The sequence below is a fragment of the Collinsella aerofaciens genome (assembly GCF_040910185.1).
Classification (GTDB): Bacteria; Actinomycetota; Coriobacteriia; order Coriobacteriales; family Coriobacteriaceae; genus Collinsella; species Collinsella aerofaciens_BF.
Genome location: NZ_JBDGBA010000001.1, coordinates 40270 through 86395 on the forward strand (window position 1 = coordinate 40270; position 46126 = coordinate 86395).

A 46126-nucleotide genomic window follows, 5' to 3' on the forward strand; every position below is an offset into this window, starting at 1 on the left:
ACTCGCGCGTGCCAAGTAAGCCCGGCATCAAAAAGTCGAAGATGCTCCAGAGCTCGGATAGGCGGTTTTCGATGGGCGTGCCCGTCAGGGCAAAGCGCACGCCGGCAGGCAGGCGCTTTGCGGCGCGCGCCACCTGGGTGAGCGGGTTTTTAATGTACTGGGCCTCATCGAGCACCACGCGGGCAAAGTCCTGCTCGACGTACTCGTCGATATCGCGCCGCATAAGGTCATACGACGTCACGACCACGTTATGCTCGGCCACGCCGGCGATCTGCACGCGGCGCTGCGCCTTGGCGCCCACAATGGCGCACACATCGAGCGACGGGGCGAAGCGCTCCAGCTCGGCGGTCCAGTTGTACACAAGCGACGCGGGACACACCACAAGCGTGGGTTTAGTGTCCCCCGCCTCCACGCGCGCCAGGATATGCGCGATCATCTGGAGCGTTTTGCCCAGGCCCATATCGTCGGCCAAGATGCCGCCAAGGCCCAGGTGTTCGAGCGAGCCAAGCCACTGGTAGCCGTCGACCTGGTAGCCGCGCATCGTTGCCTTGAGCGATGCCGGCACCGTAAAGTCCATCTTGCCGAGCGTGTCCAGACGCTCGACGGTACGGCGGAACGCGGCGTCACGATCGGCCTCGAGCGCGGGCGTGCGCGCGAGCATGCTATCGACGAACAGGGTGCTCGATGCGGAAAGCGACACGCCGTCGAGCAGGTCGACGGCATCGACGCCCAGGTCCTCGGCGAGGCCAAACGCGGCTCGAGCGCCCTCGTCCAGGCGAATGATGTCGCCGGACGTAAGGCGCGCAAACGTTTGATGGCGCTTGTAGGAGTCGAGGTAGATGGCAAGATCTGCCGCCGAAAGACCGCTCGCGCCCAGTTCAACATCGAGCAGGTTGCTCTTGACGGTGGCACGCACCGAAAGCTTGGGCGCAGGGCGCACCGAGATCTGGCGTAGGCGGTCGCTGAGCATGACCTCGCCCAGCTCGGACAGGGCAGACAGGCCCTCGGTCAGCAAGCAGAACAGGCTCTCGTCGTCGCGCTCCTCAAACGCCAGGCCGCCCTCGTAAAAGTCGAAATACAGGGCCGCCGTGTCCATAACGCGAAACTCTGCTATCTCGTCGCGCGGCGGCACGCCCGGGCGCTGTTCTTCGAAGGGGCTTCCCGGAGCACCCAGGCTAAAGAGATCTGCCGACCAGTCGCCGTAGGAAACCGTAATCTTGCAGGTCACGAGCCCGTCGTCGACACCGATTGCCATGGCAAAGCTCGGCTCGGGCGCCACGGTGTCGAGCACGGCGGGCGCGGTAAGGTCGGTGTAGTCGCGCAAAATGGGCAGCGCCATACGACAGAACTCCCCCACCTGGTCGACAGCGATATGGATCGGCGTGCGACAGGGCAGTAAGCGCGATAGGAACGGCGCCGCATGCTGGGCAAACGCTACATCGGCGCGGCGCGCACGGCGGGTGTCGACCAGATAGGCAACGTCGCCCGAAGCAAAGCAGTATGCATCGGCCGGCAGGCGTAGATCGTAGCTGCCGCCAGCCGCCGGCGCGATTTTGGCGGCAAGGAGCGGTGGGCGCTTAGACAGAGCCTCGTCCTCCCCTTCCGGAGGCATCTCAACCGCCACGTCATAGGTGCGATGCGTCGTCGTCCCCCGCGACCAGGCGGGCTCAAAGGAGATGGTCTGGCCACGCAGCAGGTCCAGCACATATACGATGCTATGCTCGGACAGCGGCAACTGACGCTCGGCGACAAAACCGCTGCGGGCAAAGTCGTACGACGCCGAACGCGAGCTTGTGATGTCATCGAGATAGGCAACTGTCGTCACAACAAGGTTGAGCAGCTTTGTCGACACGTCCTCGAAGGCTTCGGGCGTATGGACAAACGTGAGCTTCTTGCCGTACGAGAAGGTGCCGCCTCGGACATAGGCGTCGGCCATGCCGTCGATATCCTTGACCACGTAGGAGACCGATCCACAACGAATGCGAAGCTCGAGCGCCCAGCTAAAGCGGTCGGCAAACAGTGGATTGTAGTACGGCACCAACGAGGGCTCCAACACCGCCTTGGGGGCATCGGGATCCACACTGCCAGCGAGCTTGCGGCGCATGCTCGCCAGCTCATCCATGCGTGCGTCCGAAAGATCGGAGAGCGCCGCCATGAGGCTGGGACTCGTGGGGACGGGCGCCGGAAAGGGAAAGTTAGGGTTGACCGCCGGTGCGGCGGACGCGGGACGCGTGGCTTGCTTGGGCGCCGCCGTAAACGTGCGGACCGGCGTGCGCAGGCCCTCGACGGGCTCAATGCCGCTTGCGTCCAGATACGCAAGCGCCGTGGCGATGGCGTGCTTGCACATGCCGGGGTAGCGATAGGCAGCGGGGCAATCGCAGTCGTAGTCGATCACCTCGTGCTCGTCCATGTCGAGCGCCACGTGCGTCTTGTACAGGTCGCCGCGCGAACCGCGCACCGAGCCCTCAACCGTCACGTTTTTGGAGAAGCGCGAGCCGCTGTCCTCGATCGACAGCACGGCGCCGTTGAGCATGAGCGAACGCCCCTTCATAAAGGTGCCGCTCAGCGCCGCCTCTTTGCGAAGCGCCTGCACAAACGTCCCCTGCGCCATCACTTCCTCCAATCTCGCGCGGACCAGCAACGCCGTCCCTAGATCACCGTCACGCGGCCTTGGTTGCCGACGATGGCCTTTGCCTCTGCCAACAGCGGAATCGAGCGTGCGTTGACCTTGGCCGGCACCTCGGCACGCAGCACACGCCCGTCCACCTGCTCGATAAAGATCTCCACGCGGTCGCCGCCCGGGTTGGCGGTAAGCACCGTGGCAAGACGCGCCATATTGCCCTGGCTAAAGCGGCTGTTGGGCACCATGACCTCAAACACCTTGGGCTTGTTGTTCTCCTCGTTGAGCTCCAGCGGCACGATCTCCTGCGCGATGATCTGGTCGCCGCGGTCCGAGCGCTCGAGCTTGCCCTTAATGCGCACAAACGCATCGGACAGCTGCGCGCCGGTCTCGGGATCGACCTCGCCGTACAGGTACCCCTCGGCCTCCTTGTAGGTCTTGGGGAACACCACGACCGTGGCCTCGCCTTCCATGTCCTCGAGCTGCACAATACCCATGGGGTCGCCGTTTTTGGTTACGCGCTTGGACACGCTCGAGACCATACCGGCCCACCACAGCGCCTTGCCCTCGGGAATCTCCTGGTTGATGGTACCGCCCGTGGGGTTTTGCACCTCGTAGCCGGTATCGATCTGCGAGAACGAGAAGTCGCGCGCCTTGGCTAGCGCATACTCAAACGGGCGCAGCGGGTGGTCCGAGACATAGATGCCCAGAACCTCCTTCTCCTGGCTCAGCTTAAGGTGGCGGTCCCACTCCTTGCCGTCCGGATCGGGCACGCTCACCTCAAAGCCCGAGCCCTCAACGTCGCCAAACATGTCGAAGAACGACGTCTGGCCGCTCGCACGATCCTTCTGGCGCTTTACCGCGGCATCGATGATGTTCTCAGGGTTGTTCTTATCCACAAAGTGCATCATCTGGCGACGCGGATACCCCGTGGAGTCGAAGGCGCCTGCCTTGATCAGCGATTCGATCACGCGGCGGTTGGCCTGGCTCGAGTCCACGCGCTCGACAAAGTCGTGCAGCGTCTTAAACGGACCGCCCGCCTCGCGCTCGGCGATAATCGCCTGCGCCACGCCGGTGCCCACGCCGCGGATGCCGGCCAGACCAAAGCGCACGCCCTCCTTGGTAGCCGTGAACTCGGTACCGGACTCGTTGACATCTGGCGACAGCACGGGGATGCCGTCGTGGCGGCACGCCGAGACGTAGTGAACGATCTTGTCGGTCTTGCCCGTATAGGACGTCAGAACGGCCGCCATGTACTCGTGCGGATAGTGCGCCTTGAGCCACGCCGTCTGCATAACCAGGATGGCGTAGCCGGCGGAGTGCGACTTGTTAAAGGCGTAGGACGCGAACTCAAGAACATCGTCCCAAATCTTCTGGGCGACCTCGCGCGTGTAGTTGTTCTTGATGGCGCCGTTCATCCAGTGGTCGTAGGTGGTCTCGTCCGAGCCATCCTCCCAGTGGAGCACCGTCGACGTGAGCAGCTTGATCTTTTTCTTAGCCACGGGCTTACGGATACGCGAGTCCGATTCGCCCTTGGAGAAGCCGCACATCTCGACGGAGATGAGCATAACCTGCTCCTGGTAGACCATGGTGCCGTAGGTTTCGCCCAGGATGTCGTCCAGACGGTCGTCGTAGGAGACGGCCGGTTCCTTGCCGTTCATGCGGTTGATGTAGGACGAGACCATGCCGGCGCCCAGCGGGCCCGGGCGGTACAGGGCGATCAATGCCACGACATGCTTGTACTCGGTGGGCTTCATGTTCTTGATCGTGGCCGTCATGCCGGCGGACTCGACCTGGAAGACGCCGGCGGTGTGACCGGAGCCCATGAGCTTAAAGATCTCGGGGTCGTCAAAGGGAATCTCTTCCTCTTTGATGTCGATGCCGAAGTTCTTTTTGATGTTGGCCTTGGCCTTAGAGATAACCGTCAGCGTGCGCAGGCCCAGGAAGTCCATCTTGAGCAGGCCCATGTCGGCAACGGTATGGCCCTCGTACTGGGTAATCTCGACGCCGCCCTTGGTATCGAGCTTGGTGGGCACATGCTCGTTGACGGGATCGCGGCAGATCAGAACGGCGCACGCGTGCACACCCTCGCCACGGGTGAGGCCCTCGATCGAGAGCGCCGTGTCGATGATGCGGCGGGCGTCGTCATCCTTTTTATAGGCCTCGGCAAAGTCGGGGTTAAACAGATCCTCTTTGCCGGGTTGCTTTTCGAGCACTTGCTTGAGCTTGACCTTGGGGTCGCTCGAGACCATCTTGGACAGGCGCTGGCCCATGTAGACCGGGTAGTCCAGGACGCGCGCGGCGTCGTTGATGGCCTGCTTGGCCTTAATGGTCGAGTAGGTAATGACGTGGGTGACCTTCTCGGGGCCATAGAGCTGGCGAACGTGCTCCACGACCTCGAGGCGCCGCTCATCGTCGAAGTCCATATCGATATCGGGCATCTCGGTACGCTGCGGGGACAGGAACCTCTCGAACATCAGGCCGTTCTCGAGCGGGTCGAACGCGGTGATGTTCATGGCGTAGGCGACGATAGCGCCGGCGGCCGAGCCACGGCCGGGGCCGACGCCGATGCCGTTGTCCTTGGCCCATTGCACGTACTCGGCAACGATCAAGAAGTAGGCGGCAAATCCCTTGTCGCAGATGACTTTGTATTCGTACTCAAAGCGCTCTTTGATGTTGACGCCGCCGATCTCGCGCGTGGCCCAGTCGTCACCATAGTGCTGGCGCAGGCCCTTCTCGCACTCGCGGCGGAACTGGCTCTCGTGCGTCTCGCCGGGATCGAGCAACGGGAAGCGCGGCAGGATGATGGAGTCCCAGTCCAGCTCAACGTAGCACTTGTCGGCGATCTCGAGCGTGTTGTCGCAGGCCTCGGGGCAATACGGGAACATCGCCCGCATCTCCTCCTCGGTCTTCATGTAAAACTCCGAGCCGGTCATGCGCATGCGGTTGGGGTCGTCGACCTTGGCGTTCATGCCAATGCACATGATGACGTCCTGCACGGGCGCGTCCTCGCGACGCAGGTAGTGGAAGTCGTTGGTGGCGATGACCTTGACGCCCACCTGCTTGGCGATGTCGATGAGCGTGCGGTCCATCTGCTCGTCGGTCAGGCCGTTGTCGGTGGTGATGCCGTGTTCCTGGATCTCGATGTAGAAGTCGCCGGGCTCGAAGGTGTCACGGAAGGTCTCGGCCCACTTGATGGCGCCCTCCATGTCACCGCGGTCGATGTACTTGGGGATGATGCCCGCGATGCAGGCGCTCGTGCAGATCATGCCCTTGGCGTGGCGGCGCAGGTTGTCGAGCGTCACGCGCGGCTTGTAGTAAAAGCCCTGCACGGCGGCCTCGGAAACCGTCTGCATCAGGTTGACGTAGCCCTCCTGGTCCTTGGCCAGAAGGATCATGTGGTAGAGCTCGGGCTTGTGGTCGCGAGCAAGGGTCTCGTCCGGCGTAAAGTAGACCTCGCAGCCAAAGATGGGCTTGATGACCAGGGGCGGCTTGAGCTCGTCGATGTTGCCCTTCTCGTCCCACATGGCCATGTCCTTCACATACTGGGCATGCTCGCGCGGGTTTTCCTCGGGATCGGGCTCCACCAGCTCGTCGCGGCGGTCCTTTTCCAGGAAGGCCTTGTCGTGGCTCCAGGTTTTGTACTCGGGCGTGTTGTGGTTGACGGCGTCGCAGGCCAGCGCCAGGTCGGGCACGCCATACATGTAGCCGTGGTCGGTAATGGCGACGGCGGGCATGCCCAGCTCTACGGCACGATTGACCATATCCTGGATACGGGTTGCGCCGTCGAGCATGGAGAAAACAGTGTGATTGTGCAGATGGACGAATGCCATGTAATGAGCTCCGATGCGGGTTCGTGATCTTAGGGTTACGATTCTACCGCACGGCACGGACGGCACCCGAACCTAGCCAAACCCACACGGCTCCTCTTGAGTTGCGGTGAAATAGTTCCCGCTTGGGCCATCTGGGCCGCAATACAGGAACTATTCCACCGCAAGTTATCTGAGGGCTAGAGATTGTAGGTGACTACTTGAGGTTCGGCGGGTTCGACGAAGATGGTTGGATCAGGCTGCTCCACGCGGACGAACTTGACCGTCACGGCCTCAAAGCCCGCCTTGTGCAGAACATCAGCGTAGACACGCGCCTGCAGGGCGTGCTTCTCCTGCAGCTGTTCCGGCGTCTCGTCCGGCGTGCCGCCCGTCTTATAGTCGATGACCAGCGCGCGTGACGGATCGGCCGGGTCGGTCGCCAAAGCGTCGATGGCGCCTTCGGCATATGCACCGTAGCGGGCGATGTCCTCGTCCTCGCAGCCCAGCGAGAAGAACGGTACCTCGGCACGGATGCACGGCCACGCGAGTAGCTCGGCACGAACCGACGACTTGAGCCAGCGCTCCAGAGCGGCATCGAAGCGCTCGCGCTGTTCTGGCGTCAGGTGCCACAGGCGAGCCAGGGCGTCGGCACGCTCAGCGGGCAGCGCATCGGCACCCATCTCGATGAGCCACTGGCAGGCGGCGTGGAAGGCCGAGCCCAGCGCCATGGGATTGCCGGCGGGCTCGACAGCGGCCACGTCTGCGTCCGTCATCTCGGAACCATCCGACTCCGCATCATCGCCGGTCTCGTCCATGGGAACACGAGCCTCGGCGGCACGGTCTTCCGTCTCGGCATGGAGTGCCGCGGCGATTGACGAGTAGCTATACGAGTCACGCATCGGATACGGACAGATGCCCATGCGCACGCCCACTGCCTGGGGATACACAAGCTCGAACGAATCGGGCTTGGGGTCGACAGGACCGGGGACGATTGTACTGGCCGAATCGTCGGCAGCATCCGTATCGGCATCGCCACGAACAAGCCTGCCCTCGGCATCCAGCGAAGCGTTGGCCTCAAACGTCTGCTCGCCAAAGGTAAAGCCCGCGAGCGAAATGAGCTCGTAGTCGCCCAGCTGGGAGTTGTCGAACACCAAGCGGTCGGCATCGAGCTGCGGCATATCCAGAGCATCGGTCGGCAAAATACGGCGCAGCACATCGTAGGTCAGATCGGTCTCGACATCAAAGGTCGGCGCCGTCACCTTGCCGCGGCTCACGCCGGCATCCATCGCCAGAATGACCAGCTCACGCGCTCGCGTCATGGCGACATAGAGCAGACGAGCCCGCTCCTCGAGCGAAAGCTGCAGGTCGTCGTTGCGCAGGCGAGCAAATGCCTCGGCGGGAGAACCCGTCGCACAGACGTCCTCCATGAGCTCCGGCGGCAGCCACAGCGACGTGCCCTTGCCCTTAAACGCATGCTCAAACTGCTTTTTGACGTCATCGCCCTTCACAAAGGTCCCATCGGCAAGCTTAACGCCATCAAAACGAGCTGGCAGTGCCACGACCTGCGCTCCGCCCTCGACACGCCCCATCTGAGCCGCACCGGACGGCTTGCGCACGCCAAAACACTCGGCAACCGCTACGACCGGATACTCCAGACCCTTGGACGCATGCACGGTCATGATGCGCACCGCGCCGTCGCCCTCCTCGTTGAGGGCACCCGGGGCCTCCTTGCCCGCCAAGAAGCGGTCGAAGGCCAGCGCGATGGAACGCGGCGAGTTGCCGAACTCGGCCTCCTCCTCGGCCACGGCGTCGAGCGCCTTGAGCACGTTGGCGGCGATGGCCTTGCCCTCGGGGCCGCGCTGCGCCAGGCGCACGAACCAGCCGGAGGCATTGACCGCGTCGCGCGCGATGGCGGCGAACGAATCACGCCCCACGCGACGCAGTGCGTAGCGCAGCACCTCGCGGGCACGCGTCACAAGCGGCAAGCCCTGCAAGCCCGGCACATCGGAATCGCTCATGATGCCCATGTCGATATTCCGGCGCGAGGTCTCCCCCGTCTCGCCATCGAGCTTGGTCGCCAGCGCCAGGAACTCCTGGGCGCCGAGCGCAAACATCGGCGAGGCGAGCAGCGGCATAAGGCCCTGCGCCGTATCGGCCGGATTGGCGAGCGCGCAGACCAGGGCACGCACCGTCTGCACCTCGGCTGCCTGGGCAAAGACCGAGCCGCCTGCGATGACGCAGTCGAGCCCCTGATCGCGGAAGGCCTGGGCGTAGACATCGGCGTTGGTCATGCGGCCCAGCAGCAGTACCATGCCGCCCTGGGGCTGGCCGGCATCGGCAAGCGCGCGGAAGCGCTCGGCGATCGCGCGGGCCTTGGCCTGTGTGCGCTCCTGCATACTGCCGCCGGCAACAAAGAGGGCCTGGCGGCGCGAGGCGTCCGCCACCAGCGTGTCCTTGCGGCCGTCGCTCGCCTCAAGATCCAAAAAGCCCTGCATCAGGCCGCCGTCATCGCCGTCGAAGACGCGTGCCACGTAACGCAGCACCTCGTCATGGCTGCGGAAGTTGCGCACGAGTTTGACGAGTTCGCCGGCAGGGGCATCGGCCACGGCAGTCGCCTCGGGCGCGGCAGACGAGCCCACCTTGCGCTCCTGACGACGGAACACCTCGACCTCGGCGCCACGGAAGCGATAGATGGACTGCTGCGCATCGCCCACGGTGCACAGCGCGCGCTCCCCCGCACCCGTCAGGTAGCGTATCAGATCGACCTGCATCTGGTCGGTATCCTGAAACTCATCGATCATGACCATCTTAAAGCGGCCCTCGTACGCAGCACGGATGGCAGGGTAATCGCGCAGGGCCTCGTAGGCCATACGCAGCAGGTCGTTATTATCGAGGGCGGACTGGGCAGCCTTCAGCGCGCGATACTCAGCCTCCACGGAACGGGCCAGGCCCACCAGCGCATCGAGCGCCGGGCCACCGCAGGCAAGCACGATATTGATAAACGCATCGGCGGCCTCGGCCTTGAGCAGCTCGACCTGCTCCTTAGGGAATGCCTTGCTCGCGCGCGGCATGGTGCACGACATCATGAGTCGCGCTGCATCGGCCATGGTCTTGCCGCTCGCCTCGAACGCGTCAATGGCGTCGAGTGCCATCTGCGCCTTCTCGGTCGCGGCCTTGCTTGCGCCCAGCGCCGCGCGATAGGCATCGGCGAGTGCCGAGGTATCGGCCTGCCCGCGCGCCACGCACACGTCGTCCATACCGCCCGGCAACTGGCTCGACAGCTCCAGCAGGTCGCGCACCAGGCCCTTGATGGTCGCGCCAGCGCCAAAGGAACCGCCCTCGCCCGCCATGGGATACCAGGCATAGAGGGCCTTGAGCGATGCCGCGAGCTCGGGGGCGGCATCGGGCGCCGTCGCGCGGGCCAACACATGCTCAACAGCCTGGTCCATAAGCTCGTCGGTATCGGTGAGCACCGTGAACTCGGGGTCGATGCCCAGCTCCAGCGCATGCGCGCGCAGGATACGCGAGCACATGCCGTGAATGGTCGAGATCCACGCGTCGTCGACGGTCAGTGCTTCCTCGTCCATGCCCTCGTCGATAAGCGCACGGCGCACGCGGTCACGGATCTCGGCCGCGGCATCTTTGGTAAAGGTAATGGCGAGCACCTGGTCAAGATGTTCAACGAACGGACCGGATTCAGGCGAGAGCGCGTAGACGATGCGACGCGTGAGGGTAAAGGTCTTGCCCGAACCGGCGCCCGCCGAGACAAACAGCGGACGGTCGAGCGTTTTGACAATCTGCAGCTGTTGCGGCATCAAAGTCGAAAGATCCATGGTCTACACGTCCCTCCTTACAAACGTTCCTTCGTGGTTATACGAGCAGCGCGCATGCGCGGCCTGAGCCGACGTCGGGTCGACGGCGGCAACGTTGCCTGCCTCGAGCTCGCGCAGGCGCTCGGCGATGCCGGCCTCAACGCGATCGAGCAGGGCGTCGAAGTCCATGCTGCCACCCTCGCCGGGGAAACCTTTCTTAAGGCCCGGGATGCGACCGTCGCCGCGCTCTTCCTCGAGCAGCTCGGCGCTCGCGGCACCGCGCAACGCCGGCTTGCCGCCCTTGGTCGAAAAGTAGAGCGCCGCGCGGGTGTCCAAATCCAGCGCCCGGCGCATGGCCTGGGCGTAGATGAGCGTTTGGGTATGTGGTGGCAACCAGCGCGGATCGTCGATGGGCGCCGTGCCCGATTCCTCGTCGCGCACCGTGGGGTCGGCGAGCTTAAACTCCTCAACGCCCGTGCGATGCTTGTAGTCGATCACCACGGCACGATTCTCGGCGTCCACGTCCACGCGGTCGATGCGCCCGCCAAGCGGCCAACCGGCATACTCGACCTTGAGCTCGTTGAAGGCGAACTCCAGGTAGCGCGGGGCAAAGGGGGCAAGTGCCTCGGACTCGTAGGCAAGCACACCCTCCAGCTGCGGCAAGATCTCGGCCACCTGGCGTTCCTCCACCGCAGAGAGCGGCACCAGCGGGCCCTCCGTGCCGCGCTTGCCGGCGTGCTCGGCCAACGTCTCGTCAAAGACCTCGTGCAGCAGCTCCTGTGCGCGCGGCAGATTCTCGGGCGTCACGCGCTCCATGCTCTCTTGGGGCAGACGGGCATGCAGATGCTCCAGCACGTCGTGGACAAAGTTGCCCTTTTCCATGTTGCCAAAGCCCGCGTCGATCGACTGGGGCTTCACGCGGTACGAGACGAACCAGCATAGCGGGCAGGTCGAATAGGCCTCGATCTGCGAGGCGGACGTCAGACGCGGCACGAGCGGCGCGTCCTCACCCTCGCCATCGCGACGGCGCAGGACCAAATACGGCACGGCCTCGGCACTCAGATGCTGAGGGGCTTCACAGGTCACGCGCTCGCGCTTGAGGCCTTCACCTGCCGCGGGATCGAAGTCGGCGATGATATCGCCCTCGCCCACGCGCATGGGCTTGGCAGCGCCAGCGGCCTCGGCATGTGCCCACAGCTCGGTCCATACGGCTGCCGGGTAGCACTCGCGTGCCTGGCGATCGTGCGTCACACGGGCGAGCGCGACCGGACCGCTCGCCGCCTGCATCGCACGGCCAAAGCGCACGCGCAGCAGGGCAGCGGGCTCCAAAGACACGCCGTCGCGGCGCAGCTCGGCTGTCAACGTGGCAAGCGGGCCCTCTTCGTGCGAAAGCGGATAGCTGTCCAGGTCGACATCGGCAAACAGCACGGCATCGTAGCTGCCAGGGCGAAGAACCGACGCATCGGCAAGCGACGCGAAGCGCACTTGTGCTCGTGGTGTGCGATCGACCTCATAGGTCTCGTAATCGTAGGCGGTACTGCGCTTGTCCACCTTGGTTCGAACGCCGTCGAGAACCGGCACGGTCGCGGCCTGCGACACGTCGAGCGCGCGAGCATCGTTCATAAGGATGTCGATGGCGTGGCGCAGCAGGGCGGTCTCCGCCTGGCGACGGGCCTGACCGTCGAGACCGCCTAGAGCGCGATCGGGCAGCGCCTCTGCAACGGCGAGCATGGCCTTGAGCGCCGTCACGGGTTTGTCGCGCCACAGCGCCTGAAACACGTCCGAGACCACGCACGGCACATTCTTAAACCAGTTATCGTCGTTGGCGGCCTTGCGGGCGCCCCTCACCTGGCCCTGCACACTCTGCAGCAGGCTCTTGACGCCCGCAGTGGTCTTGCTGCGCGACAGGCGCATGTTCTTGTCGAAGCCGCGGGCGCTCGCGGCGTCAGTACCCGAAAGCGGGCTGTAAATCCAGTCGGTAAGCTCCGGAGCGGGCCACCACTCAGTCTTGGAAGCTGCCCCTTCGTCGGCGGCCTTCATACGCTCGATCAGGTTGGCGAGCGCCGTGAACTGCCTGCCCACAATGGATTGAGAAAACGCCGTGAACTCGGTCGTCTCGGCAGCAACGTGGCGCGCCGCCAAACGAGCGGCGAGCTCACCGAACAACTGGGGTGCCCGGGCAGAAACAACGAGCACGCGCACGGGATCGGCGGGCGCGGAGGCGGCATCGTTGACCTTGGACTCCTTGTGCGCTTTCACCATCTTATCGATGACGTCCGCATAGACACGGGCACGAGCATGGGGGCCGGCGACTTCCACAAAGGCAGGACGTGCGACGGACTTTGGAGCAGTCGCGGGAGCGCCAGCATCCTCGTCCAGCGGTGCAACCTCAAACAGCACACCGCGGGTATCAAGGGCCGTGGCCAGCTCCTCACGCATCGCCGCTTGCTCGCGGGCGAGCAGCACGACAACCTCTCCCCCGTTGTTTGCCACGGCGGACAGCAGCTCGAGCAGGCTATACGTAAATGACGTGACGCCGCGCACGCAAACGGCGCGGGCGTACGCCGGCAGGCTGTCGGTCAAAGCGCCGGCCATAATGTCAGCTGCCTCGCAGGGCTCGACCATATCTCGACGGTCCAAGCCGCTCGCATAGGCACTCAACAGCTCGAATACGCGAGCCTCGGCGTCGCTCTTGGGATCGGGCCGGCAAACGTTGTCGCAGCAACGCTCGGCACCTGTCCCCGCCACACCCGGAAGCACATCGCGAGCCATGCGCGCGAGCATGCGCACCGTGCCCTGGCTACGCGAAAGCGGCTGCAGGTCGGCATCGTCGCGGCGGGCAATCATATCCGAAAACAGCATCTGGCGTTGCAGGTTGTCGACGAAATCGCGCCCGTCGCCCAAAAGCTCCCAAAGCGAGCGAAGCCATGACGAAGGTGTCTTGTAGTCGATACCCAGCGAAGCCCCGGCTTCCGCCGCATCATGACGGCACAGGTCGAGCTCGGCGAACGTTGGCGCCAGCAGCACGGCACGCCCGTGACGGGCAATAAGGTCGGCAAGCAGCGCCGACTCGGCATCGCTCAAATCCGTGCCGGCATTGGTGGTATAGATTCGAACAGGCATGGTCCTCCGCTCAAACCGTTCGCAATAATCAATGCATCCATCCTACCCGCCCAAGCGGACACATTGCCACCGCAGTTCCATCTTTTGGTACAAAGCAACCTGAACCCAACGCACCAGCCGATTGCAGGCATATAAAAACCGCCCCCGGAGGGACGGTTCTTCGTAATTCAATGTTGTCGCCGGCCTACTCGCCATCCTCCAACTTAATGAGGATCTTGCGGTAGCCACCGTACTCGCCGTTCAGCGCCTTTGAAACGCGGCTCACCGTGGTGGACGAAGCGCCGGTACGGGCCTGAACCTCAACATAAGGCTCGCCCTCGTCCAAATAGCGCGCAACCTGCAAACGCTGAGAAAGGTCGCAAATCTCGCGCGGCGTGCAGATATCGGTCAAAAACGCTTGGATATCCTTCTCGTCGTCCAAAAGGCTAAATGCGTGGACCAGCTGCTTGACATCAGGCTTGTCAAACATGTTCTCGATATTCATCGATCACCGCCAAACCCGCCAAAAGGCATCGAAGTTGATACTGACATCGGGCATCGTTCGCCCGTTCCATGCAATAGGGCAACGCCTGTGGCTTTTGCCCGTAGCAGTGTAGCACACCACCAAACTAAAGCGACAAGACTCTCTGCCAGCGGCGCGTTTTTCAGGACGAACGCCGTTTAGAAACCATATGCGCACGTAAGCTCCACGAATATTTGAGACAATGGGCGCCCAAACACCGCGGCGCGCCCGCGCAACCATCCAGGTCGCCGCCGCAAGCCGCTTCACGCGACGCCAGCAACCCCGGCGCAAGAAAGGATTCACGCCATGCGCTTTATGCTTAACTGGCTCTTCACCTCGATCGCCATCGCGATCGCCACGTTCCTCGTCCCCGGTATCCAACCCTTCGGCTTTGCCGAGACCTGGGTCTGCTTTGCCTTTGTGGGACTGTTCCTGAACATTGTCGATTCGTTCGTCAAACCGTTCCTCACGGTCATCTCGCTGCCGCTCACGATCATTACGCTGGGCATTTTCCAGCTTGTCGTCAACAGCTTTATGCTTGAGCTCGCGAGTTACCTGTCGGTCAACCTGCTGGGCGTCGGCATCTCCATCGCCAGCTTTGGATCGGCCTTTATGGGCAGCATCCTGGTGTCCATCACGCGCAGCATCCTCGACAGCATCGCCGAGGACTAAAACGGCCATTCCGGCCGTGTCCGTCTCAACAGCCCAAAACGAAGGCCGCCCATCGCAAAAATGGGCGGCCTTCTTATTTGCCAAGTCTCAAAGGGCGAGAAAATCTACCATTTCCACCCCGTCCCCAAATGCAGGTGTGGGTTAGATGACGTAGTCGTAGCCATGGTTGGGAGCGACAAGTTGATCGAGCGTCACACCGTCGAGGTAGTCGTTGATGAGCTTGTCCAGGTTCTTCCACACGTCGAGCGTGGGACACTCATCAGATCGCGAGCAGCCCTTGCAGTCGCCATCCAGGCAGGCGACCGGCGCCAGACTGCCCTCGGTCAGGCGCAAGATCTCGCCCACCGTGTATTGCTCGGGCGGGCGCGTGAGCACATAGCCGCCGCCCTTGCCGCGCATGCCCGAGAGCATGTTGGCGCGCACGAGCGTAGCCAAAATGTTCTCGAGATATTTCTCGGAAATCCCCTGTCGCGCCGCGATCTCTTTGAGCGGGATGCGACCGGCTGCCTGGTGCTCGGCCAGATCGACCATAACGCGCAGGGCATATCTGCCCTTAGTAGAAACCAACATGTATAGTGCTGCCTTTCGGTCATTTAGTCCGTAGAAATTCTAGCCGAAATATTGGTTTTGAAAATACCCGTTCCGGCCAAGATGGTTAATCGACTCGTAATAATCTTCTATTTCCTATTGCGTTACTAGGCTTTACTGTCTACTATGCTTGCCAACAGCAAAACGAACAACCTATAAGGTTTGTGGGTTTCGCTGCTACACACACCGTAAAACCACACGGCATCCAGTCATTTGAACACTTTGGAGGTTCACCATGAGCAATGTTTATACGTCCATCGATCAGCTTATCGGCCACACCCCGCTTCTGGAGCTCACTCACTTTGAGGCCGATGAGGACCTCAAGGCCCGCGTGCTCGTCAAGCTGGAATACTTCAACCCCGCCGGGTCCGTCAAAGACCGCGTCGCCAAGAACATGATCGACGAGGCCGAGAAGGCCGGCAAGCTCGTGCGCGGCGGCGACTACACCATCATCGAGCCCACGAGCGGCAATACCGGCGTCGGCATCGCCTCGGTGGCGGCGGCTCGCGGCTACAAGGTGATCATCACCATGCCCGAGACTATGTCCGTCGAGCGCCGCAAACTTATGCAGGCATACGGCGCACAGCTCGTGCTCACCGACGGCTCCAAGGGCATGAAGGGCGCCATCGCCAAGGCCGAGGAGCTGCAGAAGGAGACACCCAACAGCATTATCGCCGGTCAGTTTGTAAACCCCGCCAACCCTGCCATCCACAAGGCCACGACCGGCCCCGAGATCTGGGATGACACCGACGGCAAGGTCGACATCTTCGTCGCCGGCGTCGGCACCGGCGGCACCGTGACCGGCGTGGGCGAGTTCCTCAAGGAGCAGAACCCCGAGATTCAGATCGTCGCCGTCGAGCCCGCTACCTCCCCGGTGCTCTCTAAGGGCCAGGCCGGCCCGCACAAGATCCAGGGTATCGGTGCCGGCTTTGTGCCCGACGTCCTCGACACCAAGGTCTATGACGAGATCATCCCCGTCGAGAACGACGACGCCTTTGCGACCGGCCGCGCCGTGGGCCACAAGGAGGGCGTGCTCGTGGGCATTTCGTCCGGCGCCGCCGTGTGGGCCGCGCTGCAGCTGGCCAAGCGCCCCGAGAACGAGGGCAAGACCATCGTGGCCCTGCTCGCCGATACCGGTGAGCGCTACCTGTCCACGGCACTGTTCCAGGACTAAGGGCCCGTCGCTTGTCGATAGGCCCAAGGCACGCCGGCCTCCCCTCTCTTCTGGCTGCCTGAGCCCATCTCGTTAGGGTATCCCACGAGACGTCCGAACTTGCTACAATGTCTGCGGCGCGGAACCAGCCTCCCGCGCCGCTTTTCTTTTTTGGCCACATGCCACCAAGGAGAACCTCCCCATGCACAACAAGCGCGTGCTCGTCGCCATGAGCGGCGGCGTCGATTCCAGCGTGACCGCGTATCTGCTCAAAAGTCAGGGTTACGAATGTGTCGGTGCCACCATGCGCCTCACCTGCCCCGCGCCCGATCCCGTCACGGGCATGAGCAAGGTCGACCGCGACATCGCCGATGCAAAGGCCGTCGCCGAGCGCCTGGGGATACCCCACCATGTGCTCGACCTGCAGCAGACCTTCGACCGCAACGTGATCGAGCGCTTCGTGACCGCCTACCAGGAGGGACTGACGCCCAACCCGTGCATCATCTGCAACCGCCACATTAAGTTTGGCGCGTTGCTGGATGCGGCACTGGATATGGGCTGCGACTACATCGCAACGGGTCATTACGCCAAAACAAGCCAGACAGTAGACGGCACCTGGCAGCTGCATCGCGGCGAAGATCCCAAAAAGGACCAGAGCTACTTTTTATATTCGCTTACGCAGGAGCGCCTGGCGCACACGATCTTTCCGCTGGCAGGCCTAGACAAAGAGCGCGACGTGCGCCGCATAGCCGCCGAGCAAGGCTTTACCAACGCCCAGAAGGCCGAAAGCGAGGACATCTGCTTTATTCCAGACGGTGACTACGCGGGCTATATCGAGCGCCGCTGCGGACATCCCGCTGCACCGGGCGACATTGTGTGGCGCGACGGCAGCGTGGTCGGACGCCATAACGGCGCGTTGCGCTATACCATCGGCCAGCGCAAGGGCTTGGGCGTCGCGATGGCGCATCCCGTGTATGTGACGGGCGTCGACACCGCCAACAACACCGTGCATCTGGGCGAGGCCGAGGACCTAACGGCCACAGCACTCACGGCCGACGACTGGATCTGGAGCGCCCCTGCCGACCGCATGGAGGCAGAACTCGATGCCGGCGGCATTCGCGTGGGCGCCAAGTACCGCTACCGTCAGAAAGACCAGGCAGCAACCCTTACGCGCGGCGAAGACGGGCAAATGCTGCTAACTTTTGACGAGCCGCAGCGAGCCATCGCCCCCGGCCAAGCCGTTGTAGTCTACCGCGGTGACATCGTCCTGGGCGGCGGTACCGTGACCGGCGCCATCAAGTAGTCCCATCCCCTTCATAAGTTGCGGTGAAATAGGGACTGCTTATGCGTTTCAAATGCAAAAACAGTCCCTATTTCACCGCAACGCACAAGAGCGCCCCTGCCGGCAACGTTATACCGGCTAGTGCGCTCTTAACTTGCCACGCGCTATAAATGCGCCTAACGCTGCACGTAGGCGCGGACGAGTTCGTAGGTGTTGCGCACACCGTCGATGTGGCTGCGCTCGTAGTTGTGGCTCGCGTACACGCCGGGGCCGATCAGGCCGTGACGAATGTCGTAGCCGGCCGAGAGCGTGGCCTCAACGTCCGAGCCGTAGTGCGGATACACATCGATGGCGTAATCGAGCTCCAGCTCGCGCGCGATGTTGGACAGCGTGGTCACCAGGTCGTAGTTGTACGGACCGCCCGAATCCTTGGCGCAAATCGAAACCATGCGCTCGGTGCAGCCTAGGTCGTCGCCCACACAGCCCATGTCCACACTGATCATCTCGCGCGTGCCGGCCGGCACAAAGGCACCGCCGTGACCGACCTCCTCGTACACAGTAAAGAGCAGCGACACCTTGCGCGAAAGCGTCACCTCGCCAGCGGCGACGGCACGCGCCAAGCCCAGCAAAATGGCGGCCGATAGTTTGTCATCCAGGAAGCGGCTCTTAATGTAGCCGCTCTCCGTCACCGTCGTGCGAGGATCCATAGCGATGATGTCGCCGGTCTGAATACCCAGCTCGAGCACATCGTCCTTGCTGTCGACGTTCTCGTCGAGCAAGATCTCCATGTTCTTCTCGATGGTCTTGACCGGCTCGTCGGCCACGTGCGCCGAAGGCTCGGTGTTAAGAACCACGCCCGTGTAGACATTGCCGTCGCGCGTGTAGACGGTGCAGTTCTCGCCATCGGCCGTAGACCACTGATGCCCACCGAGCGTCGTGGGGCGCAGGCGGCCATTGTCCTTAATGGAACGCACCATGGCGCCTAGGGTATCGACATGGCTCGCCAGTACGAGCGGCTCGCCCTCGCCACCAAGCTCAACGAGCACGTTACCCTTATTAGAACGCTCGGGCCCAAAGCCCATATCGCGCAGGGCCTCCATCAGATAATCAGTAGCCGCACGGGTATAGCCCGTAGGCGAGGCGATAGAAGTCAGCGTCTTAAGCTGTCCCGCGATATAGGAGAGCGTCCCCTCTAGAGAAGCATCAACATTAGAAGCCATATGCATCCTTCCAAGTAAAACTAAGACCGAGTCCCGATTTTAACCGTTCTGCACGGTCAATGCCCTAGGAGCCGAGCCGCCTCCCGACGTCCCCGCACCGGTTTTGTGCACGCGCACGGTTTACAACCCGAATCTTGCATAAATCCTATCAGTATCTGCATAAATATGAGACATCTTTTTGCTTCGTCTCAGGGTACCCCACCTTGGACCGTGCAAAAAACGGAGTATTCAGCACCGTGGGCCCCAACGACCCCATCACAAACGACAAAACGACGCGGTTACAGCAGTGTTGTAGACCGTCGCAAACCAAAAACGCGGCGACAGCCATCTCCGTCCATCGATAGCCCGCCCACAGGGGCTGTCGATGGGCGCCCGCGGGCCACTACGGCCCATTCACAACGTTATGCATTTTTCAGAGCTTGCTGAATACTCCCAAAAATGCACGCTGGGAAGTGCACCACCTATCCGCAGCGGGCAGCATGCTTTGGTTTTACCCGTCTCAGGACATTGACGCAGCACAAAAAGCCCCGCCGTGCGCAGCACGGCGGGGCCAGCGGCACGTCAAAAGACCATACACCTACGGGCGAAGGACCACCAAACTGGGCTAGGCAGCCGGGCAGATCTTCTTGAAGAGCTCAATGACGTCGTCGAGCGTCGCCTCGCGCGGGTTACCCGGGAAGCAAGCGTCGGCCATGGCGTCCTTGGCCAGGACCTCGATCTCGTCAGCCTTCATGGCCTCGCAGACGTGCGGGATATTCACGTCGGCGGAAAGCTGCTTGACGGCGGCGATAGCGGCGTCGGCAGCCTCGTCGGTGCTCATGCCCGTGGTGTCAACACCCATGGCAACGGCAACCTTGGCCAGGCGCTCAGCGCAAACCGGCTTGTTGAACTCCATGGCGATCGGCAGCAGCATGGCGCAAGCGACGCCGTGCGGGGTGTCGTAGTGAGCTGACAGGGTGTGAGCCATGGCGTGGTCGATGCCCAGGCCAACGTTGGAGAAGCCCATGCCGGCGACATACTGACCAAGGGCCATGCCCTCGCGACCGGAGCCGGGCTGACCGGACTTGGCCTCGGCGACGGAGTCACGCAGGTTCTCGCTGATCAGCTTAATAGCCTCAAAGTGGAACATGTCGGAGAGCTCCCAACCGCCCTTGGTGGTGTAGCCCTCGATGGCGTGGGTCAGAGCGTCCATGCCAGTGGAAGCGGTCAGGCCGGCGGGCATGGAGGCCATCATGTCGGGATCGACGACGGCGACCTCGGGGGCGTCGTTGGTGTCGACGCACACGAACTTGCGGACCTTCTCGGGGTCGGTGATGACGTAGTTGATGGTCACCTCGGCGGCGGTACCGGCGGTCGTCGGCACAGCGATGGTGAACACGGCGTGGTTCTTAGTGGGAGCAACGCCCTCGAGGCTGCGGACATCGGCGAACTCGGGGTTGTTGATGATGATGCCGATGGCCTTAGCAGTGTCCATGGAGGAGCCACCACCGATGGTCACGATAGCGTCAGCCTCGGCGGCCTTGAAGGCCTCGACGCCGTCCTTGACGTTCTGGATAGTGGGGTTGGGCTTGATCTCGGAGTAGAGGCTCCAAGCGATGCCGGCAGCGTCGAGCTCGTCGGTCACCTTAGCGGTAACGCCAAACTTGACCAGATCGGGGTCGGAGCAGACGAAGATCTTCTTGTAGCCGCGACGCTGGAGCTCGCCGGGGATCTCCTTGATGGCGCCGGAACCATGATAAGAGATGGTATTGAGAACGAAACGATTAGCCATTGATAGCCTCCCATCGTGTGCGGGGCACCCATTACGCCCCACGCTATGAGTCCCATCCTAACGCTTTTGAAACAAAAAAACGCGTGAGAACGTCAAAATTGTTAAAGCGTTTCAACAGATGATGAAAAATAATGCGGCAAAGGGACAGCCCCTTTGCCGCATTCGGTTACTTTCGGCAGCCCTCTTTCCAAGCCTCGGCCGCAACCTTCCAGCGTAAGCGCAAGTCGCGCTCGCGGTCGATGAACATGATGGCAAACGCGACAAACAGCAGCAAGCTCGCCACGACGATGGCGTGCAGGCCCATGCGCTCAATGCACCAGTTGCCCAACACGGCGCCAAACACAAAGGTAAAGATCACGCCGAAATACAGCAGGCCGTTTTCCAAAAAGCCGCGCCTGTGGGTGATGATGTAATCGTCCACGTTTTGCAGCGCGTTGCGCAAGTTGCCGATGCACATGGTCGTAGCGATGCCGTGACCGTGAATCTTGCGGAAGCTCTCTACCTGCATACCGCAGGCAAACGAGGTGAGGCAGTTGGCGAGCAGGTTGAAATTACCGCCCGGGATAAAGCTCACGCCCAGCAAGATAACGGCTTCAAAGAACACCGTTACCTGGCGCCAGTGAATCACGCTGCCAAACCGCTCGTGCACCAGGTCGGCAAGCATAATGCCCACAGCAAACGACACCACAGGGAAGAAGTAGCGCCCCGCAAGTGCCCAATTGCCCTCCGAGATGCTCACGCCCACCAGCAAGATGTTGCCCGTCTGCGCGTTGGCGAAAACATGATCGCGCCCAATGTACGAATAGACGTCCATAAAGCCACCGGCGAGCGCCAAGATGATGCCCAGCTCAATAGACTCTGATATCTGTTTGGCACGCTGCATCGTCGTGCATCCTCCTTGTTGACGACCCTCTCGTGCGTTGGCGGAAACATAACCGCCGTTCATACTGTAACCCATTGACAACATGGCGTGCGCGCGAGACGGGTTCTCCAACGCGCAGATACACAGTCTGGAAACAAACGACTGGCTCAGCGACGCTCTCACTCACCAGCTCATGTACTCCACCAGTCTTTTTAGCGCCGTCCCAAAAAGACTGGTTACAATTACGTGCAGCATACAGACACCGGGAGGGATCGTGGCAAAAAAGCCTCAGCACGCTCAGAACAGCCAACGCGAACAGCAGGGCAAACAGGGCCAGCAGCAAAAGCGCGGCGGCAAGGCGCAGGCCACGGTCGCCCGCGCCAAGCATTCCCAAGCGACGCCTGCCCGCCCCTGGCGCCCGGGCCGCGATAAGTTCCTCCCCGTCAGCCGCGCCGATATGGATGCGCGCGGCTGGGACCAGTGCGACTTTGTCTACATCTGCGGCGATGCCTACGTGGACCATCCGAGCTTTGGCATGGCTATCATCAGCCGTGTACTCGACGCGCACGGCTACAAAGTGGGCATCATCTGCCAGCCCGACTGGACCGATCCCGCCAGCATCAGCGTGCTCGGTGAGCCGCGCCTGGGCTTTTTGGTCAGTGCCGGCAACATGGACTCCATGGTCAACCACTATTCGGTGACCAAGCACCGCCGCCACACCGACGCCTATACCCCCGGCGGCGAGGAGGGGCGCCGTCCCAACCGAGCTGTCACGGTCTACGGCAATCTCATCCGTCAGACGTTCAAGGACGCCCCCATCATCATCGGCGGCATCGAGGCGAGCCTGCGCCGCCTGGCCCACTACGACTACTGGCAGGACAAGCTCAAGCGCTCGGTACTGCTCGACTCGGGCGCCGACATCCTCATCTACGGTATGGGCGAGCACGCGATCGTCGAGATCGCCGACGCGCTCGACGCGGGGCTGCCCATCGATCAGATTACCTATATCAACGGCACCGTTTACCGCACGGGTTCGCTCGACGAGGTCTACGACTACGACTTGCTGCCCAGCTGGGACGACCTTGCCGCTGACAAGCTCAACTACGCACGCAGCTTTAACGTGCAGCAGCAGAATATGGACCCCATCACCGGGCATCGCCTGGTAGAGCCATATCCCAACAGCGTGTACGTGGTGCAGAACCCGCCGTCGGCGACGCTCACCACCGACGAGATGGACGAGGTGGCCGAGCTCCCCTACGCACGCGATTGGCATCCCGACTACGACGCGGCGGGCGGCGTGCCGGCCTTTGCTGAGATCAAGTTTTCCATAAGCTCCAACCGCGGCTGTTTTGGTGAGTGCTCGTTTTGCGCCCTCACCTTCCACCAGGGCCGCGTGTTGCAGATGCGCAGCCACGACTCGATCATGCGCGAGGCCGAGCTGCTCACGCGCGATCCCGAGTTTAAGGGCTATATCAACGACGTGGGCGGACCGACGGCCAACTTTAGCCGCCCCGCCTGCGACAAGCAGCTCAAGCACGGCGTGTGCAAGAACAAGCGCTGCCTGTGGCCGAGCGTGTGCAAGAACATGGTGGTCGACGAGACCGGCTACACGCAGCTGCTGCGCGACCTGCGCCAGCTGCCGGGCGTCAAGAAGGTCTTCGTGCGCAGCGGCATCCGTTTTGACTACACCATGGCCGATGCCTCGGACGAGTTTTTACGCGAGCTGCTGGAACACCATGTCTCGGGCCAGCTGCGCGTAGCGCCCGAGCACGTGAGCGACGCGGTACTGTCCGTGATGGGCAAGCCGAGCCGAGCTGTCTACGACGCATTCTGCCGTAAATTTGAACGCTTGAATCGCGAATACGGACTCAAGCAGTACGTGGTGCCGTATCTGATCTCGAGCCACCCCGGCTCGACCATGAAGGAAGCCGTGGACCTTGCCGAAGCCGTGCGCGACATGGGCTACATGCCCGAGCAGGTGCAGGACTTCTACCCCACACCGTCCACCATGTCGACGTGCATGTACTACACCGGCGTGGACCCGCGCACCATGGAGCCGATCTATGTGGCGCGCGACCCGCACGAAAAGGCCATGCAGCGCGCGCTGATTCAGTATCGCAAACCCGAGAACTACAAGCTCGTGCGCGAGGCGCTGGAGAAGGCCGGGCGTCGCGACCTGATCGGCTACACCAAGCATTGCCTGATTCGCCCCGTGCCGCCACGCCCGGGCGAGACGTCTGCCGGCGGCGGACACGGCACTGGCAAGAAGGGCGGCAAGGCCCACGGTGGCGCCGCCGGCAAGGGACCCAAAGGCAGCAAGGGCCACGGCGGCATGTCCCGCGCGCAGAACACCGCGGGCCGCAACCGTGCGGCCCAGGGGCGTCAGGGCGCCAACGGCGGCGGACGCCGCAACTAGGGCAGCGGTGCGCTCGCTGCGTCCATCCCACACGCGTGGTGCAGCGAGCGCATTGCCTCAACGAGGATGACACCGGCGATAGCGACCGTAATTGCCACGTCGAACGGCGTGTTCACAAACCAGAGTAACGTCATGAGATAAGACCCGGCGTTAAAGGCAAAATGCAGCAGGATCGTGTAGCGGAGCTTTCCGGTGGTCACGAGCACCCAGCCAAAGACCAGGCCGGCGGCACCCGCGTAGCAACCCTGCACCCAATTCATGTGCATAAAACCGAAGATTGCCGCCTGCAGCACAATCGCCGCGGCGATACCCCACGTGCTTGGGGCCGCCCAGGGCACCATGGCGCCGTCCTGCGCGCTCGCACGACGCCGGCGCTTCCAAAGTGGGCGGCACTGCGGATTAAACGCTCGGAGCGAAAACTCGAAAATAACGCCGCGCACCAGGAGCTCTTCGCAAAATGGCGCGCCAATCACCGTGGTCAGAACGGCCAGATAGCTCGTGTCGCCCATGCCTGTTTCCTCGACGAGCTCGCTATAGTCTGCCGCGACCTCGGGCAGCAGCGACAGCACGCCGTCGCATAGGTAGCTAATGACCACCTGCATGGACAGGCCGATCACGACAACGCAGACGATGCGCTTCCATGCCGCGCCTGCTCCCCCACCGAGCGGGCGCTCGCCTTGCCGGCGCGCCATAAACGAGCGCGGCCACAGATAACGCCACCACAGCAGCGCCATCAAAAATGACGCCGTCTGAGCGGCAGCCTGGAACCATTGAATATCGAGGTTGTCGATCGGGAAACCCGTCAGCACCGACACGGCATCGAGAACTGAAAACAGAACCACGCTCAGGGCTATATCGGCAGCGACAACGCCAAAACAGGCAAGCGCCCACGCCATCGCATTGAGCATGCCAACCTCCTCAAAACCCGGCACTTAGGGACGTTCCTTAACTGCCGGCTGAAAAGGAACGTCCCCAAGTGCCGGCAGTTTGGGACAGTCATTGTTGATGAGAATCGGGCGCAGCGCCAAAAGCCCCGCTCGGCGAGATGTCGAACGGGAAGGTGCCGCAGCGATTGAAAGCGGCGATGAACATGCGGATGGCGTTGGACGGTGTGGTGCCCACGAGCTGGGTTGCCGCCGCGAAGGCCGCCTTTTCCTCGGGCAAAACCTTCGCGACAACCGGGGTCATGTGTTCTGCCATGGCGCTTCCTTCTTGAAACGACGGTGGTGCGGATGGATGCGGGCCACGCGGCTGGGCGACGGGCTGTGAAGGCAACCCGATTGGCCCGCATCTGGAGTTTGTTCTACGGCGTTGGTATTACTTGGTAATCCTAAGTATTACCCCGTAGATAGAATACCATACCCGACCCCATGGAGACAGAAGAAAACGAATCATTTTATTGTTGAGTTAGCGCCTGAAATGGCTTTTAGAGCGTGATGATATCCGAGATATCGAGGGCCCGAGCGTCAGCGGCATCGTGCGTGGCAAGCAACAGCATGCGGCCGTCGAGCAAGTCGAGCACGACCTCGGCGCATGCGTCGCGCGCAGCGATGTCTAGACCGGTAAAGGGCTCGTCCAGAATCACTGCGCCGCCCGGGCACAGCAGGGCTCGGGCAATCTCGACGCGACGACGCTGCCCACCCGAGAGCTCAGCCACGCGTGCATGCACATCGATCCCCGGTACCAGCAGGCGCAACAGGGCTGCGGCACTCGAGGCATCCACGCGCGCGTCGGCGCACACCAGCACATTATCCAAGGCAGAAGCGTCCTCGACCAGGCGCACATCCTGAAACACCATGGAGCACGGTGCGCACTCCCCCGCCGCCAGCGCAAGCAACGTCGACTTGCCCACGCCCGAAGCGCCCATCACACAGGTGCGTCCACCGGCGGGCACATGAAGCACCAGCCCGTCGAGCGCCGGCGCCCAAGGCGCGCGATCGCCCACGGCAAGCGCAAGCTCCGCTGCAGCACCATCGCTCGCAGCCCCTGTACGCCCGCGCAGTCCATGCCCATGCGCCCGCACGGCAGTTCGCCACGCCACGGGCCCCGAAGCCCGCAGCAACCACACCAGCACGCGCTCGCATGCCCACGATGCCGCCACGACCAGCACGGTCCACGCCAGCAGGTCAGCCGTCTCGATGAGCAGCTTCGCCTGATAGATGCGCTCGCCCACGGTGCCCGTCGCCATGCCGATGAGCTCCGCCGCCACGCCGGCCTTCCAGCTCATGCCGATCACGGCACGCGCGCACGAAAGCACAAACGGCAGGACCTCGCGCCAGGTATGGGCGCAAAACAGACGCCAACCCCGCACGCCATGCAGATGAAACATCTGCTCCAGCGACTGATCAACCTGCGTCAAACCCTCGACCAGCGAAAAATACACGCCCGGCAGCGCCATCAAAAAGACCGCGGCGATGCTCACGCGCGCCGACCCCAACCAAATGAGCAGCAGGACCACCACGCAGGCAACCGGTGTCGCCTTAACAAACGAAAGCGCAGGCGCCACCAAGCGGGCAAACGTCAGCGACCGCACCGAGGCTCCCGCCATCACGACGCCGCACACCGCGGCAAGCGCCAGCCCGCCCAAGATACGCGCACCCGAGCCTGCCAGAATCGCCCATGTGCCGGCATCGCATACCAGTCGTAGCAACGCCACCACGACAGCGCCCGGCCCCGGCAAAATCAACGGCTGCGCCACGAGACCCGCCACCAGCACCCACACGGCAAGCCAAAAGGCGGCAACGGCACCTGCTGCCGCCACCGCCTTCATACGCTCTGCCATTTGTCGAGCAAACGCACGCACGGGCTACTCCATGTAGTAGAAATCGTCAGCCGGGAGCTTGCCGCCCACGGCGCTCGCGTCCGCATCGGCCAGCACCTGCAGGTACCCACCGAGCGCCGCCTTCATATCCCTCCCCGTCTGGCACACGAGCATGCACCCGGGAATCGCCTTTTCGGCAATCGCGGCGTTATCCACGATACCCGCATCGACCACGGCCTGAGCCCAGTCCGCCGGCACCGCGTTCACGTCCTCAACGCTCGCAGCATGGCAGCTCAGGAATTCCGCCACGGCCTCGGGATGCTCCTCGGCAAAGGCCCGACGCACCACGGTCACGCCCGTCAGCAAACGGGAGCCCGTGTCGCCCGCCAGCTCATCCCACACATCGGTCAGACTCACCGGCGCCGACAGCTTGCCTTCGCTCTTTGCGATGGCAGCGGTCTTGAACGGCTCGGGCAGCACGCCCACGGCAGACGGATCGGCAAGCAGCACCGAGAGCACCTCGGTGGGCTCGCTCTTAAACTCAAGCGCCACCTGGCCGGTCAGGCCCGCGCGCTCCAACAGGTAGTTCATGACGTACTCCGGCGTGGTGCCCTTGCCCGTCATATAGACAGTATGGCCCGCCAGATCGCCAAACGAAGTAACGTCCGCGTTACCCGTCACCACGTTCAGCACGCCCAGCGTGTTGATGTCGATGACCTGCACCGCACCCTCAGTCTTGTTGTAGAGTACGCTCGCCACGTTGGCGGGCACCAGGGCGATATCGATATCGTCCTGAATGACCTTGGGCACAATCTCATCGGCGGCAGTATTGATCGCAAAGTCGAACTCATTGTCCGTCTCGCCATCGGCTGCCCGGTCCATAAACTGCACCAGACCAATCGAGGTCGGCCCCTTGAGCGAGGCGACGCGCACCTCGACCGGCTCTGCAGCAGCACCGGCGCCGTCCGTGGCAGCCGAGCCCGCGGCGGACCCGGCACCGGCAGCCCCGCCGCCACAGCCCGCGAGTGCAAGCGACAGCGCACCCGCGGCAAGCGCCGAGGCAAACCCCCGGCGCGACAGCTCAAAATCAAACGCGCGCATCGCTAGCACGTCCCCTCGTTAGGCATCGTCCATGCGTGATGGTCGGTATGCAGCAGATCCTCAGCCAGCGACGAGAGCGGCTCGCCCAAGAACTCGCGGTAGCACGCCTGGACATCGGGATTCTCGTGCGAGAAACGAATGTCCGCAGCGGCATCCAGGCCCCAGAGCACCTGGCCACGCTCGGCTGCCAGCTCGCAGCCGTCGTGGATGGGCTGACCGCCGCCACCGACGCAGCCGCCCGGGCACGCCATAACCTCAACGAAGTCATAGCTCACGCGGCCGTCGCGAATCGCGTCGAGCAGACGGGCAGCGTTGCCCAGCCCGTGTGCCACGGCGACGCGCACCTTGGTGCCATCGATATCGGCCACGGCCTCCTTCCAGCCGTCCAGGCCGCGCACATCGGTAAAGAAGTCGGCGTCGGGGTTCTTGCCCGTCACCAGGTAATAGGCCGAGCGCACGGCGGCCTCCATCACGCCGCCCGTGGCGCCAAAGATCACACCCGCACCCGTGCCAAAGCCCAGCGGCGTATCGAGCGGCTCCTCAACTAGCGTATCCACGCTCACGTGGCTCGCGCGGACCATGCGCACCATCTCGCGCACCGTCAGCGCAACGTCCACATCGGGCGTGCCGCCCTCGCCCACCATGCTCGGCAGCGCGCACTCGGCCTTCTTGGCCGTGCACGGCATCACGGACACCACAAACAGGCGCTCGGGCTCCACGCCCAGCACCTTGGCGTAGTAGGTCTTGGCGATGGCGCCGAACATCTGCTGCGGCGACTTGGACGTGGACAGGCTGTCGACAAACTCGGGGTAACGCGCCTTCACAAAGCGTACCCAGCCCGGGCAGCAGCTCGTGAACATGGGCCAGCTGCGGCTGTCGCCCTCGCCCTTGGCGGCCTCGCCCAGGCGCTTGAGCAGCTCGGAGCCCTCTTCCATAATGGTGAGGTCGGCCGAGAAATCGGTATCGAACACGTACTCAAAGCCAACGCGGCGCAGCGCGCAAGCCAAGCGCTCAACGGTAGCCTCCTCGCGAGATATGCCGAGCTCCTCGCCCCAGGCGCTGCGCACGGCCGGCGCAATCTGCACCAGCACGATCTTGTCGGGATCGGCGAGAGCATCGAACACGGTCTCGGTATCGTCGCGCTCGCGCAGTGCGCCCGTCGGGCAATGCGTTATGCACTGGCCGCACGCGACGCATTCGGTCTTGCCGATCGGCGCGCGCCCGCGGGTACCCACGGCGGTATGCGTGGCGCGGTTGGTCAGGTCCCAAATCCCTAGCCCCTGCACGCTCTCGCACACCTTGATACAGCGCATGCATTTAATGCACTTGTCGTTTTCGCGGATGATGGGAAAATCGAAATCCCAGCCCTCGCCCGCCAAATGCCTTTGATACGGCAGATAAAAAATACCCAGGTCGTTGGCGATGGTCTGTAGGTTGCAGTTGCCGCTGCGCACGCAGCTCGTGCACTGCGAATCGTGCTGGGACAGCAGCAGCTGCACGTTGGTGCGGCGAGCCTCGCGGGCCTTGGGGCTGTTGGTGTGCACCACCATGCCGTCGAGCACGTAGTTGTTGCAGGCGGCGACCAGCTGATCGCAGCCCTCGACCTCGACCACGCACACGCGGCAGCCGCCGATCTCGTTCAGATCGCGCAGATAGCACAGGGTGGGAATCTGGATGCCGACGGACTTGGCCGCATCCAGGATCGTGGTGTGCTCGGGCACCACGACTTCGCAGTTATCGATAATGAGCCTGACCATGTTGTGCGCTCCGTTTTCGCTGTTGTCGCCGACGGTGGTTTTGTTGAGCTCTACCATTCCAGGTTCCTCCCTCCGCGGAACGCGCCAAAGCCAAAGTGGTCGCAACGCAGGCAGCGGCTTGCCTCCTGGCGCGCCTCCTCCTCGGTAAGGCCCTGCTCGACCAGATTCCAATCGTGAATACGCTCGCCGGCCTCGCGCTCGCCCAGCTCGCAGCGGCCGCACTCGTGCTTGCCCTTAAACTGAACGGTCGGCAGCTCCACGTCGAGCTTGATCTTGTGGTCGAAGCCCAGATAGCGGTCGATGTTTGCCGAAGCCACGCGGCCGGCGTTGATGGCACGGATGACGGTGGCGGGGCCGGTCTGGCAGTCGCCGCCGCTAAAGAGGCCATCGAAGTTGGGCACGGCACCGTCCGAGTCGGTGACCACGCAACCCCACTTGCAGGCGATGCCCATGTCCTCAAACGGCTTGGAATCGATGTCCTGGCCAATGGCGACAAACACGCGCTCGCAGGGGATGACGCGCTCGGGCGTAGCGGCGGCACGCGGAGCCGGACGACCGCGGCGGGGCTCGCCGATAATCTGCGGTTGCACGCGCAGGCCGCTCACGCGACCATCTTCGCCCGTCTCGATGGCGAGCGGCGCCGTGAGCTCCAGAACCTCGCAACCCTCGGCCTGGGCGCCGGCAATCTCGGCGTCCTGGGCCGTCATATCGCAGATGCGACGGCGGTAGACGATGCTCACCTTTTCGGCACCGCAGCGCACGGCAGAGCGCGCCACGTCCATGGCCACGTTGCCGCCGCCGATGACGCACACGCGCTGGCCGCTCAGGTCGGGCAGCTCGTCGTCTCCGATGGCGCGCAGCATCTTGACGGCCGACTCCACGCCGGGCGCCTCTTCACCCGGAAGGCCGAGCTTCTTGTCGCTATGGGCACCGATGGCCAGGTAGACGGCATCGAACTCGTCGCGCAGGCGAGCGAGCTCCTCGCCGTTCACGGAGTGATCGAGCTCAACGTCGATGCCGGCGCTCAAGATCCAGTCGATCTCGGCCTGCAGGCGCTCGCGCGGCAGACGATAGCTGGGGATGCCGTAGCGCAGCATGCCGCCCAAGTGGTGGCGCTGCTCAAAAATGGTCACCTTGTGGCCCATCACGGCCAGGTAGTAGGCACAGGAAAGGCCAGCCGGGCCGCCGCCGATCACGGAGACGCGCTTACCGGTGTTGTCCACTACATGCGGCTTGTGGTCGTTGAGGTCACTGTGCTCAACGGCAAAACGCTTGAGGGCGAGGATGTTCATGGGGTCGTCGACCATGCCACGGCGGCAATGCATCTCGCAGGGATGCTCGCACACCAGGCCGCAAACGAGCGGCAGCGGGTTATTCTTGCGGATGACCTTGACGGCATCGGCATAGCGGCCGGCCTCGACGAGCGAAATGTAACCGGGAATGTCGACATGCGCCGGACAGCCCGAGACGCACGGGACGCGGGCCTCGCGGTCAAAGCTACAGGAGTGCTCGCGGATGTGGTGCTCAAAATCGTCACGGAAACCGCGGATAGCCGTAAGCGCCATGGCGCCGGCCTCGTAACCGATGGCGCAATCGCTCGAAAGATAGATGGTGCGGGCCGTGCGCTCAATCAAGTTGAGCGTGGACTCGTCGGCGCGGCCCTCGAGCACATCGGCGAGCAGGTCGCTCAGCGCGCTCAGGCCCACGCGGCAGGGCGTGCACTTGCCGCAGCTCTGGGTGGAGCACAGGTTGACGAGCGCCGCCGTAAACTCGACGGGGCACGGGGCGAGTGAACTCACCGCCAGACGACGTCCGAGTGCATCGTGCAGGTCGTCCATGACGGCCTGAGCGTGGCTGCGTTCCATTACGTGCAGTCGAGCCATAAGATCCCCTCTCACATGGCAGCCCGGAGGCGAGGCCGGGCGAAATTGCTACACGCACAACACTGACCTAAAAAGTTGTTAGGTCTCCACGCAGTTCGGCAGGCGGTATGAAATGTCACCATCAGCGGTGAAAATGAACATTATCGCAGATAAATGCCATATTTGATAAAACGCGTTACCAAATTGCAATATTCAATGTGAAAAAGAGCGCCTTACTATTTTTCCTTTTTGATCCGTTTTCCTCCGTCCCCTTCGGATCACATGATCCCTTGGGAACGGAGGAAAACGGATCGTTTTTGGCGCAAAAGGGCCAGGTTTGTTTGCACCAATCTCACTTGCGCTAGATGAAGAGCTCGCATCCCTTCCGCGCGACGCAAACCTTGCTCAGCATCTGGGAAACAGCGGATAGTTTGTTGGAATCAAGCTTGCGAGCACCTCGCGGACATACGGCGATGCAGCGCATGCAGGAGATGCACGCCTCGCCAGCTGCTCGTTTGGAGTCACCCTTGTCGATAGCACAAACGGGGCACGCCGCGGCGCATGCACCGCAGGAGACGCAATCCTCTGTTGCCTCGGGCGCCATGCGGTGACCTCCAGCTTGTTTATAAGGACGATTGCCGGGGATAGAGGGCTCGGACGCATCCTCAGCCAACAGCTTTTGCTGAATTTGCTGAGCAAACTCAGCAAGCTGCGCCGCATCCTGCGCATCCGGACGACCGGCAGCAAACTGTCGCGCAATGGAATGTTCTGCAATGGCCGCAACTGCCGCGATCACCCGGAATCCCGCATGCTTCGCAACGTCCTCCAGCTCTACGAGCGTGTCCTCAAACGCGCGGTTTCCGTAGACGCACACCAGAACGGCCCGCGCTCCGTTGCCGTGAACCATGCCCAACCGGTCAGCCACCACAGCCGGGATTCTACCGGCATACGCCGGCACAGAGATTACGGCCACGTCGTCCTCAGTCATCGAGACAGCGCTGAAATCTAGCCCGCTATCGGTCAGATCGACGGTAACGGTATTCTTGTCCAGTGCCCCGGCCACAAGGCCAGACACCTTCTGCGTTCCACCCGTCGGACTAAACACAATTTCGAATACGCTCATCGAGACACCCTCCCCCTACGTCTGGCAACGCGTCAAGCCGTTTTCACATCCAGCCAGAGTATACGGCACGTGGGATCCCCATTTTGGTGCATCAAGCACCCCAATGCACCAACCCTACGCTGTCTGCCTCTTCGTTTTGTATAAATTACGGTACAGATTGAATATATTTACGGGATACCGCCGTGTTTTCCCGAGGTACCCCATCCTGGCCCGTGCAAAAAACGGAGTATTCTGCAACGTGACCGCGCCAGCAATACCCCGAGCGGGCAAACCTTTAGGGCGCTGCGTCATTTTGGGTTCCGACATGGCGAGAATGACGCGCCCCTGCTCCGGAAAACGACGAAATCTGACTCAGAACGCTCGCCAGGGATATCCGAAAGCCACCGTTGGCGACGTCAAATCATATGCAGACAACTCGAACTGCAGAATACTCCAAAAAATGCACGGCGCACCCCATGGGACCCATTGCCGCATGGTAGGAAACAGGCCCACGGCATCCTCTAGACGCATTCCCGAGGAAATCACATTTGAACTAGCGATCGGATACGGCAAACAAAAAGGGCCCCGAGCGTAGTTGCTCGGGGCCCTTGGTTCACCTCGCTCTAGCGGGCGATGCGTGTGTTATTTGCGCTTGCCGCCGCCGTCACCGGGACGACGGGAGCTGCCGCCACGCTTGCCACCACGACTATTGCCATAGCTGCCACGGTTATCGCGACCGCCGGCACGGCCGCCACGGGAGCCGGCCTGGTTGCCGCCACGCCCGCCACGATAGCCGCCACGACGCTCCTCGCGGGTATCGTCGTAGTTGCGCCAGTCATCGCGACGATCGCGGCTGGCACGCGGGTCACGACGATCGCGCGACTCATTCGAACGACCAGCGCCGCCGCGGCCGCCATTGCCGCGAGCGCTCTCGCGACGCTCGCCGCCGCGGCTAACGCGCTCTTCAAAGCGCTTGCCGCCACGGGACTCACCGCCACGAGCACCTCGCTCACCGCGACCCTCGCCGCCGCGACGCTCATCACGGCCACCGCGCTCGTCATCACGACCGGAACGACGGCGGTCGCCCGAACCGCGCTTGCCACCGCGCGAACCGCGGCCCTCGTCCTCGCGCTCGACACGACGACGGCCGCCACGGTCCTCGTCCTCACGACGACGGCGGTGTGCCTCGCCCTGGAACTGCTTGGCACGACGCTCGGCACGGTTGCCGCGCGCAGGCTGCTCAGCGGCACCAGCACCAGCGCGCTCCTCGGCAGCCACCTCGCGAGCCACGCTCTCCACGGCCTCGTCCACGCGAGCCTGAACGCCCTCGCGCACGCGGGTCTTGCCGCCGCGCTTAGGACGGCTCGGGCGCTCGCCGTCGCCGCGACGCTCGTCGCGACCGCGGTTGGAACGACCGGCCACATCGCCGTAGTCATCGCCGTTGCGCTTGCCGTCGCGACGTGCCTGCTCAAGCTTCTTCTTGCTCTTGGACTTGCCGCGCTTGGTCTTCTTCTTCACCTTAAAGGCGGCAGGATCGCGCTCGGGGTCAACGGCGGGCGGGTTGGGGCCCACGTGCAGGTCGCCGGCTTCGTAAATATCGGCCGTCTTGTCCATGAGCTTCTCGATCTCGTAGAACTCGTCCACGTCCTGCTCAGTCACAAACGTAATGGCCCAGCCCAGCTCGCCGGCGCGGCCCGTACGGCCAATGCGGTGGATATAGTCGGTCGGCTCGGCCGGCACGTCAAAGTTCACGACGTAGCGCACGTCGCTAATGTCGATGCCGCGGGCGAGAACATCGGTTGCCACCAGTACGTCGACGGTGCCGTCGCGGAAGGCAGAAAGCGCGCGCTCGCGCTGGGCCTGGCTGCGGTTGCCGTGAATCGCAGCGGCCTTGATGCCCTTGCGCTCCAGACGACGGCAGCAGCTGTCGGCGCGGTGCTTGGTGCGCATAAAGACGATGGTGCGCTCCGGGCCCTCCTTTTTGAGGAACTCGGGCAACAGGTTGTTCTTGGCCTCGATGGACACCGGGAACACAAACTGGTCGACGGTGTCGGCGGTCGACGTGGCCGGCGCGATCTCCACGCGGGCCGGGTCGCTCACCAGGTCGGTGATCTCGCCCACGGCCTCCTCGTCGAGCGTCGCCGAGAACAGCAGCGTCTGGCGCTCGGCCGGCGTCTCGCGCACAATGCGGCGGACGGCGGGCAAAAAGCCCATGTCGAGCATGCGGTCGGCCTCGTCGAGCACCAGGACCTTAACCTCGTCCAGGTGGCAGGCGCCCTGCTCGATCAGGTCGACCAGACGACCCGGCGTGGCAACTAGGATATCGCAACCGTACTTGAGTGCCGCGGTCTGCGGCTTGTAGCTCACGCCGCCCACGACGGTCACGGCAACGTGGCCCGTGACGTCGGCGATTTTGCTTGCGACCTCGTCGATCTGCTGGGCAAGCTCGCGCGTGGGGGTGATGACGAGCATCACGGGGCCACGGCCGTTGCCCTCGGGCTTTTTAGCACCGCGACGGCGGTTGCGGCCGCCACGCTCGCGCACGGGTTTGGGAGGAGCGATGTGCTCCAGATTGTTCATAGTCGGCAGCAAAAAGGCGGCCGTCTTGCCGGTGCCGGTCTGAGCGGCGGCAAGCAGGTCACGGCCCTCGAGCACTACGGGGATCGAGCCGGCCTGCACGGGCGTGGGCGCCGTGTAGCCCAGGTTCTCGATAGCACGAAGCATCTCGTCGGAGAGGCCCAGCTCGTCAAAGGCGGGCAGGCTCTCGGTAGCGGACTCGACGGCCTGGGCGGCATTGGCCTCATCGGCGGCATCGAAGGCAGCCTGGGTCATGGCCTCGCGGGTCTCGTCCAGAATCTCGGCGTCGGTGACGTCAGATACAGAATTACGCATATGTTGTTGTTCCTTATCTGCACGCGCAATGGGCACGGCATGCGGCCGCGCGGGCGTGCTTGGTAGTGCGCTAATACATACAAAAACAGGTGCGCACAGAGAGGACGTTGCTCAGCACGCTGGCGATCGCTTTGGCAGCCCTATCACGCGCCGTCCAGACGCAGCAGCTCTAAGCGATGGAGCAGATTCGCCGCCGGTTAGTATACCCGTGCTTCGCATGCCCCCACGTAAACCACAGATGACGAGGCGGACGAGGTGGGCCCGGCTGATTGTCTCAATCTGTAACATCTACAGGGCGAATCTTCCTCTACGTGTTACAGATCGAGACAAACGGTCGACACGGCTCACAAACGTCTCAATCTGTAACAGTTAACGAGTAAAATCGGCCCTAATTGTTATAGATCAAGACAGAGGGGGATTTCCGTCCAGTCCAAACCAAATCTCTCAGTCTTCCTGCAATTTCGAACATGTGGCCTATAATGTTGCTTTAGTTACGCTATATATTGCGCAGCCATTTAATACGTCGCCCACCGGGGGCCATTAATTCCTATCGCCATATTGGCTAGGAAGCAATCAAAGGAGGTATCCGTGGCAGCAGAGACGCCTTGCTCGGTCCTCTATAACGATATTCGCTCGTTCGGCGGTCTTAAACATCTCGAGATCGCCCGAATGCTCATCAATGGAAACTCTTATCTCGGCAGTACCCTGCTCGAGAAATGCTCTTCCAACCGCTCGTATCTCACCCGTTACATCGTCCATCGCAAGCCTGACCAGTGCGCGCCCTCCATCTACAGCGACTTTACCGTCACCACGCTCAACCTTTCCTCGGCAATCTGCAGCAAGCTCGGCGGCGGCGAGTCCGCCTATCGGGCAATCGCCGAGCACTATCGCGGTCCGGCCGCCAACGAAATGATGTCGGCTCTCGCCAGCTACAAGCTGGACAGCCGCCTATATGCAAATGCCCTCAATCGCATCGACAACTTTGACGGCAATGCCGTGCGCGAAAAAAGCACGCTCTTCTTGATGCTCTTTGTGGCAACGGGGGCGCTCGCCGATCCCGTTCAGGGCGTGGCCACCGTCGAGCGCTTTTGCGACAGCAAGACAGGCGGGCACTTTGGCACCACCGAAACTACCGTAGGACGTGGCTTTATGAGCAGCCTGGGGCAGCCACGCACCGTCGCCCCTAACCTCGGTCTGCTCAGAACCCATGCCGACAACTGCGCCGACATGCAAATCCATCCCCTCACACGCGATCCGCGCGGCACCGTGATTGGTTCTTTGCCCAAAACCTCGCCCAGCATCACCGATGTAGGCGCCGACGCCTCGCGCGAGCATCTTCGCATTTGGCTCGAGGGTGAGCACTGGTACGCCCAGGGCCTTGGATCGACCAACGGCACAGTGCTCGAATCGGGCGCGGGCGACGGCGATATTGTGATTGAGCCGCCGCGCGACCAACGCGAGCCCGGCAAAGTCTATTCCCCCGTGGAAATCGCCAACAGCGACAGGCTCCATCTGGGTCTCTACACGACATTCCTTGTCATTGTGGACTAGCACGGACGGCGATCGGAAGACGGTCGCCGTCCGTCTTTCGTCTTCTACCTTCTGCGTCGTAAACGACAATACTCAGCGGTACACATGAGCAGTGCGGCTATCATGGTACTTTACCGATATCCGCACTGCTCACGTGTACGCGCGGCAACCCATGCCAGGCAAAGGAACGCCATGGATACTACCGATAGCGCCTATGGCGACAAACTCATCCGTCTCGATACGTTCGACACCGCCGTGGCGGTCGACCCCAGTGCCGAGGACGACGCCAAGCGTCGATTTATGACGCTTATTCTCCAGACGGCCCACCGCAACAACGGCAACATCGGGCACGTGCTTCGCGCGACCAACACAAGCGGCGAGGTCTTTGCCGTCAAGCTACTCAAGGACAACGCCATCCTTTCCGGCCAAGCCCCCGACCGCTCCGCCGAGCAATCGGCAGCGCACCTGGCCAACACCGCTGCGCTGTTCGAGGAGTACCGTCATCTGTATACCGTCTCGCACCTGCGCGGATTTCCGCGCGTCTATGGCTACGGATCGTGCGAGGATGACCCGCTCATCCTCATGGAGTGGGTCGAGGGCACCTCACTCAAGCAGGCGCTGCCCCTGCTTCCTCACGACGCCTCGGGCGGGCTGACCACCCAGATGGTCGCCGCCGTCGGAAACGCCGTGCTTCGTGCGCTCTTGATGACCCAAGGCCTCGTGAATCCGGTCGTCCATCGCGACCTGTCGCCTGCCAATATTATGTTCCGCACCACCAGCCGAACGCTCGAGCAGCAGATTGCCGATTGCTCCTTTGACCCCTGCCTCATCGACATGGGCTCCGCGACCATGGCTCTCGGCGACGACACGATCACCCGGCGCGCCGACATCTGGCGCTTTGCCACGCCCGCATACGCCGCGCCCGAAATGCTCACGCAGGATATCGAAGGCATCGCGGCCCTTCGCCGTTCGCCGGCAATCGACGTCTATGCGCTTTCGAGCATTCTGTACCAGCTCTACAGCGGTCGCAAACCGTTTGACTTTGAGTCGACGGACGCCGCTGCAACCGGCTCGTTCTATCTCGTAAAGACCAAGACCAAGCCGGCACCGCTCGAGCCGCGCTGCGAGGGCGATGAAGCGCTCGTCCAAATCATCATGAAGGGTCTCTCAGTCGAGCAGTGCGATCGTCCCACCGAGCAGCAGATGCTCGAGGTGCTCTCGGCATACCTCACCGATGCCGAATCCGAGGGCCGCGAAGGCACAGGAGACGAGGCCGCGATTGATATCGATTCTGGCACGCACCTTAAGGTCGACGTCGCCGGCGAGCGCGCACGAGAGATCCTGAATCAGGCCCGCCACGATGCCATGACCCGCCGCCGCTTTATTATCGGCGGCGCTATCGCAGCCGTTGCGGGGCTCAGCGTTATCGGGGCGGCAACCCATGGCTTTGGCATCCCCGACTACCTTGACGGCATCCGCGGTTCACTTGACGACTACACCTGGGATCAGCTGCAGGAGATTTCGCTCAAGATTAAGGCCGCCGAGACCCGTAGCGAGGCACGCGAGATTGCCAAGCGCTATCACCTGCTCGATGCCGATGGGCATATCCCCTATCCGTGTACCAAGCGTGTCACGCTCACCAACGGGCTGCAGGTTGGCGCGCAGCTTGTGGGCATCCGCCACGATGAGCTTCTGGACGGGACGGGCAAGGCCGGACTGACGTTTATGTTCGATGCGGGTATTGCCGAGCGCAACGCTGCGGCTGAACCGCCGAGCGCCGGCTGGGCAGATTGCGAGCTGCGGGAATGGCTCAACGGCGACGGCCTTAAGCTGCTGCCCAACGAGTTGCGCGCACTCATTAAAGGGGTCAAGAAGGTCTCGAACAATGTGGGCGCCGCCAACAGCGCATCGTGCCTGAGCGAGTTGCCCGCAACCCTTTGGCTGCCCGCCATGGTCGAGCTGTGCGGTACGCAACCGCCCGATTCGTTTGTCGAGGACTATCACTACCTGGCAGACATCTACAACGGCGAGGGCAAGGAGTATCAGCTCTTCCGCGAGCTCAAGGTGAGCCCGTATTCCACGAACGAGACGATGGTCCGTCAGTGGAAGGGCAAGGACACCTGTTGGTGGGGGCGCACGGTGAGCCCCGACACATCGGAGAGCGAAGGCACGCTCTATATGAACCGCGTGGGGCACGACGGCGACGTCTTTACGTACGCAACGCCTGCGGAAAAGCCAAACAAGCTAACCTGTGTGATCCCCGGGTTCTGTATCTAGGCGGCGGGCGTCTTGCCGTGGCGGGACCCCTCCCCGGCAATTGTCTCGATCTGTAACACTAGCTCGGCAGATACAGGTCTAGATGTTACAGATCGAGACAAACCCCAACCCCGCGAGACAACGTCTCAATCAGTAACAGTAAAGGGTCAAAAACCTCTCTAGATGTTACAGATCGAGACATTAGCTTGCCGAGAACTTCGCCTCGTAAATGTGATTCAAGTGTGTCGATATTTCCTTGCCAATGTTGCGCAACAGGAACCCTTTCGGCGGTCGTAACGTACGAATTGTCATAGGTACCCCTTCAACGATTGGGAGAAGAAATGGCAAAGTACGCACCTAAACACTTGGAAGTCTCAGGCGGCGCCGAGCCTCGCCCCACATTCTCGGGCCACAAGGCAACACGACTCGCCGTCACCGCGGCAACCACCATCGCTATGACTGGCTCGACGCTGCTCGCGCCGTTCTCGGCATTTGCCAACGATGCGAGTGATACCACGGCACAGGACGCGATCATGTCGCCGCTTGCTGTCCACGCCGGCGAGGCGGCAGGCTCCGCAGTAAAGGCAAACGCCCAGAAGATTGCCGACCTGCAGGCTGCGATCGATGCCGCAAAGACTACCGAGGCAGACGCCAAATCCGACTACGACACGGTGGCTGCCCCCTATACCGAAAAGCAGGCGGCCCGCGACAACGCACAAAGCACCTATGACGCCTCCGTCTCCGATAATTCGCAGGCAGAGGCCGCCGCGCGCGCCGAATATGCTCGCCAGCTCGATGAAAGCGTCAAGGCGGCCGACAGCGCCAGTGCCACGCTGAAGGATGCCCAAGGAAAGCTCGATGCAGCCAAGACCGACGCCGAGGACAAGTCGAAGGTCCTTGATGCCGCAAAGCAGGCGGCAGCTGATGCGCAGGCCAAGCTCGAGGCAGCCCAGAAGGCAGCCGCCAACGCAACGCCGGAGGAAATCAAGGTCGCCGAGCAGGCTGCCGCAGATGCGCAGGCCGCTCTGGACCAAGCAAAGGCTGCGAAGGCCGCTGCCGATTCCGCGCTCGCCGATGCCCAGCAGGCTCAGAGCGCCGCGCAGAGCGCTTACGACGAGGCGGCAGGCACGCTGGCTTCCGCCCAGCAGGCAAAGACCGCCGCGGATGGCAAGGCGGCTGAGGCACAGGCGGCATACGACAGCGCACAAGCCGATTTGGCGGCCGCAAAGGCAGGCGCCGAGGGCCCGGAGTATGACGCCGCCCAGGCAAAGGTCGATGCTGCCCAAAGCGCACTCGACCAGGCGAAAAAGCAGCAGGCGACTGCCGAAGCAGGCCTTTCTCGGGCAAATAGCGACGTTGAATCCAAGCAGGACGCCCTCACCGGCGCCGAAAGCGAGCTCAAAGCCAAGAAGCAGACAGTCGCAGCAGCCGAAAATGATGTAACGGCAGCCCAGACGAAAGCCGATGCGGCGCAATCGGAGTTGACCTCGGCAAAGCAGGCACATGCTGCCGAACTGGAGAAGGCAAAGGCCGCTCAGAAACAAGTCGACCAGGCAAAAGCCGAGAAGGAGCAGGCAGACAAGGCGCTCGAAACCGCCAAGGTAAACCAGGCGGCCGCCGATCAAGCCGTTGTCGATGCACAGAAAGCATACGATACGTGCAAGGCAGCAACCGATAAGGCAACGACAGCGGAGGCGCAGAGCGTCATCGGCTTCTACCAGTTCATCGGTGCCAACGACGCTGCAAACATCATCTATAGGCAGAGCGATAAAAACCCGACGACCATTGGCGATAAAAAAGACGGCACGTCACTCGACAACGCCAAGCTATCGTTTAACAAGCTGCGCGAGATTAACGAATACCGTGCAAGCGTTGGATTGAGTGAGCTTAGGGTGACGGCCGAGCAAATGGCAGTCGCTCAATCCGACTCCAATTACTCTGACAAAACGCTAGGTCACTCAGATTACGCCTATTGTGAAAATGCCGCTTGGAACTTCAGTACTAAAGAAACATCGCGCACCAATGGGTCGATGCTGAAAAGGAGATATTTGACGAAGCTGCAGCGAAAGCCGGCCTTGGCAACGTTGCCCCCAAAGATGCTTGGGATACTTTCTGGAGCCACAAAACCGAATTCGAAAAGCGCGGGGCAGACTTTGACACCGTCGGCCATTATTTGAATATCGTACAACCTAACGCCAAAACCATGGGATACGGCATCAACTCGCGCGGAACCCTTTGGCCGTATGTGTTCGTCTTGGAGATCGACAGCAATTACGGTTCGTACGAGAAAGAATACTCGATCGATGAACTCGAGAATCTCTTTGATCAGTATCAGCTGAGCCTCTCCAAAGCCAGCGAAAAGCTCGCCGCCGCAAAGACAGACCTTGAGCAAAAGCGCAGCACAGCGGCATCGAAAGCCGATGCCGTAAAGGCAGCTGAAACCCTCGTCGCTCAAAAGCAGGAAGGCATTGTTGCCGCGAATAGCGACCTTGCCGCCAAGAACGACAGCGTAGCAAGTGCCGCCGCCGCTGTTGCCCTAGCAAAGCAGAATCTCGCCAAGGCAAACGGAAAAGTTGCCGAAGCCGAAGACCAGGTCAAAGCCGCCCAAAGCAACGTGGCGACCGCAGAGCAGGTCGTCAACCAGAAACGCGCCGAGCTTAAGGCATCGAAAGAGCAAGCCGCTCAGAGTCAGAAGAAGGTTGATGACGCCAAGGCAGAGACTCTCGTAAAGCAGCAGACTCTGCAAGATGCAAAGAAGGAACTTGCCAAGTATTCAGCCGATGTTGCTGCGGCTCAGGAGAAAGCCGACGAGGCCCATCAGGCGCTTGATGAAGCCACGGCAGCCCAGACGTCTGCCCAGAGCGCTCTCGAAAAGGCGAAGCTCGACGAGGCTGCCAAGAAGCAGGCCCTCGACACCGCGAAGGACAACGCCGAGGCCAAGGCGGCGACCGCGGAGCACGCCGCGAGCGATCTGACCACGGCGAAAAACGACTTTGCTTCAAAGAAGGCCCGTGCCGACGCCCTGAGCAATGCAGCCGATAATCTTGCCACCGCCGAGGCGGCCAAGAAGGAGGCGGACGCAGCAGTTACCGATGCCGGAGTCGCCCTTAGCACGGCAAATGATGCCATCGCGAACGCCGAGCAGGCGGTCGAGAATTCTCAGGCCGCATCGGACGCCGCTGCTGCTACTCTCGGAAAGCTCAAGTCCATCAACGTCGAAAACGGCATTGCTACTGGCTCTGACGCAAACGCGAACGATACGCTCAATGCCCTCTTTGCCAAGTGCGTCGCCGCCAAGCAGGCAGAACATAACGCAAAGGCCGCACTTGATGCCGCTCAGGCAGACCTTGATGCTGCGACGCCCGCCTACACCGCGGCTCTCAACGGCTACAACGAGGCGAAGGCAAAACGCGTAGCCGCCGAGCAAGCCCTGAAGGACGAGATCGCCCGCCAGGAGCAAGAGGCGGCGAAGGCCGAGCAGGCCAAGATCACGCAGGCTGCCGCTAAGCCGGTTACTGGAAAGCCGTCTGCCGGCAACGCCAAGACGGCCGCCAACTCGGCACTTCCCACCACAGGCGACAATGCCGCGCTCGCCGGTGAGACGTTTATCATCGGAGGTGTCGTGCTCGTAGCCGCCGGCGTCTTCCTGACTGACAAGAAGCGTCGTCAGGAGTAAGGATTTCGGGAGGACGGCTTCTCCTCCCTCCCACCGCTTCGCAAACCCTGCCCAACATGCGCCGGGGCGCCCATCACGCGGGCGCCCCGGCGTTTTACGTTGTATGCCCGGGGCATCTGCTCCGAGATTGTCTTGATCTGTAACAACTAGGACCCAAACATCGGTCTTACTGTTACAGATCGAGACGTTCGGGTTACCCTCGAATGGTTTGTCTCGATCTGTAACATCTAGCAGGCAAAACAGTCCCCAGATATTACAGATTGAGATGATTGGTTGGGACGGTCCATCGGCCAACCATCCATCCTCATCTGTAACGAAATCTCATATATAATTTCTGTACTGGACACCCCCAGGGGGTATGGGTGTATAGTATCGGCAGGTTAACAATTCCAACACCGAACTACAGAAAGGAGAAGCCATGGCTCAAGATAAATTCGATGTGGGCGGCATGACGTGCGCCGCCTGCCAGGCGCACGTGGACCGTGCCGTGAGCAAACTCGACGGCGTCCAAAGCGTCGCGGTCAATCTGCTCGCCGGCTCTATGCTGGTGGACTACGACCCTGCGCAGGTCTCCCCCGACGACATCTGCACCGCTGTCGACCGCGCGGGTTATTCGGCCTCGCCCGTTAGCACGGGCACCGATGCCGCCAACTCAAACGGCAACGCGCAAGCCAGGTCCGGCGCCGCCCATATGGAGTCGCCGACCAAAAAGTTGGAGGCCGCCGCCTCTGCCATGCGCACCCGCCTCATCGTCTCGATCGTATTCCTCATCCCACTGTTCTACATAGGCATGGGGCACATGCTCGGCTGGCCGCTGCCCGGCATCTTCACCGACCACACCCACAGCATGACGCTCGCGCTCACCGAGCTCGTCCTGCTCATCCCCATCGTCTACGTCAACGACGCCTACTTTATCAACGGGTTTAAATCGCTCACGCACGGCGCGCCCACCATGGACGCCCTCATCGCCGTCGGCGCCACCGCGTCCATCGCCTGGTCGCTCTACGCCATGTTCATCATGGCCGACCAACTAGCCGCGGGTCAGGTCCACGAGGCCATGATGACGAGCATGGACAATCTGTATTTTGAAAGCGCCGGCACGATCTTGTCGCTCGTCACCGTGGGCAAATACCTCGAGACGCGCAGCAAGTCCAAAACCGGCGGCGCCATCGAGGCGCTCATTGACCTGGCGCCAAAGACCGCGACCGTCGTGGCCGAGGACGGTACCGAGGCCACCGTCGACGTCGATGCTATTCTGCCCGGCCAGGTGCTGCGTGTGCGCCCCGGCGAGTCCATCCCCGTCGATGGCGTGGTGCTCAAGGGCAGCTCGGCCGTGGACGAAAGTGCGCTGACCGGCGAATCCATTCCCGTGGAGAAGACCGCCGGCGACACTGTCAACGCGGCCACGGTCAACCGCACGGGCTCGTTTACCTTCCGCGCCACGCGTGTGGGTGCCGACACGTCGCTCGCCAAGATTATCCAGCTCGTCGAGGACGCCAACGCCACCAAGGCGCCCATCGCCCGCATGGCCGACAAGGTCGCCGGCGTGTTCGTGCCCGTGGTGTTTGTAATCTCTGCCGTAACTTTTGTGGCGTGGATGGTGCTGACCGGAAGCGTCAACGAAGCGCTCACCTCCGCCGTCGCCGTACTGGTGATCAGCTGCCCGTGCGCGCTGGGCCTGGCCACGCCCGTCGCCATTATGGTCGGCACCGGCAAGGGCGCCGAGATGGGCATTCTGTTCAAGAGCGCCGAGGCGTTGGAGAACCTGCGCAGCGTGGGCACCGTGGTGCTCGATAAGACGGGCACGGTCACCCGCGGCAAGCCTGCCGTGACCGATATCGTGGTAGCCACGCGCGCTGACGGCTCGCCCGCCATGAGCGAAAAGGCACTGCTCAAGTTGGCCGCCGCGTTGGAGCGCTCGAGCGAGCACCCGCTGGCCGAGGCGATTATGGCCGAGTGCGAGACACGCGGGATCGTCGCGCGCATGGTCGAGGACTTTACTGCCGTGCCCGGGCGAGGCGTTACGGCGCGCGAAGGGCAAAACGCCATTGCAGCCGGCAACGTACGCCTGATGGACGAGCTGGGCGTTACCGTGCCCGCGGGTCTTGCCGAACAATTTGCCGCCGAGGGCAAGACGCCGCTGTTCTTTGCCAAGAACGGCGAGCTTGCTGGCACCATTGCCGTGGCTGACGAGGTCAAGGAGACGAGCGCCGGGGCCATCGCCGCACTGCGCTCACTTGGCGTCGATGTACGCATGCTCACCGGCGACAACCGCGTGACGGCCGAGGCCATCGCCCGACGCGTGGGACTGACCAGCGAGCAGGTCATCGCCGACGTGCTTCCCGCCGACAAGGAGCGCCACGTGCGCGAGCTGCAGGATGCGGGCAGTAAGGTCGCCATGGTGGGCGACGGCATCAACGACTCCCCCGCCCTGGCGCGCGCCGACGTGGGCCTTGCTATCGGCACCGGCGCCGACATCGCCAAGGAGGGCGCCGACGTGGTACTCATGCGCAGCGACCTCATGGACGTCGCCCGCGCCATCGAGCTTTCGCGCGCCACGATCCGCAACATCAAGCAGGACCTGTTCTGGGCGCTGTTCTACAACGGCATCGGCATTCCGCTGGCGGCGGGCGTGTTCTTCCCGCTCACCGGATGGCAGCTTTCGCCGATGTTTGGCGCCGCGGCCATGAGCCTGTCGAGCGTATGTGTCGTAAGCAACGCTCTGCGCCTGAAATCCTTTAAGCCCAAGACGGCGCGCTGAAGCACCCGACCTTGTCCCTCAAACCGTCGCTCGCGTACCCAAGTACGCTTCGCTCCTCTTTCGGGGCAATCTCGGGCACCTCAGCACACCTTTAAGATGACGCTGTTCACGACTAAACTGTCAGATATTCTCAATCGATAAGGAGTACACCCATGCGTTACACGATCAAAACGTCCGGCCTTATGTGCGGCCACTGCGACGCTACTGTCGAGACGGCACTGCTCAACGTTGCCGGCGTGACCGACGCCGATGCCGATCACGAGACTCAGACCGTACAGGTGGAGTGCGCCGACACCGTGACCGCTGAGCAGCTCGCTGCCGCCGTCGAGGGCGCCGGCGAGAAATTCCATGCCCTGTCTGTGACCGCCGCGTAGCGACCTGAACGTACCCCTCCCCCGACCAGAAACGAGGACCCGCCATGATGGCAGACCATAAATCGGTGACCCGTATGCTCAAGACGGCACGCGGACAGATCGACGGCATCTTGCGGATGGTCGATGAGGACCGCTATTGCGTCGATATTTCCACACAGCTCATGGCCACACAGGCGCTCCTCGCGCGCATTAACGCCGACGTGCTCAAGGCGCATATCGAGGGC

General features: G+C 62.4%; 28 protein-coding genes. 11 read left to right on the top strand and 17 right to left on the bottom strand.

The window, feature by feature from the left end; genetic code table 11:
* The 5 genes from AB5Z54_RS00165 to AB5Z54_RS00185 all read right to left on the bottom strand — a co-directional run.
* On the bottom strand, positions 1 to 2611 hold a 2611-nt coding region (locus tag AB5Z54_RS00165), incomplete at its 3' end, for an SNF2-related protein (protein WP_368159588.1).
* A gap of 38 nt (positions 2612 to 2649) precedes the next feature.
* Positions 2650 to 6453 (bottom strand): DNA polymerase III subunit alpha, encoded by a 3804-nt coding sequence (gene dnaE, locus AB5Z54_RS00170; RefSeq protein ID WP_368159591.1) that lies wholly within the window; start codon positions 6451 to 6453, stop codon positions 2650 to 2652.
* Positions 6454 to 6629: 176 nt separating this feature from the next.
* Complete coding sequence (locus AB5Z54_RS00175; protein ID WP_368159593.1) at positions 6630 to 10262, bottom strand: UvrD-helicase domain-containing protein; 3633 nt, start codon at positions 10260 to 10262, stop codon at positions 6630 to 6632.
* Positions 10263 to 10265: 3 nt separating this feature from the next.
* Positions 10266 to 13364 carry a PD-(D/E)XK nuclease family protein gene (locus tag AB5Z54_RS00180; protein WP_368142816.1) on the bottom strand — a complete coding sequence of 1033 codons (3099 nt, stop codon included), beginning with the start codon at positions 13362 to 13364 and terminating at the stop codon, positions 10266 to 10268.
* 184 nt (positions 13365 to 13548) lie between these two features.
* Entirely contained in the window at positions 13549 to 13848 is a 300-nt protein-coding gene (locus tag AB5Z54_RS00185; protein ID WP_022094855.1) for a YerC/YecD family TrpR-related protein, read from the bottom strand.
* Between the two features lie 324 nt (positions 13849 to 14172).
* Between AB5Z54_RS00185 and AB5Z54_RS00190 the strand changes: the two genes are divergently transcribed.
* Positions 14173 to 14538 carry a phage holin family protein gene (locus AB5Z54_RS00190; protein ID WP_035137358.1) on the top strand — a complete coding sequence of 122 codons (366 nt, stop codon included), beginning with the start codon at positions 14173 to 14175 and terminating at the stop codon, positions 14536 to 14538.
* A 141-nt stretch (positions 14539 to 14679) separates the two neighbouring features.
* Here AB5Z54_RS00190 and AB5Z54_RS00195 read toward each other — a convergent pair whose 3' ends face one another.
* On the bottom strand, positions 14680 to 15108 hold the full coding sequence (locus tag AB5Z54_RS00195; RefSeq protein ID WP_022094857.1) for an RrF2 family transcriptional regulator: 429 nt from the start codon (positions 15106 to 15108) through the stop codon (positions 14680 to 14682).
* 253 nt (positions 15109 to 15361) lie between these two features.
* On the opposite strand from AB5Z54_RS00195, the gene cysK reads away from it, so the two are divergent.
* Both cysK and mnmA read left to right on the top strand, forming a co-directional pair.
* Positions 15362 to 16300, top strand: coding sequence for a cysteine synthase A (gene cysK / locus AB5Z54_RS00200; protein WP_368143213.1), 939 nt, complete (start codon positions 15362 to 15364; stop codon positions 16298 to 16300).
* A gap of 79 nt (positions 16301 to 16379) precedes the next feature.
* Complete coding sequence (gene mnmA, locus AB5Z54_RS00205) at positions 16380 to 17582, top strand: tRNA 2-thiouridine(34) synthase MnmA (protein WP_368143216.1); 1203 nt, start codon at positions 16380 to 16382, stop codon at positions 17580 to 17582.
* 155 nt (positions 17583 to 17737) lie between these two features.
* Here the strand turns inward: mnmA and AB5Z54_RS00210 are convergent, their stop codons facing one another.
* From AB5Z54_RS00210 to AB5Z54_RS00220, 3 genes are all read right to left on the bottom strand, one after another.
* Positions 17738 to 18781 carry a M42 family metallopeptidase gene (locus AB5Z54_RS00210; protein ID WP_368143214.1) on the bottom strand — a complete coding sequence of 348 codons (1044 nt, stop codon included), beginning with the start codon at positions 18779 to 18781 and terminating at the stop codon, positions 17738 to 17740.
* Between the two features lie 604 nt (positions 18782 to 19385).
* Positions 19386 to 20552, bottom strand: a complete 1167-nt coding sequence (fucO, locus tag AB5Z54_RS00215) for a lactaldehyde reductase (RefSeq protein ID WP_368159594.1) — start codon at positions 20550 to 20552, stop codon at positions 19386 to 19388.
* 166 nt (positions 20553 to 20718) lie between these two features.
* On the bottom strand, positions 20719 to 21435 hold the full coding sequence (locus AB5Z54_RS00220; RefSeq protein ID WP_055310199.1) for a YoaK family protein: 717 nt from the start codon (positions 21433 to 21435) through the stop codon (positions 20719 to 20721).
* A 253-nt stretch (positions 21436 to 21688) separates the two neighbouring features.
* Between AB5Z54_RS00220 and AB5Z54_RS00225 the strand changes: the two genes are divergently transcribed.
* On the top strand, positions 21689 to 23830 hold the full coding sequence (locus AB5Z54_RS00225) for a YgiQ family radical SAM protein (RefSeq protein ID WP_368143254.1): 2142 nt from the start codon (positions 21689 to 21691) through the stop codon (positions 23828 to 23830).
* Here the strand turns inward: AB5Z54_RS00225 and AB5Z54_RS00230 are convergent.
* The 8 genes from AB5Z54_RS00230 to AB5Z54_RS00265 all read right to left on the bottom strand — a co-directional run bounded on the left by AB5Z54_RS00230 (position 23827) and on the right by AB5Z54_RS00265 (position 35305).
* Complete coding sequence (locus AB5Z54_RS00230) at positions 23827 to 24738, bottom strand: CPBP family intramembrane glutamic endopeptidase (protein WP_368159596.1); 912 nt, start codon at positions 24736 to 24738, stop codon at positions 23827 to 23829. The genes AB5Z54_RS00225 and AB5Z54_RS00230 overlap by 4 nt on opposite strands.
* 88 nt (positions 24739 to 24826) lie before the next feature.
* The gene (locus AB5Z54_RS00235; RefSeq protein ID WP_006235351.1) at positions 24827 to 25030 is read right to left on the bottom strand and encodes a type II toxin-antitoxin system RelB/DinJ family antitoxin; all 204 of its coding nucleotides are present in this window, start codon (positions 25028 to 25030) and stop codon (positions 24827 to 24829) included.
* 226 nt (positions 25031 to 25256) lie between these two features.
* Entirely contained in the window at positions 25257 to 26633 is a 1377-nt protein-coding gene (locus tag AB5Z54_RS00240) for an ATP-binding cassette domain-containing protein (RefSeq protein WP_368143256.1), read from the bottom strand.
* Between the two features lie 3 nt (positions 26634 to 26636).
* The gene (locus AB5Z54_RS00245) at positions 26637 to 27692 is read right to left on the bottom strand and encodes an ABC transporter substrate-binding protein (protein ID WP_368143257.1); all 1056 of its coding nucleotides are present in this window, start codon (positions 27690 to 27692) and stop codon (positions 26637 to 26639) included.
* 2 nt (positions 27693 to 27694) lie between these two features.
* A complete protein-coding gene (locus tag AB5Z54_RS00250) occupies positions 27695 to 29506 on the bottom strand; it encodes a [FeFe] hydrogenase, group A (RefSeq protein ID WP_438265554.1) in 1812 nt (603 codons plus the stop codon).
* Complete coding sequence (locus AB5Z54_RS00255) at positions 29500 to 31332, bottom strand: NAD(P)-binding protein (protein WP_368159598.1); 1833 nt, start codon at positions 31330 to 31332, stop codon at positions 29500 to 29502. The genes AB5Z54_RS00250 and AB5Z54_RS00255 overlap by 7 nt, the downstream gene beginning before the upstream one ends.
* A 340-nt stretch (positions 31333 to 31672) precedes the next feature.
* Complete coding sequence (locus tag AB5Z54_RS00260; protein ID WP_368143196.1) at positions 31673 to 32434, bottom strand: 4Fe-4S dicluster domain-containing protein; 762 nt, start codon at positions 32432 to 32434, stop codon at positions 31673 to 31675.
* A gap of 621 nt (positions 32435 to 33055) precedes the next feature.
* Entirely contained in the window at positions 33056 to 35305 is a 2250-nt protein-coding gene (locus tag AB5Z54_RS00265) for a DEAD/DEAH box helicase (RefSeq protein WP_368159601.1), read from the bottom strand.
* A gap of 588 nt (positions 35306 to 35893) precedes the next feature.
* Here AB5Z54_RS00265 and AB5Z54_RS00270 point away from each other — a divergent pair.
* The 7 genes from AB5Z54_RS00270 to AB5Z54_RS00300 form a co-directional block, all read left to right on the top strand.
* On the top strand, positions 35894 to 36856 hold the full coding sequence (locus AB5Z54_RS00270) for an FHA domain-containing protein (protein ID WP_368159603.1): 963 nt from the start codon (positions 35894 to 35896) through the stop codon (positions 36854 to 36856).
* A 171-nt stretch (positions 36857 to 37027) separates the two neighbouring features.
* Positions 37028 to 39112 carry a protein kinase domain-containing protein gene (locus tag AB5Z54_RS00275; RefSeq protein ID WP_368159606.1) on the top strand — a complete coding sequence of 695 codons (2085 nt, stop codon included), beginning with the start codon at positions 37028 to 37030 and terminating at the stop codon, positions 39110 to 39112.
* Positions 39113 to 39432: 320 nt separating this feature from the next.
* Entirely contained in the window at positions 39433 to 41268 is a 1836-nt protein-coding gene (locus AB5Z54_RS00280; RefSeq protein ID WP_368159609.1) for a hypothetical protein, read from the top strand.
* A 26-nt stretch (positions 41269 to 41294) separates the two neighbouring features.
* Complete coding sequence (locus tag AB5Z54_RS00285; protein ID WP_368159612.1) at positions 41295 to 42767, top strand: coiled-coil domain-containing protein; 1473 nt, start codon at positions 41295 to 41297, stop codon at positions 42765 to 42767.
* Between the two features lie 418 nt (positions 42768 to 43185).
* A complete protein-coding gene (locus AB5Z54_RS00290) occupies positions 43186 to 45528 on the top strand; it encodes a heavy metal translocating P-type ATPase (RefSeq protein WP_368159614.1) in 2343 nt (780 codons plus the stop codon).
* A 152-nt stretch (positions 45529 to 45680) separates the two neighbouring features.
* Entirely contained in the window at positions 45681 to 45902 is a 222-nt protein-coding gene (locus AB5Z54_RS00295; protein WP_006235338.1) for a heavy-metal-associated domain-containing protein, read from the top strand.
* A 47-nt stretch (positions 45903 to 45949) separates the two neighbouring features.
* Positions 45950 to 46126: metal-sensing transcriptional repressor (locus AB5Z54_RS00300; RefSeq protein WP_438265556.1), on the top strand; the 177-nt coding region annotated here is incomplete at its 3' end.

Excerpts from the sequence above, each read along its gene's own strand:
- dnaE (WP_368159591.1), bottom strand. The coding sequence starts at position 6,453 with ATGGCATTCGTCCATCTGCACAATCACACTGTTTTCTCCATGCTCGAC.
- AB5Z54_RS00175 (WP_368159593.1), bottom strand. The coding sequence starts at position 10,262 with ATGGATCTTTCGACTTTGATGCCGCAACAGCTGCAGATTGTCAAAACG.
- AB5Z54_RS00180 (WP_368142816.1), bottom strand. The coding sequence starts at position 13,364 with ATGCCTGTTCGAATCTATACCACCAATGCCGGCACGGATTTGAGCGAT.
- AB5Z54_RS00185 (WP_022094855.1), bottom strand. The coding sequence starts at position 13,848 with ATGAATATCGAGAACATGTTTGACAAGCCTGATGTCAAGCAGCTGGTC.
- AB5Z54_RS00190 (WP_035137358.1), top strand. The coding sequence starts at position 14,173 with ATGCGCTTTATGCTTAACTGGCTCTTCACCTCGATCGCCATCGCGATC.
- AB5Z54_RS00195 (WP_022094857.1), bottom strand. The coding sequence starts at position 15,108 with ATGTTGGTTTCTACTAAGGGCAGATATGCCCTGCGCGTTATGGTCGAT.
- cysK (WP_368143213.1), top strand. The coding sequence starts at position 15,362 with ATGAGCAATGTTTATACGTCCATCGATCAGCTTATCGGCCACACCCCG.
- AB5Z54_RS00210 (WP_368143214.1), bottom strand. The coding sequence starts at position 18,781 with ATGGCTTCTAATGTTGATGCTTCTCTAGAGGGGACGCTCTCCTATATC.
- fucO (WP_368159594.1), bottom strand. The coding sequence starts at position 20,552 with ATGGCTAATCGTTTCGTTCTCAATACCATCTCTTATCATGGTTCCGGC.
- AB5Z54_RS00220 (WP_055310199.1), bottom strand. The coding sequence starts at position 21,435 with ATGCAGCGTGCCAAACAGATATCAGAGTCTATTGAGCTGGGCATCATC.
- AB5Z54_RS00230 (WP_368159596.1), bottom strand. The coding sequence starts at position 24,738 with ATGCTCAATGCGATGGCGTGGGCGCTTGCCTGTTTTGGCGTTGTCGCT.
- AB5Z54_RS00235 (WP_006235351.1), bottom strand. The coding sequence starts at position 25,030 with ATGGCAGAACACATGACCCCGGTTGTCGCGAAGGTTTTGCCCGAGGAA.
- AB5Z54_RS00245 (WP_368143257.1), bottom strand. The coding sequence starts at position 27,692 with ATGCGCGCGTTTGATTTTGAGCTGTCGCGCCGGGGGTTTGCCTCGGCG.
- AB5Z54_RS00250 (WP_438265554.1), bottom strand. The coding sequence starts at position 29,506 with ATGGTAGAGCTCAACAAAACCACCGTCGGCGACAACAGCGAAAACGGA.
- AB5Z54_RS00255 (WP_368159598.1), bottom strand. The coding sequence starts at position 31,332 with ATGGCTCGACTGCACGTAATGGAACGCAGCCACGCTCAGGCCGTCATG.
- AB5Z54_RS00260 (WP_368143196.1), bottom strand. The coding sequence starts at position 32,434 with ATGAGCGTATTCGAAATTGTGTTTAGTCCGACGGGTGGAACGCAGAAG.
- AB5Z54_RS00265 (WP_368159601.1), bottom strand. The coding sequence starts at position 35,305 with ATGCGTAATTCTGTATCTGACGTCACCGACGCCGAGATTCTGGACGAG.
- AB5Z54_RS00275 (WP_368159606.1), top strand. The coding sequence starts at position 37,028 with ATGGATACTACCGATAGCGCCTATGGCGACAAACTCATCCGTCTCGAT.
- AB5Z54_RS00280 (WP_368159609.1), top strand. The coding sequence starts at position 39,433 with ATGGCAAAGTACGCACCTAAACACTTGGAAGTCTCAGGCGGCGCCGAG.
- AB5Z54_RS00285 (WP_368159612.1), top strand. The coding sequence starts at position 41,295 with ATGGGATACGGCATCAACTCGCGCGGAACCCTTTGGCCGTATGTGTTC.
- AB5Z54_RS00290 (WP_368159614.1), top strand. The coding sequence starts at position 43,186 with ATGGCTCAAGATAAATTCGATGTGGGCGGCATGACGTGCGCCGCCTGC.
- AB5Z54_RS00295 (WP_006235338.1), top strand. The coding sequence starts at position 45,681 with ATGCGTTACACGATCAAAACGTCCGGCCTTATGTGCGGCCACTGCGAC.